Raw genomic sequence first — 49,763 nt, 5'->3', positions numbered from 1 at the left:
GACCTCGACCTGCTGCGCCCGATCTACTCCCTGACGGCGGCGTACGGTCACTTCGGCCGTGAGCTGCCCGAGTTCACGTGGGAGAAGACGGACCGCGTGGACGCGCTGCGAAAGGCTGCGGGGCTGTAAGCCCGTAAGCCGCGACGGTCTGACACGAGGCCCGGTGCCCCTCTGGGGGAGCCGGGCCTCGGCAGTTCACCGGCCTGATGCGTCCGGCGGTTGAGGTGGCTCGGGGTGATCGTGTCCCTTCGAGCTCGCCGGCAGTCGCGTGGCTGAGGGCGTGCCGTACGCCGTGACGGGCCGAGGTCGGGGAAGCGGCCCCCTCGGGTTCGGGCGGCGGCGGTTGTCAGTGGGGTTTGGTAAGAATGCAAGCGTGAGCAGCGAGAACGGGTCGGTGGACGGTGGCGCCGGGGGAGCGCGGCCCGAGCAGCTTGCGTTCATTCGGGAGAGTGTGCGGAAGGCCGAGGTGCCACGGGCCAAGCCCCGGACGTGGCGCGGGGCCGCGCTGGCCAAGGAACTGCCCGTCGCGCGGGTGCTGGTCGACAAGGGGGTGCTGCATCTCGACCGGTACTTCGACTACGCCGTGCCGGAGGAGCTCGACGCGGACGCGCAGCCCGGGGTGCGGGTGCGGGTGCGATTCGGGGCCGGACGCGGGCGGGTCCGGGAAGGGCGGCGTGAGGGTGGGGGGCTGATCGACGGGTTCCTCGTCGAGCGGCTCGCCGAGTCGGACTACTCCGGGCCGCTGGCGGCGCTGGCTCAGGTCGTCTCGCCCGAGCCGGTGCTGAGCGAGGAGCTCCTGGGGCTCGCCCGGGCCGTCGCCGACCGGTATGCGGGGAGCCTCGCCGATGTGGTGCAGCTCGCCGTGCCGCCACGCAGCGCTCGCGCCGAACAGCGGCCCTCTCCCGCTCCGTTGCCGCCGCCGGGGGTGCCCGAGGCGGGGACCTGGGGGCGGTACGAGCGTGGGGGCGCGTTTCTGGAGTCGCTGGCCTCGGGGGGCGCGCCGCGCGCGGTGTGGAACGCCCTGCCGGGTCCGGAGTGGAGCGAGGAGGTGGCACGGGCCGTCGCGGCGACCCTGGCCTCCGGGCGGGGGGCGCTGGTCGTCGTGCCGGACGGGCGGGCCGTCGCGCGCGTCGATACCGCGCTGACCTCGGTGCTGGGGGAGGGGCGGCATGCGGTGCTGACCGCCGACGCCGGGCCCGAGAAGCGGTACCGGGAGTGGCTGGCCGTGCGGCGGGGCTCGGTGCGGGCCGTCGTGGGGACGCGGGCCGCCATGTTCGCGCCGGTGCAGGATCTGGGGCTGGTCGCGCTGTGGGACGACGGCGACGACAGCCACAGCGAGCAGCATGCTCCCCAACCGCATGCGCGTGAGGTGCTGTTGTTGCGGGCCGCGCAGGACAAGTGCGGCTTTCTGCTGGGGAGTTGGAGTTGCACGGTGGAGGCAGCGCAGCTCGTGGAGAGCGGATGGGCGCGGCCGCTCGTCGCCTCGCGGGAGCAGGTGCGGGCCGTCGCTCCGCTGGTGCGGACCGTGGGGGACCAGGATCTCGCACGGGACGAGGCGGCGCGGGCGGCTCGGCTGCCCACACTCGCCTGGCAGGCCGTCAGAGAAGGGTTGCGGCACGGGCCGGTGCTCGTGCAGGTGCCGCGACGGGGGTATGTGCCGCGGATGGCCTGCGCCAACTGCCGTGCGCCCGCGCGGTGTCGGCACTGCGCCGGGCCGCTGGAGGGGCAGGAGCCCGGGGCGGCGCTGCGGTGCGGGTGGTGCGGGCGCGAGGAGGCGGCCTGGCACTGTCCGGAGTGCGGGGGGTTCCGGTTGCGGGCGCAGGTGGTGGGGGCACGGCGGACCGCGGAGGAGTTGGGGCGGGCGTTTCCGGCGGTGCCGGTGCGGACGTCGGGGCGTGAGCATGTGCTGGACACGGTGCCGGGGGCGCCGGCGCTGGTGGTGAGTACACCGGGGGCGGAGCCGGTCGCCGAGGGCGGGTATGCGGCTGCGCTGTTGCTGGACGGATGGGCGATGCTCGGGCGGCCGGATCTGCGGGCCGGGGAGGATGCACTGCGGCGGTGGATCGGGGCGTCGGCGTTGGTGCGGGCGCAGGGGGTCGGGGGGACCGTGGTGGTGGTTGCCGAGCCCACGCTGCGGCCTGTGCAGGCGTTGGTGCGGTGGGATCCCGTGGGGCATGCGGTGCGGGAGCTGGGAGAGCGGGCGGAGTTGGGGTTTCCGCCGGTGTCGCGGATGGCCGCGGTGTCGGGGGCGGCGGAGGCGCTGGCCGGGTTTCTGGCGGCTGTGGAACTGCCTCCGGAGGCGGAGGTGCTCGGGCCTGTGCCCTTGCCGGTGACGGGGGCCGCGGGGCCTCGGCGGGTGGGGGCGCCGCCGGTGGGGGAGCGGTGGGAGCGGGTGCTGGTGCGGGTGCCGCCGGGGAGGGGGGCGGCGTTGGCCGCTTCGCTGAAGACGGCGCAGGCTTCTCGGATGGCTCGGGGTGGGGGGGACGGGGTGGTTTGGGTGCGGGTTGATCCGCCGGACATTGGGTGACGGTGGGTTTTCAGGTGCGAGTGGGTGGTGGGTTTTTGGGGTTCCCACCCGCACCGCCCGTGCGGATTTCGTTGTCGGGTGCGGGTGGCCCCTGTGGGGGCGGAGCACCCGTCGGCGGCTGACTGCTGCGGCTGTGGGCATGCGTCTGCCCTCCCGGGAGCCGTGGGAGGGCAGAGGGGGTGGGGTGGGTCAGCCGTTGCGGGGGCCGGGGAAGGCTGTGGGTCTTGCCTCGTCGCGGAGGGCGGGGCTGCCCGCGGTGGGCTGGGTCGGCATGGAGCGGGCCGCGGGGACGGTGGGGATCGCCGGCACCGTGGGGATACCTGTGTTGACGCTGACCGCGCGGGTTCCCGTCGACTCCGTGGCGCGCTCGGCCTCGGCCGTAGCCTGGGCCGTGGCGCGGCGGGCACCGTAACGGCGGTGGACCGCCTGTTTGGTGACCCCGAGGGCGGAGCCCACCGCGTCCCACGAGAAGCCGAGCGAGCGGTCGAAGTCGACCGCGGCCGTCACCAGGGTCTCTACGCTGTCCCGCAGTTCCTGTGCGAGACGGACCGTCGGGGCGGGGGCGCGTCCGTAGACGACGAAGCCCGTGGAGGGGCCGGAGCGGCGCGGGCGGTAGACGTTGCCCAACTGGGCGGTCAGGGTGCGCAGCGCGTCCACCTGCCGGCGGACCCGCTCGATGTCCCGCACCAGCAAGTGCAGGCTGGCCCGAGCCTGGGCGTCGTGGGTTGCGTGGTCGGCCATGAACAAGCCTCTCGAACCGGCGTTGAAAAGGATCGGGCCGCGATCGCGGCCCGTTGTGGTCAACTCTTTCTTGACCAACGCGTGTGCGCTCCGCTGGTCACGCAGTGGGGGCGTACCGGCATATGCGTGCGCCGGGGGTGGGGGGTGTGCGCCGCGCCATAGACTTGTGCGTTGCCCGTCGTCACCCTCGCCCGAGAGGTCCTGCCCACCCATGAAGCTCGTCTTCGCCGGTACCCCCGAGGTCGCCGTTCCCGCTCTGGACGCTCTGATCGCCTCCGGGCGGCATGAGGTCGCCGCCGTCGTCACGCGGCCGGACGCACCGGCCGGGCGGGGGCGGAGGCTGGTCGCGAGCCCGGTCGCGGAGCGGGCCGAGGAGGCGGGGATCGAGGTGCTGAAGCCCGTCAAGCCGCGGGATCCGGAGTTTCTGGAGCGGCTTCGGGAGATCGCCCCGGACTGCTGCCCCGTCGTCGCCTACGGCGCCCTCCTGCCCCGTGTCGCCCTCGACATCCCCGCCCACGGCTGGGTCAACCTGCACTTCTCGCTGCTGCCCGCGTGGCGCGGGGCCGCTCCTGTGCAGCACTCCATCATGGCGGGCGACGAGATCACCGGGGCGTCGACCTTCCTGATCGAGGAGGGGCTCGATTCGGGGCCCGTCTACGGCACGGTCACCGAGGAGATCCGGCACACCGACACCAGCGGCGACCTGCTGACCCGGCTCGCCTTCGCCGGCTCGGGGCTGCTCGCCGCGACCATGGACGGGATCGCGGACGGCACGCTGAAGGCCGTACCGCAGCCGTCCGAGGGGATCACCGTCGCCCCGAAGATCACCGTGGAGGACGCACGCGTGGACTGGGCCGCCCCTGCCCTGCGGGTGGACCGGGTCGTGCGGGGGTGCCACCCGTCGCCCGGCGCCTGGACGACCTTCCGCGGTGAGCGGCTCAAGCTCATCCAGGTCCAGCCGGCTCCCGACCGCACCGACCTCGCTCCCGGCGCGCTGTCCGTCGGCAAGAACAGCGTCCACGTCGGGACGGGGTCGTACGGCGTCGAGCTGCTGTGGGTGCAGGCGCAGGGGAAGAAGCCGATGAAGGCCGCCGACTGGGCGCGGGGGGTCAGGATCTCGGAGGGGGAGAGCGTCGGCGGGTGACGCGGGCGGCGCGGTTTCCCTGCGGGTGCCGCGGGCCGGAGATACCGGCGCCACCCGACCCCCTCGCCTCGCGATCAGCCGGCCACGCGCCCCTCGCATCGGGACCAACGGGCCATGTGAGCCCCCGCGTCGGGATCAGCCGACCCCCGTGCCCTCCCCGCGGTCGGATCAGCCGACCCACGTGCCCACCCCCGGCTGCATCCCCAGTCACCGGCCCCCGTGTCCGTGAGTGGCAGATCTCGGCCCCTCGAAGGGCGTCGGTGCCCCCGGCGGACGTACGCTTGGGGAATATCCAGTCCTTACATCCGGAGCACCTTTTTCGTGAGCGACCAGCCCAGTCGGCCCCGTAAACCCGGCAAGCCCTACCGTCGGCCCCAGAAGGACCCCGTCCGCATCCTCGCCTTCGAGGCGCTGCGGGCCGTGGACGAGCGGGACGCGTACGCCAACCTCGTTCTGCCGCCGCTGCTCAGGAAGGCGCGGGAGAAGGGCGGCTTCGACGGGCGGGACGCGGCGCTCGCCACCGAGCTCGTGTACGGGACACTGCGGCGGCAGGGGACGTACGACGCCGTCATCTCAGCCTGTGTCGACCGGCCGCTGAGGGAGGTCGACCCACCGGTGCTCGACGTGCTGAGCCTCGGTGTGCACCAGCTGCTCGGGACGCGCATCCCGACCCACGCCGCCGTGTCTGCCTCCGTCGAGCTCGCGCGGGTCGTACTCGGCGACGGACGGGCCAAGTTCGTCAACGCCGTGCTGCGGAAGGTCGCTCAGGACGATCTGGACGGGTGGGTCGAGAAGGTCGCTCCGCCCTACGACGACGATCCCGAGGACCATCTCGCGGTCGTGCACTCCCACCCCCGTTGGGTCGTCTCCGCGCTGTGGGACTCCCTGGGCGGCGGGCGGGCCGGGATCGAGCGGCTGCTGGCGGCCGACAACGAGCGGCCCGAGGTGACCCTCGTTGCCCGGCCGGGGCGGGCCACCACCGAGGAGCTGCTGCGCGAGGAGGCCGCCGTACCGGGGCGCTGGTCGCCGTATGCCGTGCGGCTGGCGGAGGGCGGCGAGCCGGGGGCCGTCGACGCCGTACGCGAGGGCCGGGCCGGGGTGCAGGACGAGGGCAGTCAGCTCGTCGCGCTGGCCCTGGCGAACGCTCCTCTGGAGGGGCGGGACGAGAAGTGGCTCGACGGGTGTGCGGGGCCCGGCGGCAAGGCCGCGATGCTGGCCGCGCTCGCCGCCGAGCGGGGGGCCGTGTTGCTCGCCTCCGAGAAGCAGCCGCACCGGGCCGGGCTGGTCGCCAAGGCGCTCGACGGGAATCCCGGGCCGTATCAGGTGATCGCCGCGGACGGGACCCGGCCGCCCTGGCAACCCGGCAGTTTCGACCGGGTGTTGATGGATGTGCCGTGCACCGGGCTGGGGGCGCTGCGGCGGCGGCCGGAGGCTCGGTGGCGGCGGCGGCCGGAGGATCTGGACGGGTTCGGGCCGTTGCAACGGGAGTTGTTGAGCACCGCGCTGGACTCCGTCAGGGTGGGCGGGGTCGTGGGGTATGCGACCTGTTCTCCTCATCTGGCGGAGTCGCGTGCGGTGGTACAGGACGTGCTGAAGCAGTGGCCGGCCGCGGAGCTTGTGGATGCGCGGGCCTTGTTGCCGGGTGTGCCGGAGCTGGGGAAGGGGCCGGACGTTCAGTTGTGGCCGCATGTGCACGGTACCGATGCGATGTATCTGGCGATCATCCGTAGGACGGGCTGATCTAGTCGATTGTCTGCTGCGCCGTCGTGGCTTGTGGCGCAGTTCCCCGCGCCCCTGGGTGGGTCGAGTCGTCCCCCTCCCTGGCAAGACTGTGGGGCCACCAGACCTTCGGCCCTACGTCCAGGAACAGGGACGTCACCAGGACCGACCGCACGATGAACGTGTCCAGGAGCACCCCCAGCGCCACTGCGAAGCCGATCTCCGCGAAGGCGACCATCGGGAGGGTGCCGAGGGCGGCGAAGGTGCCGGCCAGGACCAGGCCCGCCGAGGTGATCACCGCGCCCGTGGCCGCGAGGCCGGTGACCACGCCCGGGCGGGTGCCCTGGCGGGCCGCCTCCTCGCGGATGCGGGTGGTCAGGAAGATGTTGTAGTCGATGCCGAGGGCCACCAGGAAGACGAAGACGAAGAGCGGGAAGTCCGTCGACTCGCCCGCATAGTCGAACAGGTGGCGGAAGGCCAGCGCGCTGAGGCCCAGGGCCCCGGCGAAGGACAGGATCACCGTTCCGATCAGCAGCAGCGGGGCGATCAGGGCGCGCAGCAGGGCGCACAGGATCAGCATCACCACGACCAGCACCAGCGGGATGATCAGGATGTTGTCGTGCGTGGTCGCCTTGTCCATGTCCAGCAGGGCGGCCGTCCCGCCGCCGACCTGGGCGTCGGCGTCCGGTACCGCGTGGACGGCGTCCCGGACCCGCTCCACCGTCTGTTTCGCGGCCTCGCTGTCGGCCGGGGCGGTCATCGTCGCCTCGAAGAGGACTTTGCCCTCGTACGACGGTTTCGTGCCCGGTGGCAGGCCGAGGGACTCGGGCACGACTCCGCGTGTGCCCGCGACCGCCTCGCCGACCTGTCGCGCCTGGGCCTGGTCGCTGACGATGACCAGGGGATCGCCGCTGCCCGCCGGGAAGTACTTGGCGGACACCTCCTGGCCGACGATGGAGTCCGGTTTCCCGGTGAACGCGTCGGCGTTGCTGATGCCCTCGGCGCGCAGCTGGATGAGGCCGAGCGAGCAGATCGCGAGGGCCAGTGCCGTGACGCTCCAGATCATGCGGGGGCGGCGGGCCATACGGCGGCCGGTGCGGGCCCACACGCCGCTCTCGATGTGGTCGGGCGCACCGAAGCGCGGGATCGCCGGCCAGAAGATCCAGCGGCCGAAGATCACCAGCAGGGCCGGGAACAGCGTCATCATCGCCAGCAGGGCGACCGCCACGCCGATCGCGGCGACGGGGCCGAGGCCGCGGGTCGAGTTCATCTCGGCGGCCAGCAGGACCAGCATGCTGAGGACCACGGTCGCGCCGGAGGCGATCACGGCGGGGCCCGCGCGGTGCAGGGCGAGGGCCATCGCCTCGTGGCGGTCCTCGTGGTGGTGCAGTTCCTCGCGGTAGCGGGCGACGAGCAGCAGGGCGTAGTCGGTCCCCGCGCCGAAGACGAGGACCGTGAGGATGCCCGCGCTCTGGCCGTTGACCGTCAGCCCGGCGTGTTCCGCGAGCAGATAGATGAAGGCCTGCGCGGTGAACAGCGCGGCGATCACCGAGAGCAGGGGGACCAGGAGCAGGGTCGGGCTGCGGAAGGTGATGAGCAGCATGACGATGACGACGGCCATCGCGGACAGCAGCAGAGTCGAGTCGATGCCCTCGAAGGCATCGGAGAAGTCCGCGGAGGTGCCCCCGGGCCCTGTGATGTGCACGGCGAGGCCGTCGCCGCCCTTGCCGACGACGTCACGGATGGAGTCGACCGCGGGCGATATCTCCTCCCAGCCCTTCTCGTCCATGGTGATCGGGACGAGGATCTGGGCCGCGCGCGGGTCGTTCTGCCGGTCGTACACCGGGCCCCGGGTCTCCGGGCCGCGGATACCGTGCGCCGTCAGCTGTTTGATCTCGGTGACGTCCTTGGCGATCGTGGCCCGTTCCTGGGCCGTGAGGCCGCTCTCGCGCGCGTAGACGACCACGGCGGGGATCTGTTCCGGCCTGAAGTCCTCGGAGATCTTGAGGACTTGGGTCGACTCGGCGGAGCCGGGCAGCCAGGAGGCCGCGTCGTTGTCCTGGGCGTCGGTGAGCTTGGAGGCGAGGGGCGCCGTCAGGAACAGCACCACCAGCCACAGCACCAGCACCAGCCACTTCGCACGCCGTCCGCAGACGAGATGCGCGATGCCCCGATTCCCGCTCATGGCCACCCCCGGTGCCATCTGTCGAGCCGATCGGCCGCCCAGCATGACACGCGCGGCCCGTTCACAACATCCGATGAACGGCTTAGGTCTGGACCGGCGCGTCCCTTTGCCTCCCGGCATGGGAGGCTTGGGGTATGGCCGCGCAGATCAACCCCAGCATCCTGTCCGCCGACTTCGCCCGCCTCGCGGACGAGGCGAAGGCGGTGGAGGGAGCCGACTGGCTCCACGTCGACGTCATGGACAACCATTTCGTCCCGAACCTCACGCTCGGTGTGCCGGTCGTAGAGTCGCTGGCCCGTGCGACGGACACTCCGCTGGACTGCCACCTGATGATCGAGGCCCCCGATCGCTGGGCGCCCCAGTACGTAGAGGCGGGGGCCTCTTCCGTCACCTTCCATGTGGAGGCGGCCGCCGCTCCGGTCCGGCTCGCCCGGGAGATCCGTGCCAAGGGCGCCCGTGCCTCCATGGCGCTGAAGCCCGCGACGCCCATCGAGCCGTACGAGGACCTGCTCCCCGAGCTCGACATGCTGCTGATCATGACGGTCGAGCCCGGTTTCGGGGGACAGGCGTTCCTCGACATCATGCTCCCCAAGATTCGCCGGACCCGCGAGTTGATCAGCAAGCACGGCCTTGAGCTGTGGCTCCAGGTCGACGGCGGGGTCTCGGCCGCCACCATCGAGCGGTGCGCGGACGCGGGCGCCGATGTCTTCGTCGCCGGGTCCGCGGTGTACAGGGCGTCCGACCCGGCCGAAGCGGTACGTGCATTGCGCAACCAGGCGGAGGGGGCGACGGCCAAGGCATCGTGGGCGTGCGACCACTGAGCGTCAGGAACGTGAACGGCTCCGATCAGGGCTGATCAAGTGCGCCGGATCTGCAAGGATGAACGGCGAATCCAGAGTGTGAACAGCAGTGAGGAGATCGCCGTGTCGGGTATGTCGGCTGGCCGGTCAGCCATGCGGATGGGACCCGCTGAGCTGGTGCAGGCGGCGGCCATGGCCCGCCGCTTCTACCTCGAGGGCAAGTCCAAGATCCAGATCGCGGAGGAGTTCGGCGTCAGCCGCTTCAAGGTGGCCCGGGTCCTGGAGACCGCCCTCGAACGGGACCTCGTACGCATCGAGATCCGTGTGCCGGCCGAGCTGGACGCCGAGCGCTCCGACGCGCTCCGCGCCCGCTACGGCCTCAGGCACGCCGTCGTGGTCGAGTCCCCGGCCGAGGCCCAGGACTCGCCCGACCCCGAGAACCTGGGAGAAGTGGCCGCCGACCTGCTCGGCGAACTGGTCGACGAAGGAGCCGTCCTGGGCCTGGCCTGGGGCCGTTCCACCATCCACATGGCGGCCGCCCTCGACCGGCTCCCGCCGTGCACGGTGGTGCAGTTGACGGGTGTGTACGACGCCGGGACCGCCGAGCGCGGTTCGGTGGAGGCGGTGCGGCGGGCCGCCCAGGTGTCCGGCGGGGACGCCCACCCCATCTACGCGCCGATGCTGCTGCCGGACGCGGCCACCGCGGCCGCGCTGCGCAACCAGACCGGGATCGCCCGGGCCTTCGAGTACTTCGACAAGGTCACGGTCGCCTGCGTCTCCATCGGCTCCTGGGAGCCGGGCATCTCGACGGTGCACGACATGCTCAGCGACGAGGAGCGCGGCCACTACGCCTCGCTCGGTGTCGCCGCCGAGATGTCCGCGCACCTCTTCGACGCCGAGGGGCGCCGGGTCGGGCGGGACCTGGGCGAGCGGTGCATCACCGTCAAGGCCGACCAGCTCCGCCGTATCCCCGAGGTCGTCGCGATCGCGGGCGGACAGCGGAAGGCGGCCGCGATCGACGCGGTGCTGCGGTCGGGGCTCGTCACCAGCCTGGTGACGGACACGTCGGCGGCGGACGTACTGATGACGGCCGGGCCGACCCCGAAGCCGGCGCTGAACCGGGCGGACCCGGACGGGCTCTGACGGAACGTCATGAGGAGGCGGCCGCGGCGGCGGCGAGCGCATGCTGCCGCGGCTGGTCTCCAAGGTCTGTGTGTCTGTTCTTCCTGGCGGGCTGTTCGTCGGGGACACGGATGATTCGGCGCGGACCGACGGCTTGGCCACGGTCCCGGAGGCGAAGCTTCCGGCCGAGGTCCGGAGACGCTCCAACTCATCGTTGGGTGGCCGGCTGACGCAGCCCCGGTCGCACTCGTCGTGCCGCACGCCCTGGGCGAGTCTCACTGGGCCGTTGGGGGACGTGTTCGTGGTCTCAACCCGCTGGCACAGGAGCCGCCGTGCCGTACACTGCCGCACTCGTCGTGCCGGCACACAGGTACACCAGACGGATCGGTGACGGGGCTTCCGCCGGAAAAAAATGTGCGCGACTCTCCTTGCATGGGGGAAAGGCGCGCCACCCGCTGGGGGGTAGCGGTCGCTGTTTTTACAGGATCCGCTCTTGTTGCAGTCACGGCACTGTTCGCGGCCGGTCTCATTCCCGGGCCGGCGTGGGTGACAGTCGTTGTGGGAGCGTTGGTCGCGGTCTTGGGCATACCGGGCAGGCGCGCGGTCGAGGCGCTGGGTGTTCGATGGGCAGAGCCCGTGGAGCGGATGACCAGGCGTTCCACGGCGCGCGATGCGCTCCTCGGCCAGGCGCAGAAGATCGCTGACTCCCGACAACGGGTGGCTCTCAGTATTCACGCCTCGATCCCGCTGCCCGAAGACGCCGATCCGATCCTGTCCGGAAGCCTCCCGGAGTACATCACGCGCGAGATTGATCCCGACGTCCGCGCGTGGATCAGGGGGCACGCCAAGAGCGGCGGCCTCATCGTGCTGGTGGGCGAAGCCGCTGCGGGTAAGACTCGCTGCCTCTTCGAGGCACTGCGTACCACGGTGCCCGACTGGCCGATGCCGGATGTGGAGACAGGCGCCCAGCTAAACGCTCTGGTTCGCAACGGCGTCGACCTGTCCCGCACGGTTCTCTGGCTTGACGAACTGCAGAACTTCTTCGCCGACGAGGTGCTGACGGCTGCCTCCGTACGGCAGCTGATCCTCGGTCGGCACGGGCCGGTGCTGCTCGCCGCGACCATCCGTGGTGAGGAACTGGACCGACTGCTGCGTGCCACTCATGAGGCCGGTGCCGCCGAGGGTTCTGGTGCGGCGCCCTACGTACAAGAGCACGACCAGGCCCGCCAGGTGGTCAAAATGCTGGCTCGCTGGTCACCGCGTGGTGGGGTGGCCGAACGCGCAATCCGTTTTCACCTCGACAGTCGGCTGACGACCGATGAGCTCGCGCGGGCCCGTGAACTCGCCGCGATTGACCCGCGCATTGCGATCGCCTTGCACGGCGCCGAGGGCGAGCGAGTCACTGCGACTCTGGCCGGCGCACCGGAGCTGATCGACCGCTGGACGTTGGACACGGCGGGAAATCCCAACGGGCAGGCGGTCATCACGGCAGCTGTCGTTGCCCGGCGCTGCGGCCATCCGGAGCCACTTCCCCGAAGTGTGCTGGAAGCACTCGCTCTGCGGCACCTCGCCGAACAGGGTGGCGCTCCACCGGCCGTCGAATGGCTGTCAGCTGCCCTCGAGTGGGCCGAGAGTCCCATCGAAGGCAGGATCAGGGCGCTCCGTAAATCGGTGACACAGCCGGGCGTCTTGGACGGGTTTCGGGTATCCGATGTCCTCGTCCAGCACTCTTACGCGGGCGCAGCACATCTTGTCGACGTGTCGCTCAACCGAGATGACATATGGGGCGCTCTGCTGGAGCATGCGAACCGGTCCACCCTGGCCTCGATCGGACGTGCCGCGGAGGACATGGGGAAGCGTGAGATCGCGCTACGGGCTTGGCGTGAAGGGGTCGCCAATGACGATCTGTGGGCGATGGCCCTTCTTGGAAGCTTCCATGCCAGGCACGGAGACCTGCGGCAAGGCGCCGAGTGGCTGCGGCAGGCCGCTGATCGAGGACACCTGCCTGCCATGTCATCCCTTGCCTTGTGCTTGGAAGAAATGCGTGCATTCGCCGAGTCGGAATCGTGGCTGCGTCGAGCTGCCGACCAGGGTTACACGCCAGCCATGGTGAATCTTGGACTGCGGCTCTTCGCCGGGGGGCACCAGGAGGAAGGGGAGTCGTGGTACCGGCAAGCGGCTGATCTCGGAGAGACCGACGCGATGGCCAACCTGGGATACCAGTTCGCGAAACGTGGGGACATCGACCAGGCCGAAGAATGGAACCGTCGAGCAGCCGTCCTCGGCCACCCGGGTGCCATGGAGAACCTGGCGGTCTTGCTGAGGGAACGCGACGAATCTCAGCAGGCTCTGGAGTGGTACCGGCAGGGTGCTGAGCGCGCCCTGAATCTCTTGGAAGAGCTACCCGTTTACTTCGATCCCTGGCCGGGCGAATCGCTCGATCAAGGAGTTTCCAACGTCATCCTCGGCCTCGCCGACATGCTGATCGAACAGGACGGTTCGGCGCAGGCGAGCGAAGAGGCTGAACGCTGGTTCACGCTGATTGCCGAACGGGGCGATGCCCGAGCAGCCGCCGCCCTCGCCGGCCTCTGCGCCGCGCGCGGCGACATAGCCGGCTCTCGAATCTGGCGACGTACGGCAGCGGAATTGGCGAACGAAAACCTCACTCGCAACGGGGCGTCGCTGCTGGCAGCGTACGGTGAGCCTGGTGTGCAGTGCCATGTCGACATCATGATGAACCACGCGGCTCGCCTGGCTGAAGAGGGAGATGGCGGGGGATCCGAGGAGTGGCTTGCCATAGCTATCCGTCATGCTGTCCCGCGCTGAAGAGTTCGCTTTGCCGTGGAGCCCTGCGCATTGTCACGGGGCAGGGCGGGGAGATCTACTAGAACGATGATCACTACGACACCTTCCGGGCGGTACTGAGATGACGGCACGCGTGGTCACGCTGGACCTCGACGGGGTCACGGACAAGGCGGGCCTCATGGACCGCTGTGCCCGCGATCTGCCGCTGCCGGACTGGTTCGGCCGCAACTGGGACGCGCTGGCCGACGTTCTCTCCGATCCGGGTCTGTGGGCCGGGGTCGCTGTCGCGGGGGAGATCCTGGTCGTCGTACGGAACTGGGAGGGGTACGCGAAGGCGCGGCCGGAGGAGTGGGCGACCGCTCGCGAGGTGTTCGCGCAGGCCTCCGCGCTCACCGTGGCGCTCGCCCTTGGAGGTTCGTCCTAAGCGTCCCGCGAGGGCTCTGGACGATTCGCCCGTGGGTGGCGTTCCGCACGGCATGGGAGAATGAAGTACGTGCTCTTTCCCCCTGGCTGACCTGTCCGGGGGCCACCTCTGATCGACTGGGATGTGCAGCACGTGCGTTTCCTCAACGACATCCAGCCCCCGTACGACCTGACGTACGACGACGTCTTCATGGTCCCGAGCCGCAGCGCCGTGGGCTCGCGGCAGGGGGTGGACCTCAGCTCCCCGGACGGCACGGGCACCACCATCCCGCTGGTCGTCGCCAACATGACCGCCATCGCCGGGCGCCGTATGGCCGAGACGATGGCCCGGCGTGGTGGCCTGGTCGTCATCCCGCAGGACATCCCGATCGAGGTCGTCACCGAGGTCGTGTCCTGGGTGAAGAGCCGCCATCACGTCCTGGACACCCCGATCGTGCTGGCCCCGCACCAGACCGTCGCCGACGCGCTGGCCCTGCTGCCCAAGCGCGCGCACAACGCCGGGGTGGTCGTCGACGAGGAGCAGCGGCCGGTCGGTGTGGTCACCGACCAGGACCTGTCCGGGGTCGACCGTTTCACACAGCTCGCCGAGGTCATGTCGCGGGATCTGCTGCTGCTCGACGCGGACATCGACCCGCGTGAGGCCTTCAACCGCCTCGACGCGGCCAACCGGCGCTACGCCCCCGCCGTGGACCGGGACGGCCGTCTCGCCGGCATCCTCACCCGCAAGGGCGCTCTGCGCGCCACGCTGTACACGCCTGCCGTCGACGCGAAGGGACGGCTGCGGATCGCCGCCGCCGTCGGGATCAACGGCGACTTCGCGCAGAAGGCCAAGCAGCTGCTGGACGCGGGCGTGGACACGCTCGTCATCGACACGGCCCACGGCCACCAGGAGTCGATGATCAGCGCGATCAAGCAGGTGCGGGCGCTCGACCCGCAGGTCCCGATCGTGGCCGGCAACATCGTGGCCGCCGAGGGTGTGCGGGATCTGATCGAGGCCGGCGCGGACATCATCAAGGTCGGTGTCGGACCCGGTGCCATGTGCACCACGCGCATGATGACCGGCGTCGGGCGGCCGCAGTTCTCGGCCGTCCTGGAGTGTGCCGCCGAGGCGAAGAAGTACGGCAAGCACGTCTGGGCAGACGGTGGTGTCCGGCACCCGCGCGACGTCGCCATGGCGCTGGCCGCCGGGGCGTCCAACGTGATGATCGGGTCCTGGTTCGCGGGCACGTACGAGTCGCCGGGCGACCTCCAGCAGGACGCGAGCGGGCGGCTCTACAAGGAGTCCTTCGGGATGGCGTCCGCGCGCGCGGTGCGCAACCGTACGTCCGAGGAGTCGTCGTACGACCGGGCCCGCAAGGCGCTCTTCGAGGAGGGCATCTCGACCTCCCGGATGTTCCTCGACCCGGCCCGCCCGGGCGTGGAGGACCTGATCGACTCGATCATCGCGGGTGTGCGGTCGTCGTGCACGTATGCCGGTGCGGGTTCCCTGGAGGAGTTCGCTGAGAACGCGGTCGTGGGGATCCAGAGCGCGGCGGGTTACGCGGAGGGCAAGCCGCTGCACGCGAGCTGGAGCTGAGTCCCTTGTGCGCGGCCTCCGTTGAAATTCGGGGGCCGTCCGCGTTTCCGGGTCGTACGGTCGGCGTATGGAGATCACCGCCTGCCGACCCCAGGATCTGGACACGCTGGAGCGCCTCATGCCGTCGCACAGCGTGGCCGGCGGTCATGCCGCCCGCTTCGCACGGCAGGAGGCGGGGGAGAGCACCTACCTGATCCCCTGGCTGGACGGCCGTCCCGTGGGCCATGCGGAGGTTCGCTGGACCGGCTGCGAGGCCCCGGAGGTGCGGGCCGCCTGCCCCGGGTGTCCCGAGATCAACGGACTGTTGATCTGGCCCGAGACGCTCCGCTCGCGGGGCGTGGGCTCCGCGACCGTGCGCGCTGCGGAGGAGCTGGCCCGGGCGCGCGGCATCGGCTCCATGGGGCTCGGTGTGGGCGAGCACAACCCCAGGGCGGCGGCCCTTTACGCACGGCTGGGGTACCGGCCCGTGGTGGCCTACGTCGACCGCTGGACCCATCTCGACACGGCGGGTGTACGCCACGAACGGGCGGATCCGTGCACCTTCCTGGTCAAGGACGTCAGGACACCTTGACGTCAAGCCTGCTTGACGCAACTCTGGGAGCATGACGACACCCGAGAGCATCGAGCCGCAGTACACCCTGCTGACCGCCGTCTCCCGCCTCGACGACCTGCGGATGCGGGAGGCGATGGGCGGGGCCACGGACACCTCCGACCGTGCCGAACTGCTCGAACTCCTCGCGCTGAGCGAGGTCGTGGCGCGGAAGGCGTCCTACGGCCGTCAGCTGACCGTGCGCGCGGCCCGTGCGGCCGGGGCCTCCTGGTCGCAGATCGGGGCCGCGCTGGGCACCAGCAAACAGGCCGCGTGGGAGGCGCACTCGCGCTGGATCGACGCCCAGGCGGAGGCGTACGGCAAGCCCGGCCAGATGGGGTTCGACGAGACGGACGTGGCCGAGGCGCGGGCCGTGGCGGGGGAGCCGGAGGACCGCTGACGAGGGCTGAGGGGCAGCGAGAGGGGGGCGCGCAACGAACACCCGCCCATCGGCGACGAACGCAACGATCTTGCGAGTGCGTGCAAGGTTGCTGCATTACGACTGTGACGTCCTGGCTCGTAGGGTGCTGCGCTGTACTCACCTGCAGCGACGAAGGAGTCAGCGCGTGCTCGACCAAGGCGCACCCGCGCAACAGCGCACACCACAGGCGACGGGGCTCGGCGCGCGCCTGATGCGGCGCAAACCCGTGGAACGCCTGGTCGCCGAGGGCGGTCAGGGCGAGGGGGGCTCGCTGCGGCGCTCCCTGGGGCTGTGGCAGCTGACGATGATCAGCATCGGCGCCACCCTCGGCACCGGCATCTTCGTCGTCCTCGGCGAGGCGGTCCCCAAGGCCGGTCCCGCTGTCACCCTCTCCTTCGTGATCGCCGGTCTCACCGCTCTGTTCTCGGCTCTCTCCTACGCCGAGCTGGCCGGCACCATCCCGGTCTCCGGCTCCTCGTACTCGTACGCATACGCAACCATGGGCGAGCTGATCGCCTGGATCTGCGGCTGGTGTCTGGTCCTGGAGTACGGCGTCTCGGTCGCCGCGGTGGCCGTCGGCTGGGGCGAGTACCTGAACGAGCTGCTCGACGGGACCATCGGCGTCACCATCCCGGACGCCCTGTCCGCGCCGCCCGGCGACGGTGGCGTCTTCAACCTGCCTGCCCTGATCGTCGTACTGCTCGCGATGGCGTTCCTGCTGGGCGGCGCGCGTGAGTCCGCCCGCGCCAACACCGTCATGGTGGTCGTGAAGATCGCCGCGCTGGTGCTGTTCTGCGCGATCGGCGTCCAGGGCTTCCGCTCCGGGAACTACGAGCACTTCATGCCGCTCGGGATGGCGGGCGTGAGCGCGGCCGGTGCCACGCTGTTCTTCTCGTACATCGGCTTCGACGCGGCCTCCACGGCCGGCGAGGAGGCGAAGAACGCCCAGCGCGACCTGCCGCGCGCGATCATGCTGTCGCTGGTCATCGTGACGGCCCTGTACGTCCTCGTCGCGGCCGTCGCCGTCGGTGCGAAGCCGTGGCAGCACTTCAACGACTCGGAGGCCGCGCTCGCCCAGATCATGCGGGAGGTCACCGGGCAGAGCTTCTGGGGCACCCTGCTGGCGTTCTGCGCGGTCATCGCCATCGCGAGCGTCGTCCTGACCGTGCTCTACGGCCAGACCCGCATCCTCTTCGCGATGTCCCGGGACGGACTCGTACCGAAGGTGTTCGGTCGCGTCCACCCGAAGACCGGCGCGCCCCGGGCCAACACGGTGATCGTGTCCCTGTTCTGCGGGGTGCTGGCCGCGGCGATCCCGCTGGGGCAGCTCGCCGACGCCACCAGCATCGGCACGCTCTTCGCCTTCGCCCTGGTCAACATCGCCGTGGTGGTGCTGCGCCGGACCCGCCCCGACATGCCCCGCACCTTCCGCGTCCCGCTCTCCCCGGTCTTCCCGGCGCTGGGCTTCGGCTTCTGCGTGTGGATGATGGGCAGCCTGTCCGCCGTCACCTGGGTGGTCTTCGGGGTCTGGATGGCCGTGGGGCTCGTGTTCTACTTCGGGTACGGCCATCGCCGTTCCCGACTCGCACCATCCGAAGGCTGATCCACCCACCGTGCTGAACGATCTCGACGAACGCATCGTGCACGCCCTCGCCGAGGACGCCCGCCGCTCCTACGCGGACATCGGGCAGATCGTCGGTCTCTCCGCGCCCGCCGTGAAACGGCGCGTGGACCGGCTGCGCGCCACCGGGGCCATCACCGGATTCACCGTACGGGTGGACCCGGCGGCCCTCGGCTGGGAGACCGAGGGGTTCGTCGAGATCTACTGCCGGCGCAACACCTCCCCGGAGACCATCCAGCGGGGTCTGGAGCGCTACCAGGAGGTCGTGGCCGCCTCCACCGTCACCGGCGAGGCCGACGCGGTCGTACAGGTCTTCGCCTCCGACATGAGGCACTTCGAACGGGTCCTGGAGCGGATCGCGGGGGAGCCCTTCGTCGAGCGGACCAAGTCGGTGCTGGTGCTGTCGCCCTTGCTGCGGAGGTTCTCTTCGGGGGCGCCCGGGTAACGGGTGGTGTGCGGGTGTACGCCGGCTGCGGGCCGGTGGGGGCTGGTCGCGCCCGCGCGGCTGAGCCGCAGATCGGCACAGCCCGCGCCCCTGAAAGACGTCACCTGGTTCCGCCCAAGGGACGCGGGGAAGTGCGCGACCAGCCACGACGCACCCGCACCCGGCACTCGACCGATCCCCCCTATTCCGCGGTCTTCCGCGCCAGCGCGTTGTTCCCGATCGAGTTGTGCACGCTGAAGCTCACCGCGTCCGAGCGGTAGCGGTCGTCGGACCACTCCACCGGGCGGCCCTCGCGGGTCGTGGTCACCCGGCGGACCCGCAGGAGGGGGCTGGTCCGACGGACCTCCAGCAGTTCCGCGTCCCGTGCCCCGGCCGCCACCGCGTCGATGACGTGCTCCCCGTAGGCGAAGACCAACCCCGTGTCGTCGTACAGGCGTTGGGTGACCGAAGGGCACTCCGGCTCGATGGCCTCGACGGTCGGGGAGATCCAGTCGGCGTACACCGTCCGCTCCAGCAGCACCGGTTCGCCGTCCAGGCCGCGCACCCTCAGGACGTGCAACACCGGGGTGCCGAAGGGAAGTTGGAGGCGGACCGAGTCCTCCTTCGTGGCCGGCCGGTACTCCTGGGCCACGACCTGCCCGGTCGCCTCGCGCCCCATCGCGCGCGCCCACTCGGCGAAGCTGCGCAGTTCGGAGAAGCTCTGGCTGCGGCGGCTGGCGAGGACCACGCGGCGGGCGCCCTGGCGGGAGCCGATGAGCCCCTCGGACGTCAGCGTCGCGACCGCCTGCCGGACCGTGCCGCGGGAGACGCCGTACTGCGCCGCGAGCTCCGTCTCGGCGGGCAGCAGACTGCCGACGGTGTACTCCTCGCGGTCGATCGCCCGGCGCAGCTCGTCGGCGATCTCCTCGTGTCGCGCCGCCATGCTTCCCCTCTGAGTCGATCGCTGTGCACAGCGTGACCAGCCTAGTCGACATTTGGCGGGGTGCTGGAAGGCACCGGATTGTGCGGGAATTCAGGGGCCGGTGTTTCGCCAGTGTTTACGAGCGTGACACCAGCGGCGGCCTTACTGGGGCCAACTTGTTCAGACAAGTTCTCTCCCTTTGGCTCCTGCACCCTCGCGCGTCCCCTGGAGAAGCCGTGACCGTGTCCCTGCCGAGAACAGCCGCCCTCGGCGTCCTCGCCACCCTCGCCGCCCTCGCCCTGAGCGCCTGTGGCGCCGCCCCCGACACAGCGTCCACCACCGCCGACGGCAAGAACGCCGCCACCGCCACCTCCGCCGCCGACTTCGGCGGGATGGACAAGCTGGTCGCCGCGGCGAAGAAGGAGGGCACGCTCAACGCCATCGCGCTGCCCCGCGACTGGGCCAACTACGGCGCCCTCATCGACGGCTTCCAGAAGAAGTACGGCATCAAGATCTCCGTCGAGAACCCCGACGGCTCCAGCCAGGACGAGATCAACGCCGTGACGTCCAGGAAAGGCCAGGACCGCGCCCCCGACGTGCTCGACCTCGGCAGCTCCTTTGCGCTCAGCGCCGCCCAGCAGGGCCTGCTCGCGCCGTACAAGGTGGCGTCGTACGACGACATCCCGACCGGGCAGAAGGACGCGCAGGCCCGCTGGTACAACGACTACGGCGGCTACATCTCCATCGGCTGCGACGCCAAGCGGGTCAAGACCTGCCCCACCACCTTCGCCGACCTGCTCAAGCCGCAGTACAAGGGCCAGGTCGCCCTCAACGGCAACCCCACCAAGTCCGGTTCGGCCTTCGGCGGCGTCTACGCGGCCTCGCTCGCCAGCGGCGGCTCCTTCGCCGACATCCAGCCCGGCCTCGACTTCTTCGCCAAGCTGAAGAAGAACGGCAACTACACGCCCGTCGAGTCGACGCCGGCCACCGTCGAGAAGGGCGAGACGCCGATCAGCATCGACTGGGACTACCTGAACGCGGGGTACGCCGACGAGTTCAAGTCCAAGGGCGTCGACTGGAAGGTGTCGGTGCCGAGCGACGGCCAGTTCTCGCAGTACTACTCCCAGGCCGTCAACAAGGACGCCCCGCACCCGGCGGCCGCCCGTCTGTGGCAGGAGTACCTCTACAGCACCGAGGGCCAGAATCTCTGGCTCAAGGGGTACGCCCGCCCCGCCCTGATGACCGCCATGGAGAAGGCCGGCACCCTCGACAAGGCCGCCGCGGCCAAGCTGCCCGAGGTCACCGGAACGCCCAAGTTCCCGACCGAGGCCCAGCAGGACAAGGCCAAGACGGCCATCGCCGAGGGCTGGGCGAAGGCGATCTCCGGATGACCTCCACCCTCCCGAGGGTCGACACGGCGTCCGCCGCCGCGGTGCGGCGGCGGCGTCGTGCGCCCGGCGGGCTCGCCGTCGTCCCGCTGCTCGTCGTCACCGCGATCGCCTTCGGCATCCCGGCGCTGGCCATGCTGAACGGTGCCTTCACGGTCAAGGACCAGGCCACGGGCGCCACTTCGTACTCCATGGCGAACCTGACCGACTCCCTGCAGGGCGCCTACCTGACGGCCCTGCTCGGCAGTGTCAAGCTGTCCGCCCTCTCCGCCGCCCTCGCGACCGTGCTCGGTCTCTTCCTGGCGCAGGCCGTGGTGACCTCCCGGTTCCGGGCGCTGCGCGAGGCCGTGCTGACCGCCTCCGGGGTGCTGGCCAACTTCGGCGGTGTGCCGCTCGCGTTCGCCTTCGTCGCCACCCTCGGCAACGCCGGTGTGCTCACCCAGCACCTCGGCCTGAGGGACGCGGGCTGGGACCTCTACAGCTTCTGGGGCCTGACCCTGGTCTACCTGTACTTCCTCATCCCGCTGATGGTCCTCACCATCACCCCGGCCCTGGAGGGGCTGCGCACCCAGTGGCGTGAGGCCGCCCAGAACAACGGCGCCACCCACACCCAGTACTGGCGGCACGTGGCCCTTCCGGTGCTCACGCCGTCCCTGCTCGGCGGTTTCGTGCTGCTCTTCGGCAGCGCGTTCGCCGCCTACGCCACCGCCGCGGCGATGGTCGGCAGCTCCGTTCCGCTGGTCACCCTCCAGATCGCCGACGCCCTCTCCGGCAACGTCCTGGTCGGACAGGAGAACGTGGCACTCGCCCTCAGCCTCGACATGGTGCTGGTCGCGGGCCTGGTGATGGCGGTCTACCTGCCCCTGCAACGACGGAGCGCGCGATGGCTCGCCTGAACATGTGGCGATGGGGCGTGTTCGTCCTCGCCGGTCTCTACTTCCTCGTACCGCTCGGCGCGTCCGTGATCTTCTCCGTCGACGTGAACGACGAGATCACCTTCGACGCCTACAGCCAGATCGTCGGCACCGGCGGCTTCGTGCACAGTCTCGTGCTGGCCCTCGAACTGGCCGCCGCCACCATCGCCCTGGTGCTGCTGCTCATGGTGCCCGCGATGGTGGCGCTGCGGCTGGGCGCGCCCCGGCTGCGGCCGGTCGTCGAGGTGGTCTGCTCGCTGCCGCTGGTCGTGCCGCCCATCGCGTTCGTCGCCGGAATCAGCACGGTCCTCAAGTGGGGCCCCGAGTACCTCTCCCGGACCCCGTTCTTCGAGACGATGGTGGCCATCCAGAACCCGGACTTCCCCTTCGTCCTCGTTCTGGCCTACGTCGTGATGGCCCTGCCGTTCGTGTACCGGGCCCTGGACGCGGGGCTGCGCGCGATCGACGTGCCCACCCTCGTCGAGGCCGCCCGCAGCTGCGGTGCGAACCAGACCCAGGCGCTGCTGCGGGCGGTACTGCCGAACCTGCGCGGTGCGCTGCTCAACGCCTCCTTCCTCACCCTCGCCCTGGTGCTCGGCGAGTACACCGTCGCCCACCTGCTGGGCTTCCAGCCCTTCGCGGTGTGGATCGTCGACATCTCCGGCTCCCAGGCGCAGATGTCCGTCGCCGTGTCCGTGCTCAGCCTCCTCGTCACCTGGGTGATGCTGCTGGCCCTCGCCGCCCTGAGCCGTCGGCGAACTCCCTCCCGTACCGTCTCCCAAGGGATGACAACGCCATGACTCTCACGGTCCCCGAGAACGACAAGTCCGTCCGGGACGGTGCCGCCACCGTCGAGTTCCGTGGTCTGCACCGCCGGTTCGGGGCGACGGTCGCCCTCGACGGTCTCGACCTGACCGTCCGGCCGGGCGAACTGCTCGCCCTGCTCGGCCCGTCCGGCTGCGGCAAGACGACCGCGCTGCGCATGCTCGCGGGCTTCGAGGCGCCCGACTCGGGCGCGGTGCTGGTCGACGGGCAGGACGTCACCGGTGTTCCGGCCCACCGACGCGACGCCGGGATGGTCTTCCAGTCGTACAGCCTCTTCCCCCATCTGAACGCGCTGGACAACGTGGCCTTCGGGCTGCGCATGCGGAAGGTGGCCACGGGTGAACGGCGGGCGCGTGCCGCCGAGTTGCTGGAGCTGGTCGGGCTCGCCGACAAGGCCGAGCGGTTCCCGCACCAGCTCTCCGGCGGTCAGCAGCAGCGGGTCGCGCTCGCCCGGGCGCTCGCCCTGCGCCCGCGGGTCCTGCTGCTCGACGAGCCGCTGTCGGCGCTGGACGCCAAGGTGCGTACCACCCTGCGCGAGGAGATCCGCCGCCTCCAGCAGGAACTGGGCATCACCACCCTGTTCATCACGCACGACCAGGAGGAAGCCCTGTCGACGGCGGACCGGGTCGCCGTGATGCGGGCCGGCCGGGTCGAGCAGTGCTCCACGCCCACCGAGCTGTACTCCCGCCCCGCCACCGCCTTCGTCGCCGAGTTCGTCGGGACGACGAGCCGGATCGCCGGGGTCATGGCGGCGCGGGACACCGTCGAGGTGCTGGGGCGGCGGCTCCCCGCGACCGGCGAGGGCCTCACCGCGGGCGCGGACGTCGACGTGCTGCTGCGCCCGGAAGGGGTGGACGTCACCCCCGATCCGGACGCCGGGGCACGGGTGGTCGCCACCGCCTTCCTGGGCGCGACCACCCGCGTCACGGTACGGCTGCCGGACGGCGTGGAGGTCAAGGCCGACGTGGCCACCCGGCGCGCCGGCGAGCTCCCCGTCGGCACCCCGGTCGCCGTCGGTCTCCCGGACCAGGAGGTCCTGGTGGTGGGACGCGCCGCCAAGTGACCACCCCTGTCGGTCCGTTGACGATGAAAGAGAAGGTTTCCGTGAAAGGCCCAGCGCGTCGCGTCTCCGGCGCCTCGTTGGCGGCCGTCCTGTTCGACATGGACGGCACGCTCGTCGACACCGAACGGCTGTGGTGGGAGGCGGTGGAACAGGTCGCGGGGCGCGCGCTGACCGAGGCGGACCGGCCCGATGTGCTCGGCAGACCGGTCGAGCACACCGCCGCCTGGCTGGGCGCGGCCACGGGCACTCCCGCGCAGGAACTCGCCGACACGCTGCACCGCGAGTTCGCCGACCGCGTACGCACCGGTGTCGTGCCCCGCCCCGGCGCCCTCGCGCTGCTCGACGCACTGGCCCGCGAGGACGTGCCGACCGCCCTGGTGACCGCCTCGCCCCGGTCCGTGGCCGACACCGTGCTCGACGTCCTCGGCGCGCACCGCTTCGCCGTCTCGGTCACAGCCGACGACACCGAGCACACCAAGCCCGCCCCCGACCCCTACCTCGCCGCCTGCCGCGCCCTCGACGCCGACCCCGCCGCCTGCGTGGCCGTCGAGGACACCGAGACCGGCGTCGCCTCCGCCGAGGCGGCGGGCTGCGCGGTGCTCGCCGTGCCCTCCCTCGCACCCATCGAGGCGGCGCCCGGCCGGGCCGTCGAGGCCAGCCTGGAGACCGTCACCCCGGCCACGTTGCGCGCCCTGCTGCCGCGCCGGCTCCGCGTCATGACCTGGAACCTCTGGTACGGCGGCACCAAGGTCCACGACCACCGCGCCAAGCAGCTCAAGGTCATCGCCGAGACCGACGTGGACGTGGTCGGGCTCCAGGAGACGTACGGCGGTGCCGCCGAGGAAATCGCCGAGGCGCTCGGCTGGCACCACCACCGTGCCGGGACGAACCTCGGCATCATCAGCCGGTTCCCCGTCACGGCCGTGCTCGGCGACCCGGACGTCGGGTTCTACGGGGCGGCCGGCGCGCGGATCGCCGTAGGGGACGAGGAAGTCGAGGTATGGACGGTCCACCTCGACTACGAGCGGTACGGGCCCTACGCGTCCGAGCCGCTCGCCCGTCTCGCCCACGAGGAGGTGCGGCTCGGTCAGCTGCGGGACACCCTGCGCCGGATCGGGGACGTGGCGCCCGTCGTCCTCGTCGGTGACTTCAACTGCCCCTCCCACCTGGACTGGCCGGGCGTCGAGTGGCCGGTGACCAAGGCGGCGGAGGAGGCGGGCTTCGCGGACTCCTTCCGGCAGGCCCGCCCCGATGCCGTACGGGACCCGGGGCACACCTGGTCGCCGGTGCACGCCCACCCGGAGCCGCAGGACCGGATCGACTTCGTCCTGCACCGGGGGCTCACGGTCCTCGACTCCCGGACGTACGTCTGCGGCACGCCCCGGACCTGGCCGGATGTCGAGGACAACGACTGGCCCTCCGACCACGCCGCCGTGATCACCACATTCTCGCTGGGCAGCGGGCCCGGAAGTGCCTAACATCGGTGCCATGACCTGGCGACATTGATCCACCAGCCGTGCCTCCCGAGGGCCGCCTCGGACGCCGTACCCACGACGTCCGAACCGCCCTTCCGGGAAGGCCTCATGACACTCTCACCCACACGTGTGCCCGCGACCGGCGTCCGCCGGCTGACGACCACGTTGTACGGCTACGCGTTCCTCGACGACCTCGTCCTGCTCTACCCGGTGTACGCGCTGCTGTTCGCGGATACCGGTCTGCCGCTCTGGCAGATCTCCTCGCTGTTCGCGCTGTGGTCGGTCACGGCCGTCGTCCTCGAGGTGCCCTCGGGCGCCCTGGCCGACGCCGTGTCGCGTCGGCTGCTGCTGTGGATCGGTCCGCTGCTGACCGCGGTCGGCTTCGCCCTGTGGGTGACCGTGCCGTCGTACGGGGCCTTCGCGGCAGGGTTCGTGCTGTGGGGCGCGGGCGGAGCGCTCGGTTCCGGCTCGCTGGAGGCGTTGGTCTACGACGAGATGGAGCGGCTCGGGGTCGCCGACCGGTACGCGTCCGTGATGGGCCGGACCCGCGCGGCACGGCTGCTGGCCACGGTTGCCGCGATGGGGCTCGCCGGACCGGTCCTCGCGCTCGGCGGCTACCCGGCCGTGGGCGCCGCGAGCGTCCTGGCCTGTCTGCTGGCCGCGCTGACGGCAACCCGGCTGCCGGAACACCGGGTGCCTGCCGAGAAGGGCCACACGAGCTGGACGGCGACTCTGCGGGCCGGCATCGCCGAGGTCCGCGGTGACAGGGCCGTTCAGGGGGCGCTCCTGCTGATCCCGGCCGTCGCCGCGGTGTGGGGCGCGCTCGACGAGTACACCTCGCTGCTGATCCGCGACCTGGGCGTGGCCGAGGAGACCGTGCCCTACCTGGTCCTGCTGGTCTGGGCGACGGTGACCGTCGGCAGTCTGTTCGCCGGGCCCGCCGAGCGCCTCGGCACCCGGGGCCTCGCCGTCCTGATCGCGGGCGGCGCGCTCGCCCTGGCCGTCGGCGCCGGGGTCCGCACCCCGGCCGGCATCGCCCTCGTGGGCCTCGCCTTCGCCGGCTTCCAACTGGCCGAGGTCCTCGCCGACGTCCGCCTCCAACACCGCATCGACGACGCCCGCCGGGCCACGCTGACCTCGGTGGCGAGCCTGGGGACGGAGCTGGTCACGGTGGCCGTGTTCGGGGTGTACACGCTGCTCGGCACGTCGATGGCGCACAGCACGGTGTTCGTGATCCTGTCCGTGCCGTATCTGGTGACGGCGGTGGTGCTGGGGCGGCGGGGGCGCCGGGCCTGAGGACATCGCGGTGGGCCGGGTTCCTGTTGCGGGGGTGGAGGTGGCCGGGCGGGCGGTAGGAGGTTGTGCGGTGGGGCGGGCAGGAGCTGACTCGGGTCGCGTGGGGGAGGCCGGTCGCGGCGGGGGCGTGGGGTTGGTTGGCGGCGCGAGGGGGCGTGTTGGTGGCGTGCGGCGAGTTGTGGGAGGGGGCCCGGCCGCGTGGGGAGGGGTGCGTTGGCGCGGGCAGCAGTTTCGGGTCGCGTGGTGGGCATGCTCGACCGGGCCGTGCTGTCCGCCCGCAGGCCGTCCGGGCCACCGAATACCGCGCCCTGGGGGCGTGTGCGGTGGGGCGGGCGGGGGAGTTCGGTCGTGGTGGGGGGCGTGGGGTTGTTCGGCGGCGCGAGGGGGCGTGTTGGTGGCGTGCGGCGAATTGTGGGAGGGGGGCCTGGCCGCGTGGGGCGGGCAGCAGTTTCGGGCGGCGTGGTGGGCGTGCGCCGTGGGGCGGGCGGGGGAGTCCGGTCGCGGTGGGGGCGTGGGGTTGGTCGGCGGTGTGACAGGGCGCGTCGGAAGCGCGCGCGGCGAATCGCGGCGGGGCACACCAGCGCGTGGGCGTGTCCCGAGCCGTACGCGACGGAAGCGCAGCCGTACGCGACGAAAGCGCAGTCGCACGCAACGAATCGCCGTCCAGCCGCTGCTACACGCAACAAACCGCTTACCGACGCGCAACGGCTTCTCCTTGTCGGCCCTGGTGAGCCGCCCGTACCGTCTACATGGCCCCTTCGCGGCCCCCACATCCACCTTCCGCCCGGTGAGGATCCCGCATGCGCACCGCCCTGCTCCAGAGCTCCGGACGACCCGGCTCCGTCGAGGGGAACCTCAAGGTCCTCGACGAGGCCGCGGGCCGGGCCGCCGCCGCGGGCGCCGCGTTGCTGACCGCACCGGAGATGTTCCTCACCGGGTACGCGATCGGCGACGACATCGCCCGCCTCGCCGAGGCGGCCGACGGGGAGGGCGCGGACGCGGTCGCGGAGATCGCCTTCCGGCACGGTCTCGCGATCGCCTACGGGTATCCCGAGCGGTCCGGCGACCACGTGTACAACGCGGTCCAGCTGATCTCCGCCGACGGCGACCGGCTCGCCGGCTACCGCAAGACCCACCTCTTCGGCTGCTTCGAGCGCGACCACTTCACACTGGGCGAACAGCCGGTCGTCCAGGCCGAGTTGGGCGGACTGACCGTCGGCCTCATGATCTGCTACGACGTCGAGTTCCCGGAGAACGTCCGCGCCCACGCCCTCGCCGGAACGGACCTGCTGCTGGTGCCGACGGCCCAGATGCACCCGTTCCAGTTCGTCGCCGAGTCCCTCGTGCCGGTGCGTGCCTGGGAGAGCCAGATGTACGTCGCCTACGTCAACCGGGTAGGCCAAGAAGGGGAGTTCGACTTCGTCGGGCTCTCCACACTGGCCGGCCCCGACGGAGTGGCCCGCGCCCGCGCCGGACGCGGTGAGGAGCTGGTGTTCGCCGACGCCGACCCCGTCCTCCTCGCCGCCTCCCGCGAGGCCAACCCGTATCTGCGGGACCGCCGCCCCGGTCTCTACGGGTCCCTCGTCTGAACCACCCCATTGCTTCAAGGAGTTCGTACCCCATGACGTCCACCGTGCCCAACGCCGTCGAGCACGCAGACGAGCAGCAGCCGCCGATCACCATGTTCGGGCCGGACTTCCCGTACGCCTACGACGACTTCCTCGCCCACCCGGCCGGTCTCGGCCAGATACCGGCCACCGAGCACGGCACCGAGGTCGCGGTGATCGGCGGCGGTCTCTCCGGGATCGTGGCCGCGTACGAGCTGATGAAGATGGGCCTCAGGCCGGTCGTGTACGAGGCCGACCGGATCGGCGGACGGCTGCGGACCGTGGGCTTCGAGGGCTGCGACCCCTCGCTGACCGCGGAGATGGGCGCGATGCGCTTCCCGCCCTCCTCCACGGCCCTCCAGCACTACATCGACCTCGTCGGCCTGGAGACCCGCCCCTTCCCCAACCCTCTTGCGGAGGCGACCCCTTCGACCGTCGTCGACCTCAAGGGCGAGTCCCACTACGCCGAGACGATCGCCGACCTCCCGCAGGTCTACCGCGATGTCGCCGAGGCCTGGGGCAAGTGCCTCGAAGAGGGGGCCGACTTCACCGACATGAACCGCGCCCTGCGCGCACGGGACGTACCGCGCATCCGGGAGATCTGGGCACGGCTCGTGGAGAGGCTCGACAACCAGACCTTCTACGGCTTCCTCTGCGACTCCGAGGCGTTCCGGTCCTTCCGGCACCGCGAGATCTTCGGCCAGGTCGGCTTCGGCACCGGCGGCTGGGACACCGACTTCCCGAACTCCATCCTGGAGATCCTGCGGGTCGTGTACACCGAGGCCGACGACCACCACCGCGGGATCGTGGGCGGTTCGCAGCAACTGCCGCTCAGGCTCTGGGAGCGCGAGCCGGAGAAGATCGTGCACTGGGCGTACGGGACCTCGCTGGCGAAGCTGCACGAGGACGGCGAGCCCCGCCCGGCGGTCACCCGGCTGCACCGCACGGCCGGCAACCGGATCACCGTGACGGACGCCAGGGGGGACATCCGTACGTATGAGGCGGCCGTCTTCACCGCCCAGTCCTGGATGCTGCTCTCCAAGATCGCCTGCGACGACTCGCTCTTCCCGATCGACCACTGGACGGCGATCGAGCGCACTCACTACATGGAGTCGAGCAAGCTGTTCGTCCCGGTCGACCGGCCGTTCTGGCTGGACAAGGACGAGGAGACGGGCCGGGACGTGATGTCGATGACGCTCACCGACCGTATGACGCGCGGTACTTACCTCCTCGACGACGGCCCCGAGAAGCCCGCCGTGATCTGCCTCTCCTACACCTGGTGCGACGACAGTCTGAAGTGGCTCCCGCTCTCCGCGAACGAGCGGATGGAGGTCATGCTGAAGTCGCTCGGCGAGATCTATCCCAAGGTCGACATCAGGAAGCACGTCATCGGCAACCCGGTGACCGTCTCCTGGGAGAACGAGCCCTACTTCATGGGCGCGTTCAAGGCCAACCTGCCCGGCCACTACCGCTACCAGCGGCGCCTGTTCACCCACTTCATGCAGGACGGGCTGCCCGAGGACAAGCGGGGCATCTTCCTCGCCGGTGACGACATCTCCTGGACGGCCGGCTGGGCCGAGGGCGCGATCCAGACCGCTCTGAACGCGGTCTGGGGTGTCATGCACCACTTCGGCGGCGAGACCGACGCGACCAACCCGGGCCCGGGGGATGTGTACGAGGAGATCGCGCCGGTGGAACTTCCCGAGGACTAGGAGCCGTCGCCCAAGCGGATCGCGTCCACGGACGACCGGCCGTGATCCGCACGGAGGACATCGACCCCGCCTCGCTCGCCCCGCTGCTCGCCGACTGGCTCGTCGCGATGGCCCCGTCCGCTCACCAGACTGCGGACCAGCGGCGACTACACCAAGGGTGTCGTCTCCCCCCTCGCCATGCAGGTGGCCGGCACGCCGACCTTCCTGAGCACCGCCGAGCAGCAGGGCGTCAGCCCGGAACTGCTCAGCCCCTACTTCGCGTTGATGCGCCGCCGCCTGGCCGAGGGAAGCGGGGAGGAAAGCCTGACCGGCGTGGTCTACCTGCTGCTGCGCTGACGGGCCGCCCACCGCCCGAGGGGTGACGGTGCCGGTCGCTGTGACCGGCACCGTCACCCTGGGGCCTAGACCCCGGCGGCCCGAGCCTTCTCGAACAGCTCGGCGGCGACTTCCTTGAGTTCCTGGGCGTCCCGCATCCCGCCCTGGAGCTCGAAGAAGAACTCCTCCAGGCCGATCCCGGCGTGCGCGACCAGATCCTCCACGATCTGGTCGACGCTGCCCTGGAAGGGAGCCCGGTCCGAGCCGTCGTACGCCTTCGGGGTGTACTGCGCGTTGACCCGGACCGACGACCGGAGCGGTCGGGTGCGTCCGCGCTCGGCCGCGAGGTCCTGCAACTGCCGCCACTCAGCGGCGAGTTGCTCGGCACCGGTCATGGCTATGGGCATCCAGCCGTCGGCCCGGTCGACCAGCCGGAGCATCGCCTTCCTGCTGTAGGAGGGCAGCAGGATCGGGATGGGGCGGGCCGGTTTGGGGCCCACGGCGGCCGAGGTGATCCGGGTGTGACTGCCCTCGAAGCGCACCGGGTCCGGGCCCCAGACGGCCCGGCACACGTCGATGATCTCGTCCAGGACCCGGCCGCGCTCGGCGAAGGGGCCCACGCCCGCGGCCGCGTACTCGTCGGTCGACCAGCCCGTGCCGAGGCCCGCCACGACCCGGCCGCCGCTCGCCGCGTCCAACGTGGCCAGGGACTTGGCCAGTTGGAACGGTCCGTGCAGCGGGGCGACCAGGACGCTGGTGCCGAGCTCGGCCCGCTCGGTGGCCGCGGCGGCCAGCGTCAGCGTGACCAGGGGCTCCGGGACACCGCGGTACTGGTCGGGCCAGGGGACTCCCTCCATGCCGCCCAGGCCCTGTGTCGGGGGGTCGGGGAACAGAGCGCGTTCATACACCCAGAGACTCTCGTAACCGATCCGCTCGGCCGTGCGCGCCACGTCGGGCACGTCACGTCCGAGGTCGTACTGCCGCGCTTGGGGAAGGCTCAGACCCAGCCGGATGGCCATGTGTACGCTCCTTTGCGTCGGGTCGCATCGAGCGGTTCACCCGCCAACGTAACCCCGACGCACGGGAGTTGGCTCAGTCCGGCAGCGGAGTGAGCAGCATGCGTCCCGCGAACCCCACCGCGGTGTCCAGGCGCTCGGTGAACTCCCCGGCCACGTCGGGCAGTCCGCGCAGCGCCCACAGGGCCCGGGCCGCGGTCCAGGTGGCGTCGCGGGCGCGCTCCAGGCTCCAGGAGCCCAGCAGGTGGGTGAGCGGGTCGGCGATCTGGAGGAGGTCGGGGCCCGGCATCAGATCTTCGCGGATGCGCTCCTCCAGCGAGACGAGGAGATCACCCACGCGGTCGAACTCGTCCTCCACGTCGGCGGGTTCGCAGCCGAGACTACGACAGGTGTCCACCACGGCGAGCGCCAGGTCGTGCCCGATGTGCGCGTTGATGCCCGCGAGCGCGAACTGCAGGGGGCGTACGCCGGGATGACGGCGGAACTGGAACAGGGGGCGCCAGCAGGCCGGCGGACGGTGCTCGCGGGCGGCCGCGTCCACCGCCGCGAGATAGCGCTCGGCGAACCGCACGTCCAGCGTGATCGCGGCCCGGGCGTCCGCGAACCGGCCCCCGTCGACGCACCGGTCGACGGCCTCGGTGACGGCGAGGTAGACGCGGTTGAAGACCGCTACGCCGTCCCGCTCCGGCAAGTCCTCGGCCAGGGCGCGCATACGGGAGACGACCGTGTCGAGGGGAGTGGTGAACTGTTCCAATTGCGCCATAACGGCAGGGTCCCAGTCCTAGGCTGGCCGGGGTACCGGCGGGCCCGACGCTTCCCCAGAACGGGGGAACGCGCCCGCCGCGCGAGGGGGGAGCGACAGGGTGTCAGGCTTACGTGCCCAGCGGCTGGCCGCGCGCCGCGCCGCCCGGAGGCGTGCCATGGGCCGCGGTGTGATGGTCGCGGCGGCCTCCGTGGTGGTCGCCGTCGGCACCACGACCGGGATGCTCTCCGCGCTCGACGACCGTGGCGGCTCCGACGAGGCGGGACCGGCGTTCGTCAGCGGCTCCCCGAGCCCGAACCTGCCGCCCGTCGTACGGTCGGCGTCCGAGTCGGCCGTCCCCTCCGACCCCTCCGCCTCCTCCTCGCCTTCGGTGAAGGCGAGTGCGTCACCGTCTCCCAAGAAGGCGAGCCCCAGTCCGCCGAAGGCCCGCGCCGCCGCCACCCGCCTCTACCGCCACCCCGCCTCCCAGGTGCTCGACTGGGTGCAGGACAACCCGCGCGACTGGCGCGCCGACGTCATAGAGTCCCGCATCGCCGACCGGCCGGCCGCGGTCTGGTTCGCCGACTACGCCCCCGCGACCATCACCTCCCGGGTCCGCGCGGTCACTACGGGCGGCGCCGCGCAGGACCGGGTCCCGGTGGTCGTGGCGTACGCGATCCCGGACCGCGACTGCGGCGGCGCCTCGCAGGGCGGGGCGCCCGACCTCGGGGCGTACGACGCCTGGATCGACAGGTTCGCCGCGGGGCTGGGTTCTGGCGAGGTCGTGGTGGTCCTGGAGCCCGACTCGATCGCCCAGTCCGACTGCCTCTCGGCCGCCCAGAAGGCCGACCGCTTCGACTCCCTGGCCCGTGCGGGCCGCGTCCTGAAGGCCGCGAACCCGAAGGCGCGCGTGTACTACGACGCCGGTCACTCCGGCTGGCACCCGGCCGCCAAGCAGGCGTCCCTGCTGAAGCAGGCGGGCGCCGCCTCGGCGGCCTCCTCCGACGGGATCTTCAGCAACGTCTCCAACTTCCACACCACGTCCGCCGAGATCACCTACGACCGTCAGGTCCTCGCGGCCCTCGGCGGACCGTCGAGCCTGGGCGCCGTCATCGACACCAGCCGCAACGGCAACGGCGCCCCGCCCGACGGCGAGTGGTGCGACCCGGCCGGCCGGAAGATCGGCCGGGCCCCGACCCTGAACACCGGCGAACCGAAGGTCGACGGGTACCTGTGGGTGAAGCTCCCGGGCGAGTCGGACGGCTGCAAGGGCACGCCGGGCACGTTCAGTCCGTCGTACGCTTATGACCTGGCCTCGCCCTAGACGAACGGCCCCGCCCTCGCCCCCCGACCTGTTTCAGGACCGCCGGTCGGGAACTGCCGGGGCCGGAGCGCTGAGCCCCGGCCGGTCGCGGTCACCGGCGCGCAGTACGCCCGCGAAGGCCACGAGTCCGCCGGCCAGCACGGTCACCAGGACGAACGACACCATCAGGCTGGTGGCCTGGGCCAGTGTGCCGATCGCGCTCGGGGCGATCAGGCCCGAGGTGTAGGTGATCGTCGCGACCCCGGCGATCGCCAGACTGGGGTTGGACCCGCTGCGGCCCGCGGCGGCGAAGCACAGCGGCACGACCACCGCGATGCCGAGCCCCATCAGCGCGAACCCGCCCATCGCCACGGCAGGATGGTCGGCGACGACGATGAGCAGCCCGCCGAGCACGGCCAGCGTCCCGCTCGCCCGGACCGTACGCACCGCACCGAAGCGGTCCACGATCCGGTCGCCGACGAGCCGGGCGACCGCCATGGTGAAGGTGAAACCGGTGGTGCACGCGGCCGCGAGCCCGGCCGAGGTCTCCAACTGGTCCCGCAGATAGACCGCCGACCAGTCCAGGCTCGCGCCCTCCGCGAACACCGCGCAGAACCCGACCGCGCCGATGAGCAGCGCCGACTTCGGCGGCAGCGCGAACCGGGGCGGTGGCTCCTCGTCCTCGGTGGGCTGCAGGTCCAGCACCCACCGGCAGAACAGCAGGCCGAGCAGGGTGAGGGTGACCGACGCGAGCGCGTGGTGCAGCCGGGCGTCCGAACCCAGGTGCGCGGCGAGCGTGCCGGCCGCCGAGCCGACCAGGGCACCCGCGCTCCACATGCCGTGCAGCCCGGACATGATCGAGCGGCCCAGGCGGTTCTCGATCTCGACGCCGAGCGCGTTCATCGCCACGTCCGCCATTCCGGCCGTGGCTCCGTAGACGAAGAGGGCCAGGCAGAGCGTGAGGAGGTTCGGGGCGAGGGAGGGCAGGACCAGGGCCAGCGTCCACAGGCTGATCAGGCCACGCAGGGCGTTCCGGGCGCCGAACCGGTGGCTGACACTGCCCGCCAGCGGCATGGCCACGGACGCGCCGAGCGCGGGAAAGGCGAGCGCGAGCCCCAACTGCCCGGCGCTCACCGAGGAATGGTCCTGGATCCACGGCACCCGCGTGGCGAACGAGCCGGTCACGGCCCCGTGCACGGCGAACACGGCGGCCACCGCGTACCGGGCCCGCCGTACCTCTGCCGACGCCTGAACCACATCGCTCATTCTCGGGCCCCTCCCCGGATCCTCGTCGATCCACTGCATCCGCCGTCTGACACCAAGCGCCGCCGTAAACTATCAGGAACCCTGCCTGATAGATAGCGCATATCCGGCTCTGTGGATCTGAGAGGATTCCCGGCATGCCCGCATCCCCGAGCACCGCCCGGGCCATCAACGACCGGCTCGCCCTGCGTCTGCTCCAGCAGGAAGGCCCGCTGACGGCAGGGCAGTTGAAGCAGCTCACCGGACTGTCCCGGCCGACCGTCGCCGACCTCGTCGAGCGCCTCGCCGCCGTCGGGCTGATCGACGTGGTCGGGGAGTCGGGGGAGCAGCGCCGCGGCCCGAACGCGAAGCTGTACGGCATCGTCGCCGACCGGGCCCACCTCGCGGCCCTCGACGTCCGCACCGAGGGCGTCTCCGTCGTCGTGTCCGACCTGCTCGGGCGGGTGCTGACCGAGGCGTCCGTGCCGATCGGCGGGGACACCGGTACCGGGTCCGCGGTCGAGCAGGCGGTCGCGCTGGTCGAACGGGCGGCGAAGGAGGCCGGGGCGCCGGAACTCCACACCGTCGGCATCGGCGCCCCCGGTCTGATCGACCCGGCCACCGGCGAGCTCCGCGACTCCGGCGGCCTGCCGCAATGGCACCGGCGCCTGGTGCTGGCGCTGCAGGAACGGCTCCCCGAGACCCGCGTCCACGTCGAGAACGAGACCAACCTCGCGGCGCTGGCGGAACAGCGCGACGGCGCGGCCCGCGACCGGGACACCTTCGTCCTGCTGTGGCTCGGCCACGGCACCGGTGCGGCGGTGGTCCTGGACGGCACCCTGCGCCGGGGCGCCTCGGGCGGCACGGGCGAGATCGGCTTCCTGCCGGTACCGGGGACGGTGGGGCTGCCGTCGGCGGTGGACTGCGAGGGGGGCTTCCACTCGCTGGCGGGGTCGGCGGCGATCGTGGGGCTGGCGGAGCGGTACGGCCTGGTGGACGAGGGTGACGGGTACGAACCGCCGGCCGCGCAGGTGGTGCGGGAGGCGGTGGCGAGGGGCTCGTCGGACTTCCTCGACGCCCTCGCCGACCGCCTCGCCGTAGGAGCCGCCTCCGTCGCCGCGGTCCTGGACCCCGGTTGCGTGGTACTGGGCGGCGAGGTCGGCGAGGCGGGCGGGACGGACCTCGCGGCACGAGTGGAGCAACGGGTCCGCCGTATGTCTCCGCTGCCCACGGAGGTCAGGGCCGGCGTCCTGGGAGGCGGCGCGGTTCTGCGAGGAGCCCTGCTGACGGCAAGAGACAGGGCTCAGGACGACTTGTTCGCGCCCCGCTAGCGGCGCGACCAGCCCCCGCCGACCCGCAGATATTCCTCGAACGTCCCTTTCCCCACCGCCTGTTCAGGCGCGAGGTGCCCACCGGCCCGAAACGCCCGATACGCCTTCCCGAACAACCGCACACTCACCACGGCCCGCTTCCGCCCGGCAGCCCGCAGATAGGAACGCGCCAGATCGGCGAGGGTGCGCACCTCAGGCCCACCCATGTCCGCCACCCGCCCCGCAGGCGCCTCCACCGCCAACTCGGCCAGCCGCTCCGCGACTTCGGCTACCTCGATCGGCTGGTCCTGCACTCCCGCCGGAACGAACACGACCGGCAGCCTGGCCAGCCCCCGGAACATCATCACGAGCAGATCGTGGAACTGGGTCGCCCGCAGGATCGTCCATCCGACCCCCGACTCCTCGATCATCCGCTCCACGTCGAGCTTGGTCCGGTAGTACGGGAACGGCACCCGATCGACCCCCACGATCGAGATGTACACGAGATGCGGTACCCCGGCCCGCCGCGCCGCGTCGAGCAGGTTCCGCGCCGACCGCTCGTCCCCGCCCCGCTGTGTCGTCGCACAGTGCACGATCGCGCCCACCCCCGCGACGGCCGCATCCAAGGCAGGTCCACCCTCACGCAGGTCGACGGCGTACCGCGGGCTGTGCCGGCTCAGCACCCGCACCTCGTGCCCGTCCGCCCGCAGCCGCTCGGTGACGAGCCGTCCGAGCGTTCCGGTGCCGCCGGTCACCAGGATCGTGGTCATGCCGTCCATCCCCTCGGGGTGCCGGACGTTCCCGAACGGAACGCCCTCCGACAGCACAGACCGAGCAGCCCCCGCGGAATGTGACAACCGCTTAGAGAGGACCCAGTTGACGCCCCGCGAAGTCCAGCTTGTCCGGGTTCAGTACGGCCCGGATCCCGCCGATCACCCCGTCCCGCACGTCGAAGGTGATCACCAGGGCCAGGACGTCGCCGTCCCAGGCCGCGAGACCACTGCCGCCGTTGACCTCCACCGGCGCAAACCGCAGGGCCGCGCCCCACTTCTCGATGGCGCCCAGCAGGAACCGGAGGACCTTCTCGCGCCCCTCGACCGGCCGCCGGGCCGCGCTCACCTTGCCGCCGCCGTCGCTCCACCAGGTCGCGTCGGCCGCGAGCAGCTTCTCCAGGCCGGCGAGGTCCCCGTCCCGGGCTGCCGTGACGAAGGAGGCCACCAACTCCTCCTGCCGCTCGGGTGCGGGCACGAACCGCGACCCCGGCTCGCCCACGCGCCGGGCCGCCCGCCGGTGCAGCTGACGGCAGTTGGCCTCGGTCAGCTCCAACACCCCGGCGATCTCCCGGTAGCCGTAGGCGAAGGCCTCCCGCAGCACGTACACGGCGCGCTCGGTCGGGGTCAGCCGCTCCAGGAGCACCAGCACCGCCATGGACACGGCGTCCCGCTGCTCGGCGGACTCCAGGGGACCGAGCGTGCCGTCGGAGGTGACGACCGGTTCCGGCAGCCAGGTCCCGACGTACTGCTCGCGCCGGGCCCGCGCCGAAGTCAGCCGGTTGAGGCAGAGGTTGGTGACGACCTTGGCGAGCCAGGCCCCGGGGTGCTCGATGTCCGCGCGGTCGGCCCCGCTGAAGCGCAGATACGCGTCCTGGACGGTGTCCTCGGCCTCGTCGGCGGAACCGAGCATCCGGTACGCCAGACCGAACAGCCGGGGGCGATGGCTCTCGAACTCGTCGGCGATCGCGGTCGTCATGCGGGTCACCCTGCCAGAAGGAAGACCCGGCGGCGGGCAAGGGCCGTCGTCACCGCCGCCGGGCCCGTCTCTGCGGGTGTCCACGCACGGCGACCCTAAAAAGGACTAGACCATTAGGTCAAGGGGTGGGGAGGGAGGGGTTGTGAGCCACTGCACATCGTTCGCCCGTATGGACGTCGATCGGGCGTGGCACACTGGCTCTGTACCAGAAGCAGCGCACTCCGGGGTCGGTGAAAGTCCGAACCGGCGGTTACAGTCCGCGACCCGACCGTTTCCAGCGGCCGGTTGACCAGGTGAAATTCCTGGACCGACGGTTAAAGTCCGGATGGGAGGCAGTGCGCGGCGGGCGGGCATTCGTGCGCGCCGCCGTATCGGTCCGTCCTGTGGGACGGGTGCGTCCGGCGTCGCCCCCGGTGTCCCTGCTCGTTCATTCTGTCGTCATCGACAGCCCCGGAGTCCGTGCCCCAATGAGGCAGGGAGGACCCGGGAAGTGTTCACCGGAATCGTCGAAGAGCTGGGCGAGATCACCGCCGTCGAGGACCTCGGCGACGCCTGTCGCTTCCGACTTCGCGGCCCTGTCGTCACCGAGGGCGCGAAACACGGGGACTCCATCGCCGTCAACGGCGTCTGCCTCACCGTCGTCGACCACGAGGGCGACGAGTTCACCGCCGACGTCATGGCCGAGACCCTCGAACGCTCCAGCCTGGGTGCCCTGGGCGTCGGCTCGCGCGTCAACCTGGAGCGTCCCACCGCCGTGGGCGCGCGGCTCGGCGGACACATCGTCCAGGGGCATGTGGACGGCACCGGCGAGGTCCTGGAGCGCAAGCCCTCCGAGAACTGGGAGATCATCAAGATCTCGCTGCCCGCGGACCTCTCGCGGTACGTCGTCGAGAAGGGCTCCATCACGGTCGACGGCATCAGCCTCACCGTCGTGGACGCCGGTCCCGACTACTTCACCGTGAGCCTGATCCCCACCACCCTCGCCCTGACCACGCTCGGCCTCAAGCAGCCCGGCGCCCCGGTCAACCTCGAGGTCGACGTCGTCGCCAAGTACGTCGAGCGCCTGCTCGCGAGCGGTCAGGGGGCGGGGAAGTGAACTCCCTCAACACCGAGGCCTTCACGCTGTTCGGCCAGCACATCCTCTGGTCGGACATGATCGGCAACATCCTCGGCCTCATCGCCCTCGCCCTCGGCTGGCGGCGCAACCTGTGGAGCTGGCCGGTGCAGTTCGCCTCCGGCCTCATCCTCTTCGGCGCCTTCTACGGACACCTGACCGGCAGCGCCGGCAAGCAGGCCGTCGTCATGGTGGTGGCTGCGTACGGCTGGTGGCAGTGGAACCGCAACAAGGGCCAGTCCGACGACGGGCACATCGCGCCCCGGTTCGCTTCCTGGGCCGAGCGCGCTTCGATGATCGGCGCGGCCGCCGTCGGGACCGTCGCAGTCGCCCTGCTCTTCAAGGCCTATCCGACCCTGTCCTGGGACCCCTGGCCCGACGCCTACATCTTCGTCGGCACCGTCGTCGCCATGTACGCCCAGGCCCGCGGCATGGTCGAGTTCTGGTTCGCCTGGCTCCTCGTCGACCTCGTCGGCGTCCCGCTGAACTTCGCCAACGGCTACGCCTTCTCCGGCTTCGTCTACGTCATCTACGGCGCGCTCGTCCTGTGGGGCATGCGCGACTGGTGGCTGCGCTCGCGAGAGTCCGCGCGGCCCGTCATGGAAGGAGCGTCGGCATGACCGCCGCACCGATTCTGTACAGCACCGACGGGTTCGAGGACTTCGCGCTTGACCCGGTCGAGCAGGCCATCGCCGACATCGCGGCCGGCCGCCCCATCGTGGTCGTCGACGACGAGGACCGCGAGAACGAGGGCGACCTGGTCGTCGCCGCCGAGAAGATCACCCCCGAGATCGTCGCCTTCATGATGAGCGAGTGCCGCGGCCTGATCTGCGCCCCCATGGAGGGCGACGAACTGGACCGCCTCAAGCTGCCGCAGATGGTCGACGACAACACCGAGTCGATGAAGACCGCGTTCACCGTGTCCGTGGACGCCTCGGGCGCTCACGGGGTGACCACCGGGATCTCGGCCTCCGACCGCGCGACCACGCTTCAGCTCCTCGCGAGCGGCGACGCCGACCACACCGACTTCGTGCGACCCGGCCACATCTTCCCGTTGCGTGCCAAGTCCGGTGGGGTACTCGTCCGCAACGGCCACACCGAGGCCGCCGTCGACCTCGCCCGGCTCGCGGGACTGCGCCCGGCCGGCGCGATCGTCGAGATCGCCGGCGAGGACGGCCGCATGCTGCGCCTGCCCGAGCTGATCCCCTTCGCCCGCAAGCACGGCCTGACGATCATCTCCATCGAGGACCTGATCGCCTACCGCCAGGCCGCCGAGCCCACCGTCCGCCGCGAGGCCGAGACCCGGCTGCCCACCGCCCACGGCACCTTCACGGCGTACGGCTACCGCTCCACCGTCGACGGCGTCGAGCATGTCGCCCTCGTCCACGGCGAGATCGGCGACGGCGAGGACGTCCTGGTCCGCGTCCACTCCGAGTGCCTCACCGGCGACATCTTCGGCTCCCTGCGCTGCGACTGCGGCCCCCAACTGGACGCCTCCCTGGAGCGCATCCAGGAAGAAGGCAGGGGAGTGGTGGTCTACCTGCGCGGCCACGAGGGGCGCGGTATCGGCCTGCTGTCCAAGCTGCGGGCGTACGAACTCCAGGAGCAGGGCCACGACACCCTCGACGCCAACCTGGAGCTCGGCCTGCCCGCCGACGCCCGCGACTACGGCGCCGGCGCGCAGATCCTGGAGGACCTCGGGGTCCGCAGCCTGCGCCTGATGACCAACAACCCCGACAAGTCCGACGCCCTCCTGCGCCACGGCCTCAAGGTCGCCGGCCGGGAGCCGATGCCCGTACAGGCGGGCGAGCACAACCTCCGCTACCTGCGCACCAAGCGGGACCGGATGGGCCACGACCTGCCCTGGCTGGACACGAGCCCCGCGGCTCCCGTGTCCACCTGCAGCAACCAGTAAGCACTTCGAGGAGAGTTCGAGAACGTGAGCGGCAAGGGTGCACCGGAGCTGTCCGTACGCAACGTGGGCGACCTGCGGGTCGCCGTCATCGCGGCACAGTGGCACGAGAAGGTGATGGACGGACTGGTGGACGGCGCCCTGCGCGCCCTGCACGACCTGGGGATCGACGAGCCGACCCTGCTCAGGGTCCCCGGCAGCTGGGAACTCCCCGTCGTCGCCAAGGTCCTCGCGGGCCGCGGCTACGACGCGATCGTCGCCCTCGGTGTCGTGATCCGCGGCGGCACCCCGCACTTCGAGTACGTGTGCCAGGGCGTCACCCAGGGCCTCACCCAGGTCTCGGTGGACACCGGCGTCCCCGTCGGCATGGGCGTCCTCACCTGCGACACCGAGGAGCAGGCCCTGGACCGGGCCGGCATCGAGGGCTCCAACGAGGACAAGGGGCACGAGGCAGTGACGGCGGCGGTGGCCACGGCGGCCACCCTCCGCTCAGTATCTGAACCGTGGCGTTAGGTGGTGCGGGCTTACGCGTAAAGTGGGCGCCACCATGTCCAATAAGACGTTCGAGGAGCTCTTCACCGAGCTCCAGCACAAGGCCGCCACCGGCGACCCCGCCACCTCCCGCACCGCTGAACTGGTCGGCAAGGGCGTCCATGCCATCGGCAAGAAGGTCGTTGAAGAGGCCGCCGAGGTCTGGATGGCCGCCGAGTACGAGGGCAAGGAAGCGGCCGCCGAGGAGATCTCGCAGCTGCTGTACCACGTCCAGGTGATGATGGTCGCGCGCGGGATCTCCCTCGACGACGTCTACGCCCACCTGTAAGCCAGTCGCCGAAAACCACCCCTGAGAGCAAAGGAAGCCGACCTCATGCTGCGCATCGCCGTCCCCAACAAGGGTTCCCTGTCAGGCCCTGCGGCGGACATGCTGCATGAGGCCGGCTACCAGCAGCGCCGCGAGTCCAAGGAACTGCGGATCGTCGACCCGGTCAACGACGTGGAGTTCTTCTACCTCCGCCCCCGGGACATCGCGATCTACGTCTCCTCCGGCCGGCTCGACATCGGCATCACCGGCCGTGACCTGCTGATCGACTCCGGCGCCGACGCCGAGGAGATCCTCCCGCTCGGCTTCGCCCGCTCCACCTTCCGCTTCGCCGCCAAGCCGGGCACGGCGAACGGCGTCGAGGACCTGAAGGGCAAGACGGTCGCCACCTCCTACGAGGGGATCGTCGCCGGACACCTCGCGGACAACGGCGTCGACGCCGCCGTCGTCCACCTCGACGGCGCCGTCGAGACCGCCATCGAGCTCGGTGTCGCCGAGGTCATCGCGGACGTCGTCGAGACCGGCACCAGCCTGCGCAACGCGGGCCTGGAGGTCTTCGGCGAGCCCATCATGAAGTCCGAGGCGATCGTCATCCGCCGCACCGGCGCCGAGACGGAAGAGCCCAAGGTGCAGCAGTTCCTGCGCCGCCTCCAGGGCGTCCTCGTGGCCCGGACCTACGTGATGATGGACTACGACTGCCGCGTCGAGCAGCTCGAGAAGGCCGTCGCGCTCACCCCGGGCCTCGAGTCCCCGACCGTCTCCCCGCTGCACAACGAGGGCTGGGTCGCCGTCCGCGCGATGGTCCCCGCCAAGGAGGCGCAGCGGATCATGGACGACCTGTACGACATCGGTGCGCGGGCCATCCTGACGACGGCCATCCACGCCTGCCGTCTCTGAGGGGCCCACCGCAGATGTCCTCCGAACTGCCCACTCTTCCCGTCACGTTCCGGCCGGGCCGCACGCGCGCGGTCCTGCTCACCGCGGGTGTCGCGATCTTCGTGACGATCACGGTGATCGCGCTGCTCCTGGAGGAGCTGGGCCCGGGCGAGCGCCTGAGTTTCATCTTCACCGCCGCTCTGCTCGCCGGTGTGCTGTTCCTGCTGGCCAGGGTGAAGGTCGTCGCCGACGAGTCCGGTGTCACCGTCCAGAACATCGCCGGCCGACGGCGTCTGGAATGGGCCGAGATCATCCAGGTGAACCTCCGCCCGGGCGATCCGTGGGTGTTCCTCAACCTCAGCGACGGCACCAGCCTGCCGGCGCTCGGCATCCAGCCGGGAATCGCGAAACAGCAGGCCATCGCCGACGCGAAGGCCCTGCGCGCGCTCGCCGAAGCCCGCTCCACAGCCCGCTCCGACGAAGATCAGGGCTGACTCGGGGACTTTCACCCTGCCGCAGTCGGCCATGTCTTGATTAATCTGTTCGCGGAGGCGTTTTCCTTGCGCCTCCGCCTCTCGTTGTTCCTGCTACCCGAGGAGTGACTCCCTCCAGCGATGGACGGATCGTCCTGTAGTACCTGCGCCGCCCCCTCCCGGCATATCGAGGCGGCGGCATGACCATCCCCCTGCTGCTCCTCGGAGCCGCGTTCCTGTTGATCCTCGCCAACGGCTTCTTCGTGGCGGCCGAGTTCGGCCTCGTCACCGTCGAGGCCACGGACGCCGAGAGGGCGGCCGCGGAAGGTGACCGACGGGCCCGTCGGGTCGCCGACTCGCTCAAAGAGCTGTCCTTCCAGCTCTCCGGCACCCAGCTCGGCATCACCATCACCTCCCTGGTCGTCGGCATGCTCGCCGAACCGGCCCTCGCGGAACTGCTGCACGGCCCGTTCACGGCCATCGGCATCCCCGACGGCGCGGTCTCCGGCGTGGCCGTCGTCGTCGGCATGCTGCTGGCCTCCGCCGTGCAGATGGTGATCGGCGAACTCGTGCCCAAGAACTGGGCGGTGTCCAAGCCGATGCAGGTCGCCCGCTTCGTCGCCGGCCCCCAGCACGCGTTCGCCCGGCTGTTCCGGCCGGTGATCGCCGCCCTGAACGCGGTTGCCAACCGCCTCGTCCGCGCGCTCGGCATCGAGCCCGCCGAGGAACTGGCCTCCGCCCGCACCCCCGGCGAGCTCGTCTCCCTGGCCCGGCACTCGGCCCAGGCCGGCGCCCTGGAACAGGACACCGCGGACCTCTTCGTCCGCACCCTGTCGCTCGGCGACCTCACCGCCCAGCACGTCATGACCCCGCGCGTGAAGGTCAGCTCGCTCCAGGCCTCCGCAACCGCCGAGGACGTCGTCAACCTCACCCGCGCCACCGGCCTGTCCCGCTTCCCGGTCTACCGCGAGAAGATCGACGAGATCGTCGGCATGGTCCACCTCAAGGACGCCCTGGCGGTCCCCGTCCAGGACCGTCTGCGCACCCCCGTCTCCCGCATCGCCCGCCCGGCGCTGCTGGTGCCCGAGACACTCCCGGTCCAGCCCCTCCTCGCCCAGCTGCGCAGCGAGCAGCCCATCGCCGTCGTCGTCGACGAGTACGGCGGCACGGCCGGCGTGGTCACACTGGAGGACATCGTCGAGGAGATCGTCGGCGAGGTCCGCGACGAGCACGACGGACAGGACGTCCCCGAACTCGCCGCCGCCCCGCCGGAGGACGGCCGCCTCACCTGGGACGCCGACGGCAGCTGCCGGGTCGACATCCTCCAGCGCATAGGCCTCGACGTGCCCGAGGGGCCGTACGAGACCGTCGCCGGACTGGTCGCCGACCTGCTCGGCCGTATCCCCGCCGTCGGCGACCGGGCCGAGCTGCCCGGCTGGCGGCTCACCGTGCGCCAGGTCGGGCACTACCGCGCCGAGCGGGTCCGCCTGGTCCGCACGGTCCCCGCGGTGAACGTCATGGAGGCCGCCCGATGAGCGTGCTCCAACTCCTCTTCGCCGCGCTGCTCGTGCTCGCCAACGGCTTCTTCGTCGGCGCCGAGTTCGCGCTGGTCTCCGTGCGCCGCAGCCAGATCGAACCGCTCGGCACCGCGAGGGCCCGCCAGGTGCTGTACGGCCTGGAGCGGCTGCCCCAGATGATGGCGGCGGCCCAGTTCGGCATCACGGTGTGCTCGCTGACGCTCGGCGCGGTCGCCGAACCGACGGTCGCGCACCTGCTGGAGCCGGTCTTCGAGTGGATCCACCTGCCGCACGGCGTGATCCATCCGCTCGGCTACGTCATCGCCCTGGCCGCGGTCGTCTTCTTCCACCTCGTCATCGGCGAGATGGTCCCGAAGAACCTCGCGATGGCGGCCCCGGAGAAGGTCGCGCTGTGGCTCAGCCCCGGCCTGGTCTACTTCGCCCGCCTGTGCAGGCCGATCACCATTGCCCTCGGCGCCTGCGCCCGGGCCATCCTGCGGCTCTTCCACGTCGAACCCAAGGACGAGGTCGAGGCGGTCTTCACCAGCGAGCAGCTGAACCGGCTGGTGGAGGACTCCGGCCAGGCGGGCCTGCTCGACCCGGAGGAGCAGGAACGCCTGGAGGACGCGCTGGAACTGGGCTCGCGCCCGGTGACGGACGTCCTGCTGAAGCGCGAGTCCCTGGTGACGGTGCGCCCCTCGGTGACCCCGGGCCAGATCATCGAGCTCACCGGCCGTACCGGCTACTCACGCTTCCCGATCGCCGCGGAGAACGGTGCCTTCATGGGGTACCTGCACGTGAAGGACGTACTGGATCTGGAGGACTCGCAGCGGGCGGTACCCCAGCAGATCTGGCGCCCGATGACGAAGCTGCGGTCCGATCTGCCGCTGGATGACGCCCTCACGGTGATGCGGCGTGCCGCCACCCACCTGGCCCAGGTCGCGGACGGTTCCGGCAAGGTGCTGGGGCTGGTCGCGCTGGAGGACGTACTGGAGCTGCTGGTGGGTGAGGTACGGGATCCGGCGCACCGGGAGCTGCCGGAGGTTCGGGTCACTGAGCCTCGGAGCAGTGAGGAAGCGCTGGCGTCGTAGCGGAAGGGGGCTGGACCCACCCAGGGGCTCGGGGCTGTATCCGATATGCGGCTCCGCCGCGTGGGCGCGACCAGCCCCCACCGGCCCGCAGCCGACGAACTACATCGCCGACGGATCCTGCGGCCCCCGCCCCGACAGAACCTCCCCGTACGCCTGCATCAGATCCGGCAACCGCAACGTCGACAAGTCGTCCCGGCTCAGCATCCCCGGATACGTAGACAACCGAAGATCCCGATACGCGCAGCTCTTCTCGTACAGCGTCCGCAGGAACCGCCCGTTGCCCAACTCGTCGATCCACCCCTGGTCCACCACGTGTCCGGCGATCGACCGCAGCTCGTCCAGCGCCTCCTCGTCCCAGATGTCGCCGTTCTCCGCCGCCAGCACCTCGCCGATGGAGGTGAGTTCGAGGGGACGGTACGACGGGAAGTCCACCCGGGTCGTGAAGCGCGACGACAGTCCGGGGTTCGCGGCCAGCAGCCGGTCCATGCCCTCGGGGTAGCCCGCCAGGATCACGACCAGGTGATCCCGGTTGTCCTCGGCCCGCTTCAGCAGCACCTGGAGCGCCTCGTCGCCGTACGCATCCCCTTTGCCGTAACCGGAGTTGGAGAGCGAGTAGGCCTCGTCGACGAACAGGACCCCGCCCAGCGCCGAGTCGATCAGTTCGTTCGCCTTCACCGCCGTCTGGCCGAGGTACTCCCCGACCAGATCCGCCCGCTGCGCCTCCACGAGGTGGTCTCCGCCGAGCAGCCCGAGGGCGTAGAAGACGCGGCCCAGGATGCGGGCCACCGTGGTCTTGCCGGTGCCGGAGGGGCCGGAGAAGACGAAGTGACGTTTGGGCGGCTGGACCGGAAGGCCCTGGCCGGTGCGCAGCCGGGCCATGTTCAACTGCGCGGAGAGCGCCTTGACCTGGCGTTTCACCGGTTCGAGCCCCACCATGCGCTCGAGTTCGGTGAGCGCCTCCTGCAGTAGGACGGGGTCGGTGGGCCCGGCCGGCAGCGGCCCCGCGGGTGCGCCGGACCTCTCGCGTCCGGCCGGATCCGTCATGGACGGCAGTGGACCGGTGGGCGGCTCCGGTTCGGAGAGCTTCAGCTCCCGCCCCTCCATGCCGAACAGCGGATCGATCCCGTCGGGCCCCTCCAGCACGTCCTGCCCGAAGCCGGTGAGGGTGATCGCCGCGAGGTCGGCGGAGTCGTCGTACCCGTCGCCCTCGGCGATCGCGGCGAGCCGGGCCGAGGTGTCCATGAAGGCCGGGTCCACGCGGTGCACGGCGCGATAGAGGGGGAGGGCGGCCGCGGACCGGCCGGTCCCCTCGTGCGCCCGGGCCAGCCAGTAGCGCAGCTCCTTGCGCTGGGGCTGTTCGCTGCGGCAGCGCATGAGGGCCGCCGAGAGCAGCGGTTCGGCCTGGCCGTACATCTCCAGGCGGACCCGGGCCATGCCACCGAAGAGACCGGCCTCGATACCGAGCATGGCATCGTCGATCAGCGGTTCGGTGTGCCGGACCAACTGGTCCCAGTCCTTGACGAGATAGGCACGGCACGCGTGCAGGAAGCGGACCTGGTGGTCGGTGTCCACCGGCGGCAGGCCCGCGAGGGCCCGGTCCAGCTCGGGGACATGACGGCCGTCCAGCCAGTGCGAGGCGTGCGCGAGCAGCAGGTCACGCGGGCTCTCCAGCACCGGTTGCACCCACCAGCCCAGCCAGTACCAGGAGTTGAGGGTGCGGCGGTGCCGGGCGCGCTGTTCTCCGAAGCGCTCGCGGTGCCGGTACATCCTGAGCAGCGCGGTCGTCGTGTCCACGCGCAGCGCGTGCAGTCCGAGCCAGCCGTCGGCCATCCCGGGGTCGATCCGCACCGCGGTCCGGAACTCCTCCTCCGCCTGCGGATAGGCGCCCATCGTGTAGGCGTCCACACCTCGCACCCATGCGAGGTCGGCCGGGGCCTCGGGGCCCTGCGTGCCGAAATCCATCACGTCCCCCACAAACCGTGCCCCCGTGGTTTCACCACCGGGGCCGACGCCCGGTGGCCGCCTTCGTCCAACCGCTGTGCCGCGGACCGGAGTTGCAACGGTGCGCAGAGCAGTCGTCCGTAGGTCGCACCGAGGGCATCGTACCTGCGGAGGTGTCGCCCGCCGTAGGGTGCCGCACAGGCCGTTTGGCGAGGTGGGAGCAGATGGGGCGAACCACGGATGGTGACCGAGGGTGAGCGAATAACGCCTCACAGCGTCCGGAAATCCGTGAGAGGGCAGAACGAAGCCCCCGATCACGGGGGAACAACCGGGGGCTTCGCGACTGTGGGCGGCTTCGAACGGCCGCACATTCAGAACGTAAGACCTGTACGGCCCCTCGGTCAAGCGGAGTTGGGCGACTCAGGCAAGTTCCTACCAGTGGGTCTTCACAGGTTCAACACATCGATGTTGGGCCGTCACTGTGCGTGACATTCCGGTCCGGTCCAACAGCCCCCGCAGGCCCGGGAGTCGTCTTGTACCCCTCCTGGCACTGACGTACCAGGAGATCCGCGAAGGGGCGGGAGGGGTCTTCGGCGAAATGCCGTCGCTCCGCCACGACCCAGCCGTCCCAGAACTCCCGTTGTTCCACCCCGTCCCGGGACCGTCCGCGGGCCCAGGACTCCTCACGGGGCAGTTCCATCCACAGCAGCTGTGCCAGGTACGGCCGCAGTGCGCGCCGGCCCGCGCCGACTCCCTCCAGCAGGATCACCGGCGCCGGCGGCAGGGGCCGGGGCGGTCCGAAGCGGCGGGCGTGCCAGTCGTAGGGGGCGTAGTGCGCGGTCTCACCGCGGCCGAGCGGTGCGATCACCTCGTCCAGGAGCCGGCCGGTCCAGCCGAACAGCTCGGCGTGGCTGGCGATGTCGTCGAGGTGCAGCACGGGAGCGCCGCCGAGCGCGTCCGCCAACTGCCCGGCGAACGTGGACTTTCCGGAGCCGGCGTGTCCGTCGACGCCGATCAGCCGGACAGGGCCGCAGGACGGGGGCAGTCGGCGGAGCCGGGAGGCGAGGGAATGGATGACGGTTCCTGTTGGTGCTCATACGAACGGGCGGTTGGGCCCGTCCAGTCTAGTGAGGGGCCCGTGATCGCCGCCGGAACCGCAGTTCCCAGGTCATGCCAGTGGACGAGACCAATATTCGTTGGCGTGGCACGGGCTGAAGTGCTGGCAGGAGCATGCCGCCTCCTCCATAGTTGGCCCACTACCGTGCACGTGGACCCGCCCCGACTCGGAGACCTGGGGGTCTTCCCAGCCATGAGCAGAGCCGAACAGCCGTCCCGCAGAACCGTTCTGGCCGTCGCGGTCGCCGCCGCGGTGGCCGGCAGCGCGGGCCCCGCGAACGCCGCGGGCAACGCGATCGACGCGGCGTCCGACGAGGCCGCCGCCGGTCAGGTCGACAACCGCGCCTGGACCACGTACAGCGACTGGCGCGGTGGCACCGCGAAGGGCACCCGGGCCGTCGCCGGCAGCCGCCCCGGCGTCGTGATCGGCACTCCCGCGGGCACCACCGCGTACCCCGACCCGCACACCGGGACCACCGCGACCTGGGAGTACGCGATCTGGACCGGGCCGGTCCACAAGCTCGCCGTGCCCTCGACGGAGGTGATCGCCTCCTGGAACGCGCACACCCCGGCCGGCACCTGGATCCAGATCGAACTCAAGGGGACGTACTCCGACGGCACGGCCACCCCCTGGTACGTGATGGGCCGCTGGGCCGCCGGTGACGGGGACATCAAGCGGACCTCGGTCGACGACCAGACCGACGGCAAGAGCACGATCTGGACCGACACCTTCGCGATCGACGACCCCTCGACCGGGCTGCGTCTGGCCTCGTACCGACTGCGGCTGACCCTGTACCGCAAGCCCGGCGCGAAGAACACGCCGACCGTGTGGCGGCTCGACGCGATGGGCTCGGACGTGCCGGACCGCTTCACCGTCCCGGCCTCCACGCCCGGCCTCGCCCGTGAGCTGATCGTCCCGCGCTACTCGCAGGAGATCCATGTGGGCCAGTACCCGGAGTACGACAACGGCGGCGAGGCCTGGTGCAGCCCCACCAGCTCGCAGATGATCATCGAGTACTGGGGCGGCCGCCTCACCGCCGAGCAGCTGGCCTGGGTCGACCCCTCGTACGCCGACCCGCAGGTCTGCCACGCGGCCCGGTACACCTACGACTACCAGTACGCGGGCTGTGGCAACTGGCCGTTCAACGCGGCCTACGCGGCCACCTTCAAGGACCTCCAGGGCGTGGTCACCCGGCTCGGCTCGCTCACCGACCTGGAGACGCTGATCGCGGCCGGTATCCCGGCCATAACGTCCCAGTCGTTCCTCAAGGAGGAGCTCACGGGAGCCGGTTACGGCACCTCGGGCCACCTGATGACCGTGATTGGCTTCACCGCCGAGGGTGACGTCATCGCCAACGACCCGGCCTCGCCGAGCGACGCGGAGGTGCGGCGCGTCTACCAGCGGCGCGAGTGGGAGAACATCTGGCTCAGGACCAAGCGGTACAACGCCGGCGGCAAGGTCGTCTCGGGCACCGGCGGCGTCTGCTACCTGTACTTCCCCGCCTGCCCGACCCCGCGTCAACGCGAGGCGCTCGCGGCGGTGGGCGTGCGCTGAACCGCCTCGGAACGGCCCCCGGCATCCGCCGGGCGCCGTTTCCTGTGACCAAGCTCTCGGCCGCAAAAGCCGCTCTGGGTGGCAAGGTGGACAGATCGGTGGGGGGGCCGAGTCCATCCGCACACCCGAGACCAGCGAGACGCCATGACCGCACACTCTGCCACCGCCGCCCGCACCCGGACCGGCGGGCCGAAGGACGACGGCCCGAAGATCCTCGAACACGTCGCCGGCTGGACCCTCGTCGCGGTGATCGCGATGCTCGTCACGCAGCTCGGTCTACTGTGACCTGATCCATAGTTGACCTGGCATACTGCGGTTGTTTCCCGCCGCCAGCCCGAGGTCAGGGTCGAAATTTGAAGATCAGTGATCAGCGTG

The 49,763-nt window shown here is 71.1% G+C and carries 45 protein-coding genes, 1 pseudogene and 1 riboswitch (1 of these 47 running past the window's edge); of the genes and pseudogenes, 36 read left to right on the top strand and 10 right to left on the bottom strand.

Annotation, left to right across the window (positions count from 1 at the left end; genetic code table 11):
- Nucleotides 1-129, top strand: a 129-nt coding sequence (locus tag AB0D34_RS38795; RefSeq protein ID WP_362670765.1) for a methionine adenosyltransferase domain-containing protein, incomplete at its 5' end; no start/stop codon positions are given.
- A gap of 244 nt (nucleotides 130-373) precedes the next feature.
- Nucleotides 374-2,527, top strand: a complete 2,154-nt coding sequence (locus AB0D34_RS38790; protein WP_362670749.1) for a primosomal protein N' — start codon at nucleotides 374-376, stop codon at nucleotides 2,525-2,527.
- A 189-nt stretch (nucleotides 2,528-2,716) separates the two neighbouring features.
- On the opposite strand, the gene AB0D34_RS38785 is transcribed toward AB0D34_RS38790, so the two are convergent.
- A complete protein-coding gene (locus AB0D34_RS38785; protein ID WP_362670747.1) occupies nucleotides 2,717-3,268 on the bottom strand; it encodes a hypothetical protein in 552 nt (183 codons plus the stop codon).
- A gap of 211 nt (nucleotides 3,269-3,479) precedes the next feature.
- Between AB0D34_RS38785 and fmt the strand changes: the two genes are divergently transcribed.
- Both fmt and AB0D34_RS38775 read left to right on the top strand, forming a co-directional pair.
- The gene (gene fmt, locus AB0D34_RS38780) at nucleotides 3,480-4,412 is read left to right on the top strand and encodes a methionyl-tRNA formyltransferase (RefSeq protein ID WP_362670744.1); all 933 of its coding nucleotides are present in this window, start codon (nucleotides 3,480-3,482) and stop codon (nucleotides 4,410-4,412) included.
- A 321-nt stretch (nucleotides 4,413-4,733) separates the two neighbouring features.
- Nucleotides 4,734-6,152 (top strand): transcription antitermination factor NusB, encoded by a 1,419-nt coding sequence (locus AB0D34_RS38775; protein WP_362670741.1) that lies wholly within the window; start codon nucleotides 4,734-4,736, stop codon nucleotides 6,150-6,152.
- A gap of 1 nt (nucleotide 6,153) precedes the next feature.
- Here the strand turns inward: AB0D34_RS38775 and AB0D34_RS38770 are convergent, their stop codons facing one another.
- Nucleotides 6,154-8,316, bottom strand: a complete 2,163-nt coding sequence (locus AB0D34_RS38770; RefSeq protein ID WP_362670738.1) for an MMPL family transporter — start codon at nucleotides 8,314-8,316, stop codon at nucleotides 6,154-6,156.
- Between the two features lie 134 nt (nucleotides 8,317-8,450).
- Between AB0D34_RS38770 and rpe the strand changes: the two genes are divergently transcribed.
- The 9 genes from rpe to AB0D34_RS38725 all read left to right on the top strand — a co-directional run bounded on the left by rpe (nucleotide 8,451) and on the right by AB0D34_RS38725 (nucleotide 18,118).
- Nucleotides 8,451-9,137 (top strand): ribulose-phosphate 3-epimerase, encoded by a 687-nt coding sequence (rpe, locus tag AB0D34_RS38765; protein WP_362670736.1) that lies wholly within the window; start codon nucleotides 8,451-8,453, stop codon nucleotides 9,135-9,137.
- A gap of 78 nt (nucleotides 9,138-9,215) precedes the next feature.
- Nucleotides 9,216-10,259, top strand: coding sequence for a sugar-binding domain-containing protein (locus AB0D34_RS38760; protein ID WP_362670734.1), 1,044 nt, complete (start codon nucleotides 9,216-9,218; stop codon nucleotides 10,257-10,259).
- A gap of 624 nt (nucleotides 10,260-10,883) precedes the next feature.
- Nucleotides 10,884-13,064 carry a tetratricopeptide repeat protein gene (locus AB0D34_RS38755; protein ID WP_362670731.1) on the top strand — a complete coding sequence of 727 codons (2,181 nt, stop codon included), beginning with the start codon at nucleotides 10,884-10,886 and terminating at the stop codon, nucleotides 13,062-13,064.
- Nucleotides 13,065-13,164: 100 nt separating this feature from the next.
- Nucleotides 13,165-13,467, top strand: coding sequence for a barstar family protein (locus tag AB0D34_RS38750; RefSeq protein WP_362670729.1), 303 nt, complete (start codon nucleotides 13,165-13,167; stop codon nucleotides 13,465-13,467).
- Between the two features lie 132 nt (nucleotides 13,468-13,599).
- Entirely contained in the window at nucleotides 13,600-15,042 is a 1,443-nt protein-coding gene (locus AB0D34_RS38745; protein ID WP_362670763.1) for a GuaB1 family IMP dehydrogenase-related protein, read from the top strand.
- 67 nt (nucleotides 15,043-15,109) lie between these two features.
- Nucleotides 15,110-15,613 (top strand): GNAT family N-acetyltransferase, encoded by a 504-nt coding sequence (locus tag AB0D34_RS38740; RefSeq protein ID WP_362670727.1) that lies wholly within the window; start codon nucleotides 15,110-15,112, stop codon nucleotides 15,611-15,613.
- Between the two features lie 31 nt (nucleotides 15,614-15,644).
- A complete protein-coding gene (locus AB0D34_RS38735; RefSeq protein WP_362670725.1) occupies nucleotides 15,645-16,031 on the top strand; it encodes a hypothetical protein in 387 nt (128 codons plus the stop codon).
- Nucleotides 16,032-16,197: 166 nt separating this feature from the next.
- On the top strand, nucleotides 16,198-17,655 hold the full coding sequence (locus tag AB0D34_RS38730) for an amino acid permease (protein ID WP_362670723.1): 1,458 nt from the start codon (nucleotides 16,198-16,200) through the stop codon (nucleotides 17,653-17,655).
- Between the two features lie 10 nt (nucleotides 17,656-17,665).
- Nucleotides 17,666-18,118 carry an Lrp/AsnC family transcriptional regulator gene (locus tag AB0D34_RS38725; protein WP_362670721.1) on the top strand — a complete coding sequence of 151 codons (453 nt, stop codon included), beginning with the start codon at nucleotides 17,666-17,668 and terminating at the stop codon, nucleotides 18,116-18,118.
- Between the two features lie 181 nt (nucleotides 18,119-18,299).
- On the opposite strand, the gene AB0D34_RS38720 is transcribed toward AB0D34_RS38725, so the two are convergent.
- A complete protein-coding gene (locus AB0D34_RS38720) occupies nucleotides 18,300-19,040 on the bottom strand; it encodes a GntR family transcriptional regulator (RefSeq protein ID WP_362670719.1) in 741 nt (246 codons plus the stop codon).
- A gap of 215 nt (nucleotides 19,041-19,255) precedes the next feature.
- Here AB0D34_RS38720 and AB0D34_RS38715 point away from each other — a divergent pair, with 215 nt between their 5' ends.
- The 9 genes and pseudogenes from AB0D34_RS38715 to AB0D34_RS38675 form a co-directional block, all read left to right on the top strand.
- Complete coding sequence (locus tag AB0D34_RS38715) at nucleotides 19,256-20,410, top strand: extracellular solute-binding protein (RefSeq protein WP_362670717.1); 1,155 nt, start codon at nucleotides 19,256-19,258, stop codon at nucleotides 20,408-20,410.
- A complete protein-coding gene (locus AB0D34_RS38710) occupies nucleotides 20,407-21,303 on the top strand; it encodes an ABC transporter permease subunit (protein ID WP_362670714.1) in 897 nt (298 codons plus the stop codon). Before AB0D34_RS38715 ends, AB0D34_RS38710 begins: the two co-directional genes overlap by 4 nt.
- Nucleotides 21,291-22,121, top strand: a complete 831-nt coding sequence (locus tag AB0D34_RS38705) for an ABC transporter permease subunit (protein ID WP_362670711.1) — start codon at nucleotides 21,291-21,293, stop codon at nucleotides 22,119-22,121. The genes AB0D34_RS38710 and AB0D34_RS38705 overlap by 13 nt, the downstream gene beginning before the upstream one ends.
- The gene (locus tag AB0D34_RS38700; RefSeq protein WP_362670708.1) at nucleotides 22,118-23,209 is read left to right on the top strand and encodes an ABC transporter ATP-binding protein; all 1,092 of its coding nucleotides are present in this window, start codon (nucleotides 22,118-22,120) and stop codon (nucleotides 23,207-23,209) included. The genes AB0D34_RS38705 and AB0D34_RS38700 overlap by 4 nt, the downstream gene beginning before the upstream one ends.
- Nucleotides 23,210-23,250: 41 nt before the next feature.
- Complete coding sequence (locus AB0D34_RS38695; RefSeq protein WP_362670706.1) at nucleotides 23,251-24,687, top strand: HAD-IA family hydrolase; 1,437 nt, start codon at nucleotides 23,251-23,253, stop codon at nucleotides 24,685-24,687.
- Nucleotides 24,688-24,792: 105 nt separating this feature from the next.
- Nucleotides 24,793-25,980: an MFS transporter gene (locus AB0D34_RS38690; protein ID WP_362670703.1), complete on the top strand. Its 1,188-nt coding sequence runs from the start codon at nucleotides 24,793-24,795 to the stop codon at nucleotides 25,978-25,980.
- 800 nt (nucleotides 25,981-26,780) lie between these two features.
- A complete protein-coding gene (locus AB0D34_RS38685) occupies nucleotides 26,781-27,569 on the top strand; it encodes a carbon-nitrogen hydrolase family protein (protein ID WP_362670700.1) in 789 nt (262 codons plus the stop codon).
- 32 nt (nucleotides 27,570-27,601) lie between these two features.
- Nucleotides 27,602-29,299, top strand: coding sequence for an NAD(P)/FAD-dependent oxidoreductase (locus tag AB0D34_RS38680; protein WP_362670698.1), 1,698 nt, complete (start codon nucleotides 27,602-27,604; stop codon nucleotides 29,297-29,299).
- 38 nt (nucleotides 29,300-29,337) lie between these two features.
- Nucleotides 29,338-29,635 (top strand): annotated as a pseudogene (locus AB0D34_RS38675) (NAD(P)-dependent oxidoreductase); the annotation flags it as partial.
- Between the two features lie 65 nt (nucleotides 29,636-29,700).
- Here the strand turns inward: AB0D34_RS38675 and AB0D34_RS38670 are convergent.
- Both AB0D34_RS38670 and AB0D34_RS38665 read right to left on the bottom strand, forming a co-directional pair.
- On the bottom strand, nucleotides 29,701-30,633 hold the full coding sequence (locus AB0D34_RS38670) for an LLM class F420-dependent oxidoreductase (protein ID WP_362670696.1): 933 nt from the start codon (nucleotides 30,631-30,633) through the stop codon (nucleotides 29,701-29,703).
- A 73-nt stretch (nucleotides 30,634-30,706) separates the two neighbouring features.
- Entirely contained in the window at nucleotides 30,707-31,393 is a 687-nt protein-coding gene (locus tag AB0D34_RS38665) for a DUF5995 family protein (protein ID WP_362670694.1), read from the bottom strand.
- Nucleotides 31,394-31,565: 172 nt separating this feature from the next.
- On the opposite strand from AB0D34_RS38665, the gene AB0D34_RS38660 reads away from it, so the two are divergent.
- Nucleotides 31,566-32,696 (top strand): glycoside hydrolase family 6 protein, encoded by a 1,131-nt coding sequence (locus AB0D34_RS38660; RefSeq protein WP_362670762.1) that lies wholly within the window; start codon nucleotides 31,566-31,568, stop codon nucleotides 32,694-32,696.
- A 33-nt stretch (nucleotides 32,697-32,729) separates the two neighbouring features.
- Here the strand turns inward: AB0D34_RS38660 and AB0D34_RS38655 are convergent, their stop codons facing one another.
- The gene (locus AB0D34_RS38655; protein ID WP_362670693.1) at nucleotides 32,730-33,941 is read right to left on the bottom strand and encodes an MFS transporter; all 1,212 of its coding nucleotides are present in this window, start codon (nucleotides 33,939-33,941) and stop codon (nucleotides 32,730-32,732) included.
- Between the two features lie 134 nt (nucleotides 33,942-34,075).
- Between AB0D34_RS38655 and AB0D34_RS38650 the strand changes: the two genes are divergently transcribed.
- Nucleotides 34,076-35,248 (top strand): ROK family transcriptional regulator, encoded by a 1,173-nt coding sequence (locus AB0D34_RS38650; protein ID WP_362670690.1) that lies wholly within the window; start codon nucleotides 34,076-34,078, stop codon nucleotides 35,246-35,248.
- On the opposite strand, the gene AB0D34_RS38645 is transcribed toward AB0D34_RS38650, so the two are convergent.
- Both AB0D34_RS38645 and AB0D34_RS38640 read right to left on the bottom strand, forming a co-directional pair.
- Nucleotides 35,245-35,997: an NAD(P)H-binding protein gene (locus AB0D34_RS38645; protein WP_362670687.1), complete on the bottom strand. Its 753-nt coding sequence runs from the start codon at nucleotides 35,995-35,997 to the stop codon at nucleotides 35,245-35,247. The two genes, AB0D34_RS38650 and AB0D34_RS38645, sit on opposite strands and share 4 nt — an antisense overlap.
- Nucleotides 35,998-36,088: 91 nt before the next feature.
- On the bottom strand, nucleotides 36,089-36,976 hold the full coding sequence (locus tag AB0D34_RS38640) for an RNA polymerase sigma-70 factor (protein WP_362670685.1): 888 nt from the start codon (nucleotides 36,974-36,976) through the stop codon (nucleotides 36,089-36,091).
- 212 nt (nucleotides 36,977-37,188) lie between these two features.
- Nucleotides 37,189-37,319, top strand: a riboswitch (FMN riboswitch).
- A 147-nt stretch (nucleotides 37,320-37,466) separates the two neighbouring features.
- On the opposite strand from AB0D34_RS38640, the gene AB0D34_RS38635 reads away from it, so the two are divergent.
- The 9 genes from AB0D34_RS38635 to AB0D34_RS38595 all read left to right on the top strand — a co-directional run bounded on the left by AB0D34_RS38635 (nucleotide 37,467) and on the right by AB0D34_RS38595 (nucleotide 44,776).
- A complete protein-coding gene (locus AB0D34_RS38635; protein WP_362670683.1) occupies nucleotides 37,467-38,072 on the top strand; it encodes a riboflavin synthase in 606 nt (201 codons plus the stop codon).
- Entirely contained in the window at nucleotides 38,069-38,710 is a 642-nt protein-coding gene (locus tag AB0D34_RS38630) for a nicotinamide mononucleotide transporter family protein (RefSeq protein WP_362670680.1), read from the top strand. The genes AB0D34_RS38635 and AB0D34_RS38630 overlap by 4 nt, the downstream gene beginning before the upstream one ends.
- Nucleotides 38,707-40,005: a bifunctional 3,4-dihydroxy-2-butanone-4-phosphate synthase/GTP cyclohydrolase II gene (locus AB0D34_RS38625; protein WP_362670678.1), complete on the top strand. Its 1,299-nt coding sequence runs from the start codon at nucleotides 38,707-38,709 to the stop codon at nucleotides 40,003-40,005. Before AB0D34_RS38630 ends, AB0D34_RS38625 begins: the two co-directional genes overlap by 4 nt.
- A 24-nt stretch (nucleotides 40,006-40,029) precedes the next feature.
- On the top strand, nucleotides 40,030-40,515 hold the full coding sequence (gene ribH, locus AB0D34_RS38620) for a 6,7-dimethyl-8-ribityllumazine synthase (protein WP_057614122.1): 486 nt from the start codon (nucleotides 40,030-40,032) through the stop codon (nucleotides 40,513-40,515).
- A 34-nt stretch (nucleotides 40,516-40,549) separates the two neighbouring features.
- Nucleotides 40,550-40,822, top strand: a complete 273-nt coding sequence (locus tag AB0D34_RS38615; RefSeq protein ID WP_006378313.1) for a phosphoribosyl-ATP diphosphatase — start codon at nucleotides 40,550-40,552, stop codon at nucleotides 40,820-40,822.
- A gap of 45 nt (nucleotides 40,823-40,867) precedes the next feature.
- Nucleotides 40,868-41,716 (top strand): ATP phosphoribosyltransferase, encoded by an 849-nt coding sequence (hisG, locus tag AB0D34_RS38610; protein ID WP_362670675.1) that lies wholly within the window; start codon nucleotides 40,868-40,870, stop codon nucleotides 41,714-41,716.
- Between the two features lie 14 nt (nucleotides 41,717-41,730).
- Entirely contained in the window at nucleotides 41,731-42,189 is a 459-nt protein-coding gene (locus AB0D34_RS38605) for a PH domain-containing protein (protein ID WP_362670672.1), read from the top strand.
- A gap of 179 nt (nucleotides 42,190-42,368) precedes the next feature.
- A complete protein-coding gene (locus AB0D34_RS38600; RefSeq protein WP_362670670.1) occupies nucleotides 42,369-43,703 on the top strand; it encodes a hemolysin family protein in 1,335 nt (444 codons plus the stop codon).
- Nucleotides 43,700-44,776, top strand: a complete 1,077-nt coding sequence (locus AB0D34_RS38595) for a hemolysin family protein (RefSeq protein WP_362670667.1) — start codon at nucleotides 43,700-43,702, stop codon at nucleotides 44,774-44,776. The genes AB0D34_RS38600 and AB0D34_RS38595 overlap by 4 nt, the downstream gene beginning before the upstream one ends.
- A gap of 99 nt (nucleotides 44,777-44,875) precedes the next feature.
- On the opposite strand, the gene AB0D34_RS38590 is transcribed toward AB0D34_RS38595, so the two are convergent.
- Together AB0D34_RS38590 and AB0D34_RS38585 are read right to left on the bottom strand one after the other, a co-directional pair.
- Nucleotides 44,876-46,738 carry an AAA family ATPase gene (locus AB0D34_RS38590; RefSeq protein ID WP_362670664.1) on the bottom strand — a complete coding sequence of 621 codons (1,863 nt, stop codon included), beginning with the start codon at nucleotides 46,736-46,738 and terminating at the stop codon, nucleotides 44,876-44,878.
- 433 nt (nucleotides 46,739-47,171) lie between these two features.
- The gene (locus AB0D34_RS38585) at nucleotides 47,172-47,792 is read right to left on the bottom strand and encodes a hypothetical protein (RefSeq protein WP_362670760.1); all 621 of its coding nucleotides are present in this window, start codon (nucleotides 47,790-47,792) and stop codon (nucleotides 47,172-47,174) included.
- Nucleotides 47,793-48,026: 234 nt separating this feature from the next.
- Here AB0D34_RS38585 and AB0D34_RS38580 point away from each other — a divergent pair, with 234 nt between their 5' ends.
- The 3 genes from AB0D34_RS38580 to AB0D34_RS38570 form a co-directional block, all read left to right on the top strand.
- Complete coding sequence (locus AB0D34_RS38580) at nucleotides 48,027-49,388, top strand: peptidase C39 family protein (protein WP_362670661.1); 1,362 nt, start codon at nucleotides 48,027-48,029, stop codon at nucleotides 49,386-49,388.
- A 144-nt stretch (nucleotides 49,389-49,532) separates the two neighbouring features.
- Nucleotides 49,533-49,673 (top strand): SCO1431 family membrane protein, encoded by a 141-nt coding sequence (locus tag AB0D34_RS38575; protein WP_362670658.1) that lies wholly within the window; start codon nucleotides 49,533-49,535, stop codon nucleotides 49,671-49,673.
- A 68-nt stretch (nucleotides 49,674-49,741) separates the two neighbouring features.
- Nucleotides 49,742-49,763, top strand: the 5' end (the start) of a protein-coding gene (locus AB0D34_RS38570) for a TetR/AcrR family transcriptional regulator (protein ID WP_362670657.1). The gene runs 641 nt beyond the window's last position; the window shows 22 of its 663 coding nt (coding positions 1-22); its start codon is at nucleotides 49,742-49,744; its stop codon lies beyond the right edge, outside the window.

The organism is Streptomyces sp. NPDC048420 (assembly GCF_040651535.1).
Taxonomy (GTDB): Bacteria; Actinomycetota; Actinomycetes; order Streptomycetales; family Streptomycetaceae; genus Streptomyces.
Note: the sequence above shows the minus strand (reverse complement) of the source record. Positions and strands in the feature narration are given on the sequence as shown.

What these genes read in the sequence shown, in the direction of transcription:
- AB0D34_RS38575 (WP_362670658.1), top strand. Translation starts at nt 49,533, where the DNA reads ATGACCGCACACTCTGCCACCGCCGCCCGCACCCGGACCGGCGGGCCG.
- AB0D34_RS38670 (WP_362670696.1), bottom strand. Translation starts at nt 30,633, where the DNA reads ATGGCCATCCGGCTGGGTCTGAGCCTTCCCCAAGCGCGGCAGTACGAC.
- AB0D34_RS38740 (WP_362670727.1), top strand. Translation starts at nt 15,110, where the DNA reads ATGGAGATCACCGCCTGCCGACCCCAGGATCTGGACACGCTGGAGCGC.
- AB0D34_RS38590 (WP_362670664.1), bottom strand. Translation starts at nt 46,738, where the DNA reads ATGGATTTCGGCACGCAGGGCCCCGAGGCCCCGGCCGACCTCGCATGG.
- AB0D34_RS38655 (WP_362670693.1), bottom strand. Translation starts at nt 33,941, where the DNA reads ATGAGCGATGTGGTTCAGGCGTCGGCAGAGGTACGGCGGGCCCGGTAC.
- AB0D34_RS38680 (WP_362670698.1), top strand. Translation starts at nt 27,602, where the DNA reads ATGACGTCCACCGTGCCCAACGCCGTCGAGCACGCAGACGAGCAGCAG.
- AB0D34_RS38700 (WP_362670708.1), top strand. Translation starts at nt 22,118, where the DNA reads ATGACTCTCACGGTCCCCGAGAACGACAAGTCCGTCCGGGACGGTGCC.
- AB0D34_RS38705 (WP_362670711.1), top strand. Translation starts at nt 21,291, where the DNA reads ATGGCTCGCCTGAACATGTGGCGATGGGGCGTGTTCGTCCTCGCCGGT.
- AB0D34_RS38665 (WP_362670694.1), bottom strand. Translation starts at nt 31,393, where the DNA reads ATGGCGCAATTGGAACAGTTCACCACTCCCCTCGACACGGTCGTCTCC.
- AB0D34_RS38735 (WP_362670725.1), top strand. Translation starts at nt 15,645, where the DNA reads ATGACGACACCCGAGAGCATCGAGCCGCAGTACACCCTGCTGACCGCC.
- AB0D34_RS38600 (WP_362670670.1), top strand. Translation starts at nt 42,369, where the DNA reads ATGACCATCCCCCTGCTGCTCCTCGGAGCCGCGTTCCTGTTGATCCTC.
- fmt (WP_362670744.1), top strand. Translation starts at nt 3,480, where the DNA reads ATGAAGCTCGTCTTCGCCGGTACCCCCGAGGTCGCCGTTCCCGCTCTG.
- AB0D34_RS38580 (WP_362670661.1), top strand. Translation starts at nt 48,027, where the DNA reads ATGAGCAGAGCCGAACAGCCGTCCCGCAGAACCGTTCTGGCCGTCGCG.
- rpe (WP_362670736.1), top strand. Translation starts at nt 8,451, where the DNA reads ATGGCCGCGCAGATCAACCCCAGCATCCTGTCCGCCGACTTCGCCCGC.
- AB0D34_RS38650 (WP_362670690.1), top strand. Translation starts at nt 34,076, where the DNA reads ATGCCCGCATCCCCGAGCACCGCCCGGGCCATCAACGACCGGCTCGCC.
- AB0D34_RS38625 (WP_362670678.1), top strand. Translation starts at nt 38,707, where the DNA reads ATGACCGCCGCACCGATTCTGTACAGCACCGACGGGTTCGAGGACTTC.
- hisG (WP_362670675.1), top strand. Translation starts at nt 40,868, where the DNA reads ATGCTGCGCATCGCCGTCCCCAACAAGGGTTCCCTGTCAGGCCCTGCG.
- AB0D34_RS38605 (WP_362670672.1), top strand. Translation starts at nt 41,731, where the DNA reads ATGTCCTCCGAACTGCCCACTCTTCCCGTCACGTTCCGGCCGGGCCGC.
- AB0D34_RS38710 (WP_362670714.1), top strand. Translation starts at nt 20,407, where the DNA reads ATGACCTCCACCCTCCCGAGGGTCGACACGGCGTCCGCCGCCGCGGTG.
- AB0D34_RS38660 (WP_362670762.1), top strand. Translation starts at nt 31,566, where the DNA reads ATGGTCGCGGCGGCCTCCGTGGTGGTCGCCGTCGGCACCACGACCGGG.
- AB0D34_RS38645 (WP_362670687.1), bottom strand. Translation starts at nt 35,997, where the DNA reads ATGACCACGATCCTGGTGACCGGCGGCACCGGAACGCTCGGACGGCTC.
- AB0D34_RS38640 (WP_362670685.1), bottom strand. Translation starts at nt 36,976, where the DNA reads ATGACGACCGCGATCGCCGACGAGTTCGAGAGCCATCGCCCCCGGCTG.
- AB0D34_RS38685 (WP_362670700.1), top strand. Translation starts at nt 26,781, where the DNA reads ATGCGCACCGCCCTGCTCCAGAGCTCCGGACGACCCGGCTCCGTCGAG.
- AB0D34_RS38720 (WP_362670719.1), bottom strand. Translation starts at nt 19,040, where the DNA reads ATGGCGGCGCGACACGAGGAGATCGCCGACGAGCTGCGCCGGGCGATC.
- AB0D34_RS38785 (WP_362670747.1), bottom strand. Translation starts at nt 3,268, where the DNA reads ATGGCCGACCACGCAACCCACGACGCCCAGGCTCGGGCCAGCCTGCAC.
- AB0D34_RS38770 (WP_362670738.1), bottom strand. Translation starts at nt 8,316, where the DNA reads ATGAGCGGGAATCGGGGCATCGCGCATCTCGTCTGCGGACGGCGTGCG.
- AB0D34_RS38615 (WP_006378313.1), top strand. Translation starts at nt 40,550, where the DNA reads ATGTCCAATAAGACGTTCGAGGAGCTCTTCACCGAGCTCCAGCACAAG.
- AB0D34_RS38690 (WP_362670703.1), top strand. Translation starts at nt 24,793, where the DNA reads ATGACACTCTCACCCACACGTGTGCCCGCGACCGGCGTCCGCCGGCTG.
- AB0D34_RS38750 (WP_362670729.1), top strand. Translation starts at nt 13,165, where the DNA reads ATGACGGCACGCGTGGTCACGCTGGACCTCGACGGGGTCACGGACAAG.
- AB0D34_RS38595 (WP_362670667.1), top strand. Translation starts at nt 43,700, where the DNA reads ATGAGCGTGCTCCAACTCCTCTTCGCCGCGCTGCTCGTGCTCGCCAAC.
- AB0D34_RS38755 (WP_362670731.1), top strand. Translation starts at nt 10,884, where the DNA reads ATGACCAGGCGTTCCACGGCGCGCGATGCGCTCCTCGGCCAGGCGCAG.